General features: G+C 73.0%; 51 protein-coding genes (2 of these 51 cut by a window edge). 25 read left to right on the top strand and 26 right to left on the bottom strand.

From position 1 onward, the window contains the following. Positions 1-432 carry the beginning of a bifunctional serine/threonine-protein kinase/ABC transporter substrate-binding protein gene (locus EIO00_RS24060; protein WP_161602631.1) on the bottom strand. Its footprint begins 1,638 nt before the window's first position, so the window shows 432 of its 2,070 coding nt (coding positions 1-432); its start codon is at positions 430-432; the stop codon falls past the left edge of the window. A 366-nt stretch (positions 433-798) separates the two neighbouring features. On the opposite strand from EIO00_RS24060, the gene EIO00_RS02815 reads away from it, so the two are divergent. After that, complete coding sequence (locus tag EIO00_RS02815; RefSeq protein WP_140175301.1) at positions 799-1,725, top strand: SDR family oxidoreductase; 927 nt, start codon at positions 799-801, stop codon at positions 1,723-1,725. A 101-nt stretch (positions 1,726-1,826) separates the two neighbouring features. Here EIO00_RS02815 and EIO00_RS02810 read toward each other — a convergent pair whose 3' ends face one another. Further along, positions 1,827-2,810 (bottom strand): helix-turn-helix transcriptional regulator, encoded by a 984-nt coding sequence (locus tag EIO00_RS02810; RefSeq protein ID WP_140175300.1) that lies wholly within the window; start codon positions 2,808-2,810, stop codon positions 1,827-1,829. 290 nt (positions 2,811-3,100) lie between these two features. Between EIO00_RS02810 and EIO00_RS02805 the strand changes: the two genes are divergently transcribed. Next, the gene (locus EIO00_RS02805; RefSeq protein WP_140175299.1) at positions 3,101-3,721 is read left to right on the top strand and encodes a ComEA family DNA-binding protein; all 621 of its coding nucleotides are present in this window, start codon (positions 3,101-3,103) and stop codon (positions 3,719-3,721) included. A 9-nt stretch (positions 3,722-3,730) separates the two neighbouring features. Here EIO00_RS02805 and EIO00_RS02800 read toward each other — a convergent pair whose 3' ends face one another. The 3 genes from EIO00_RS02800 to EIO00_RS02790 are packed head-to-tail and all read right to left on the bottom strand — an operon-like array spanning position 3,731 to position 6,668. Beyond that, on the bottom strand, positions 3,731-4,669 hold the full coding sequence (locus EIO00_RS02800; protein WP_140175298.1) for an NAD-dependent epimerase/dehydratase family protein: 939 nt from the start codon (positions 4,667-4,669) through the stop codon (positions 3,731-3,733). Further along, positions 4,666-5,919 (bottom strand): cytochrome P450, encoded by a 1,254-nt coding sequence (locus EIO00_RS02795; protein WP_140175297.1) that lies wholly within the window; start codon positions 5,917-5,919, stop codon positions 4,666-4,668. The genes EIO00_RS02800 and EIO00_RS02795 overlap by 4 nt, the downstream gene beginning before the upstream one ends. Next, complete coding sequence (locus EIO00_RS02790; RefSeq protein ID WP_140175296.1) at positions 5,916-6,668, bottom strand: glycosyltransferase family 2 protein; 753 nt, start codon at positions 6,666-6,668, stop codon at positions 5,916-5,918. Before EIO00_RS02790 ends, EIO00_RS02795 begins: the two co-directional genes overlap by 4 nt. An 82-nt stretch (positions 6,669-6,750) precedes the next feature. On the opposite strand from EIO00_RS02790, the gene EIO00_RS02785 reads away from it, so the two are divergent. The 8 genes from EIO00_RS02785 to EIO00_RS02750 all read left to right on the top strand — a co-directional run bounded on the left by EIO00_RS02785 (position 6,751) and on the right by EIO00_RS02750 (position 16,800). Beyond that, positions 6,751-7,935, top strand: a complete 1,185-nt coding sequence (locus EIO00_RS02785) for a cytochrome P450 (RefSeq protein WP_241661072.1) — start codon at positions 6,751-6,753, stop codon at positions 7,933-7,935. A 94-nt stretch (positions 7,936-8,029) separates the two neighbouring features. Further along, positions 8,030-9,112, top strand: a complete 1,083-nt coding sequence (locus tag EIO00_RS02780; protein WP_140175294.1) for a Zn-dependent alcohol dehydrogenase — start codon at positions 8,030-8,032, stop codon at positions 9,110-9,112. 100 nt (positions 9,113-9,212) lie between these two features. Then, on the top strand, positions 9,213-10,373 hold the full coding sequence (locus EIO00_RS02775; protein ID WP_140175293.1) for a steroid 3-ketoacyl-CoA thiolase: 1,161 nt from the start codon (positions 9,213-9,215) through the stop codon (positions 10,371-10,373). A gap of 42 nt (positions 10,374-10,415) precedes the next feature. Further along, positions 10,416-11,432: an MBL fold metallo-hydrolase gene (locus tag EIO00_RS02770; protein WP_140175292.1), complete on the top strand. Its 1,017-nt coding sequence runs from the start codon at positions 10,416-10,418 to the stop codon at positions 11,430-11,432. Between the two features lie 402 nt (positions 11,433-11,834). Then, positions 11,835-13,070, top strand: a complete 1,236-nt coding sequence (locus EIO00_RS02765) for a cytochrome P450 (RefSeq protein WP_140175291.1) — start codon at positions 11,835-11,837, stop codon at positions 13,068-13,070. 508 nt (positions 13,071-13,578) lie between these two features. After that, a complete protein-coding gene (locus EIO00_RS02760; protein WP_241661071.1) occupies positions 13,579-14,886 on the top strand; it encodes a glycosyltransferase family 4 protein in 1,308 nt (435 codons plus the stop codon). 14 nt (positions 14,887-14,900) lie between these two features. Further along, positions 14,901-15,665 carry a class I SAM-dependent methyltransferase gene (locus EIO00_RS02755; protein ID WP_175596112.1) on the top strand — a complete coding sequence of 255 codons (765 nt, stop codon included), beginning with the start codon at positions 14,901-14,903 and terminating at the stop codon, positions 15,663-15,665. Then, positions 15,655-16,800, top strand: coding sequence for a prenyltransferase/squalene oxidase repeat-containing protein (locus tag EIO00_RS02750; protein WP_140175288.1), 1,146 nt, complete (start codon positions 15,655-15,657; stop codon positions 16,798-16,800). The genes EIO00_RS02755 and EIO00_RS02750 overlap by 11 nt, the downstream gene beginning before the upstream one ends. A gap of 36 nt (positions 16,801-16,836) precedes the next feature. Here the strand turns inward: EIO00_RS02750 and EIO00_RS02745 are convergent, their stop codons facing one another. Next, positions 16,837-17,517: a class I SAM-dependent methyltransferase gene (locus EIO00_RS02745; protein ID WP_140175287.1), complete on the bottom strand. Its 681-nt coding sequence runs from the start codon at positions 17,515-17,517 to the stop codon at positions 16,837-16,839. Between the two features lie 329 nt (positions 17,518-17,846). Here EIO00_RS02745 and EIO00_RS02740 point away from each other — a divergent pair, with 329 nt between their 5' ends. From EIO00_RS02740 to EIO00_RS02730, 3 genes are all read left to right on the top strand, one after another. After that, positions 17,847-18,038, top strand: a complete 192-nt coding sequence (locus EIO00_RS02740; protein WP_140175286.1) for a ferredoxin — start codon at positions 17,847-17,849, stop codon at positions 18,036-18,038. Between the two features lie 59 nt (positions 18,039-18,097). Then, positions 18,098-19,186 carry a Zn-dependent alcohol dehydrogenase gene (locus tag EIO00_RS02735; RefSeq protein WP_140175285.1) on the top strand — a complete coding sequence of 363 codons (1,089 nt, stop codon included), beginning with the start codon at positions 18,098-18,100 and terminating at the stop codon, positions 19,184-19,186. Between the two features lie 151 nt (positions 19,187-19,337). Further along, positions 19,338-21,158, top strand: a complete 1,821-nt coding sequence (locus EIO00_RS02730) for an endonuclease/exonuclease/phosphatase family protein (protein ID WP_241661070.1) — start codon at positions 19,338-19,340, stop codon at positions 21,156-21,158. A 248-nt stretch (positions 21,159-21,406) separates the two neighbouring features. On the opposite strand, the gene EIO00_RS02725 is transcribed toward EIO00_RS02730, so the two are convergent. The 6 genes from EIO00_RS02725 to EIO00_RS02705 form a co-directional block, all read right to left on the bottom strand. Then, the gene (locus EIO00_RS02725) at positions 21,407-22,399 is read right to left on the bottom strand and encodes a D-cysteine desulfhydrase family protein (RefSeq protein WP_241661069.1); all 993 of its coding nucleotides are present in this window, start codon (positions 22,397-22,399) and stop codon (positions 21,407-21,409) included. Next, a complete protein-coding gene (locus tag EIO00_RS24950; protein ID WP_241661068.1) occupies positions 22,396-25,068 on the bottom strand; it encodes a sialidase family protein in 2,673 nt (890 codons plus the stop codon). The genes EIO00_RS02725 and EIO00_RS24950 overlap by 4 nt, the downstream gene beginning before the upstream one ends. A 677-nt stretch (positions 25,069-25,745) precedes the next feature. After that, positions 25,746-26,360 carry a GTP-binding protein gene (locus EIO00_RS02720; protein WP_175596103.1) on the bottom strand — a complete coding sequence of 205 codons (615 nt, stop codon included), beginning with the start codon at positions 26,358-26,360 and terminating at the stop codon, positions 25,746-25,748. Beyond that, the gene (locus tag EIO00_RS02715; RefSeq protein ID WP_140175283.1) at positions 26,341-26,763 is read right to left on the bottom strand and encodes a DUF742 domain-containing protein; all 423 of its coding nucleotides are present in this window, start codon (positions 26,761-26,763) and stop codon (positions 26,341-26,343) included. The genes EIO00_RS02720 and EIO00_RS02715 overlap by 20 nt, the downstream gene beginning before the upstream one ends. Then, positions 26,756-27,175, bottom strand: a complete 420-nt coding sequence (locus tag EIO00_RS02710; protein WP_140175282.1) for a roadblock/LC7 domain-containing protein — start codon at positions 27,173-27,175, stop codon at positions 26,756-26,758. Before EIO00_RS02710 ends, EIO00_RS02715 begins: the two co-directional genes overlap by 8 nt. After that, on the bottom strand, positions 27,172-29,871 hold the full coding sequence (locus EIO00_RS02705; RefSeq protein WP_161602630.1) for a sensor histidine kinase: 2,700 nt from the start codon (positions 29,869-29,871) through the stop codon (positions 27,172-27,174). The genes EIO00_RS02710 and EIO00_RS02705 overlap by 4 nt, the downstream gene beginning before the upstream one ends. Positions 29,872-30,269: 398 nt before the next feature. On the opposite strand from EIO00_RS02705, the gene EIO00_RS02700 reads away from it, so the two are divergent. Continuing rightward, complete coding sequence (locus tag EIO00_RS02700; protein ID WP_241661067.1) at positions 30,270-31,031, top strand: sirohydrochlorin chelatase; 762 nt, start codon at positions 30,270-30,272, stop codon at positions 31,029-31,031. Positions 31,032-31,223: 192 nt separating this feature from the next. Here EIO00_RS02700 and EIO00_RS02695 read toward each other — a convergent pair whose 3' ends face one another. From EIO00_RS02695 to EIO00_RS02655, 9 genes are all read right to left on the bottom strand, one after another. Further along, complete coding sequence (locus EIO00_RS02695) at positions 31,224-32,228, bottom strand: sugar phosphate isomerase/epimerase family protein (protein WP_140175279.1); 1,005 nt, start codon at positions 32,226-32,228, stop codon at positions 31,224-31,226. A gap of 30 nt (positions 32,229-32,258) precedes the next feature. Further along, positions 32,259-33,077: a sugar phosphate isomerase/epimerase family protein gene (locus EIO00_RS02690; protein ID WP_206664014.1), complete on the bottom strand. Its 819-nt coding sequence runs from the start codon at positions 33,075-33,077 to the stop codon at positions 32,259-32,261. 19 nt (positions 33,078-33,096) lie between these two features. Then, positions 33,097-34,245 (bottom strand): Gfo/Idh/MocA family protein, encoded by a 1,149-nt coding sequence (locus tag EIO00_RS02685; RefSeq protein WP_241661066.1) that lies wholly within the window; start codon positions 34,243-34,245, stop codon positions 33,097-33,099. Beyond that, on the bottom strand, positions 34,242-35,285 hold the full coding sequence (locus EIO00_RS02680; RefSeq protein ID WP_140175278.1) for an ABC transporter substrate-binding protein: 1,044 nt from the start codon (positions 35,283-35,285) through the stop codon (positions 34,242-34,244). Before EIO00_RS02680 ends, EIO00_RS02685 begins: the two co-directional genes overlap by 4 nt. A gap of 129 nt (positions 35,286-35,414) precedes the next feature. Next, complete coding sequence (locus EIO00_RS02675; protein ID WP_241661065.1) at positions 35,415-36,497, bottom strand: ABC transporter permease; 1,083 nt, start codon at positions 36,495-36,497, stop codon at positions 35,415-35,417. Beyond that, positions 36,494-38,011 carry a sugar ABC transporter ATP-binding protein gene (locus EIO00_RS02670; protein ID WP_140175277.1) on the bottom strand — a complete coding sequence of 506 codons (1,518 nt, stop codon included), beginning with the start codon at positions 38,009-38,011 and terminating at the stop codon, positions 36,494-36,496. The genes EIO00_RS02675 and EIO00_RS02670 overlap by 4 nt, the downstream gene beginning before the upstream one ends. 81 nt (positions 38,012-38,092) lie before the next feature. Continuing rightward, positions 38,093-39,280 carry an ROK family transcriptional regulator gene (locus tag EIO00_RS02665; RefSeq protein WP_140175276.1) on the bottom strand — a complete coding sequence of 396 codons (1,188 nt, stop codon included), beginning with the start codon at positions 39,278-39,280 and terminating at the stop codon, positions 38,093-38,095. Between the two features lie 331 nt (positions 39,281-39,611). Further along, the gene (locus EIO00_RS02660; RefSeq protein WP_140175275.1) at positions 39,612-40,430 is read right to left on the bottom strand and encodes an enoyl-CoA hydratase/isomerase family protein; all 819 of its coding nucleotides are present in this window, start codon (positions 40,428-40,430) and stop codon (positions 39,612-39,614) included. 9 nt (positions 40,431-40,439) lie between these two features. Continuing rightward, positions 40,440-41,339: an SDR family oxidoreductase gene (locus EIO00_RS02655; RefSeq protein WP_140175274.1), complete on the bottom strand. Its 900-nt coding sequence runs from the start codon at positions 41,337-41,339 to the stop codon at positions 40,440-40,442. A 242-nt stretch (positions 41,340-41,581) separates the two neighbouring features. Between EIO00_RS02655 and EIO00_RS02650 the strand changes: the two genes are divergently transcribed. The 7 genes from EIO00_RS02650 (at position 41,582) to EIO00_RS02625 (ending at position 50,397) form a co-directional block, all read left to right on the top strand. Next, entirely contained in the window at positions 41,582-42,640 is a 1,059-nt protein-coding gene (locus tag EIO00_RS02650) for an NAD(P)H-dependent amine dehydrogenase family protein (protein ID WP_140175273.1), read from the top strand. A 17-nt stretch (positions 42,641-42,657) separates the two neighbouring features. After that, on the top strand, positions 42,658-43,572 hold the full coding sequence (locus tag EIO00_RS02645; protein ID WP_140175272.1) for a glutathione S-transferase family protein: 915 nt from the start codon (positions 42,658-42,660) through the stop codon (positions 43,570-43,572). A gap of 195 nt (positions 43,573-43,767) precedes the next feature. Beyond that, positions 43,768-44,436 carry an AIM24 family protein gene (locus tag EIO00_RS02640; protein ID WP_140175271.1) on the top strand — a complete coding sequence of 223 codons (669 nt, stop codon included), beginning with the start codon at positions 43,768-43,770 and terminating at the stop codon, positions 44,434-44,436. Positions 44,437-44,649: 213 nt separating this feature from the next. Then, the gene (locus EIO00_RS02635; protein ID WP_140175270.1) at positions 44,650-48,369 is read left to right on the top strand and encodes a multifunctional oxoglutarate decarboxylase/oxoglutarate dehydrogenase thiamine pyrophosphate-binding subunit/dihydrolipoyllysine-residue succinyltransferase subunit; all 3,720 of its coding nucleotides are present in this window, start codon (positions 44,650-44,652) and stop codon (positions 48,367-48,369) included. A 122-nt stretch (positions 48,370-48,491) separates the two neighbouring features. Beyond that, positions 48,492-48,662 carry a DUF6104 family protein gene (locus EIO00_RS24435; protein ID WP_175596102.1) on the top strand — a complete coding sequence of 57 codons (171 nt, stop codon included), beginning with the start codon at positions 48,492-48,494 and terminating at the stop codon, positions 48,660-48,662. Positions 48,663-48,841: 179 nt separating this feature from the next. After that, the gene (locus EIO00_RS02630) at positions 48,842-49,675 is read left to right on the top strand and encodes a DUF4097 family beta strand repeat-containing protein (protein ID WP_140175269.1); all 834 of its coding nucleotides are present in this window, start codon (positions 48,842-48,844) and stop codon (positions 49,673-49,675) included. Beyond that, a complete protein-coding gene (locus tag EIO00_RS02625; protein WP_140175268.1) occupies positions 49,672-50,397 on the top strand; it encodes a PadR family transcriptional regulator in 726 nt (241 codons plus the stop codon). The genes EIO00_RS02630 and EIO00_RS02625 overlap by 4 nt, the downstream gene beginning before the upstream one ends. A gap of 36 nt (positions 50,398-50,433) precedes the next feature. On the opposite strand, the gene EIO00_RS02620 is transcribed toward EIO00_RS02625, so the two are convergent. From EIO00_RS02620 to EIO00_RS02605, 4 genes are all read right to left on the bottom strand, one after another. Then, positions 50,434-51,402 carry a zinc-binding dehydrogenase gene (locus EIO00_RS02620; RefSeq protein WP_140175267.1) on the bottom strand — a complete coding sequence of 323 codons (969 nt, stop codon included), beginning with the start codon at positions 51,400-51,402 and terminating at the stop codon, positions 50,434-50,436. A 68-nt stretch (positions 51,403-51,470) separates the two neighbouring features. Next, positions 51,471-52,253, bottom strand: coding sequence for an amino acid ABC transporter ATP-binding protein (locus tag EIO00_RS02615; protein ID WP_277752845.1), 783 nt, complete (start codon positions 52,251-52,253; stop codon positions 51,471-51,473). Continuing rightward, the gene (locus EIO00_RS02610; protein WP_140175266.1) at positions 52,250-53,164 is read right to left on the bottom strand and encodes an amino acid ABC transporter permease; all 915 of its coding nucleotides are present in this window, start codon (positions 53,162-53,164) and stop codon (positions 52,250-52,252) included. Before EIO00_RS02610 ends, EIO00_RS02615 begins: the two co-directional genes overlap by 4 nt. 4 nt (positions 53,165-53,168) lie before the next feature. After that, entirely contained in the window at positions 53,169-54,071 is a 903-nt protein-coding gene (locus EIO00_RS02605; RefSeq protein ID WP_140175265.1) for an ABC transporter substrate-binding protein, read from the bottom strand. Positions 54,072-54,484: 413 nt separating this feature from the next. Here EIO00_RS02605 and EIO00_RS02600 point away from each other — a divergent pair, with 413 nt between their 5' ends. Next, positions 54,485-55,669, top strand: coding sequence for an NAD(P)-dependent malic enzyme (locus EIO00_RS02600; RefSeq protein WP_140175264.1), 1,185 nt, complete (start codon positions 54,485-54,487; stop codon positions 55,667-55,669). Positions 55,670-55,818: 149 nt separating this feature from the next. Here the strand turns inward: EIO00_RS02600 and sodX are convergent, their stop codons facing one another. Further along, a complete protein-coding gene (sodX, locus tag EIO00_RS02595; RefSeq protein ID WP_140175263.1) occupies positions 55,819-56,172 on the bottom strand; it encodes a nickel-type superoxide dismutase maturation protease in 354 nt (117 codons plus the stop codon). 142 nt (positions 56,173-56,314) lie between these two features. On the opposite strand from sodX, the gene sodN reads away from it, so the two are divergent. The 3 genes from sodN to EIO00_RS02580 form a co-directional block, all read left to right on the top strand. After that, the gene (gene sodN, locus EIO00_RS02590) at positions 56,315-56,719 is read left to right on the top strand and encodes a superoxide dismutase, Ni (protein ID WP_140175262.1); all 405 of its coding nucleotides are present in this window, start codon (positions 56,315-56,317) and stop codon (positions 56,717-56,719) included. Between the two features lie 188 nt (positions 56,720-56,907). Then, complete coding sequence (locus EIO00_RS02585) at positions 56,908-57,378, top strand: GNAT family N-acetyltransferase (RefSeq protein ID WP_140175261.1); 471 nt, start codon at positions 56,908-56,910, stop codon at positions 57,376-57,378. Between the two features lie 275 nt (positions 57,379-57,653). Then, on the top strand, positions 57,654-57,671 hold the beginning of the coding sequence (locus tag EIO00_RS02580; protein ID WP_140175260.1) for an ATP-binding protein. The gene runs 423 nt beyond the window's last position; 18 of the gene's 441 nt are visible here — the first part of the coding sequence; it begins with the start codon at positions 57,654-57,656; its stop codon lies off the right edge, out of view.

Genomic DNA, 57,671 nt, shown 5'->3' with positions numbered 1-57,671 from the left:
GTCCCGGTGCACGACCCCGGCGCGGTGGATGGCCGCCAACGCGGTCGCCGTCCCGATCGCCAGCCGCATCAACGACGAGGCCTCCAACGGCCCCTCCCGCGCCACCAGCTCCCGCAGCGACGGACCGGGAACGTACTCGCTGACGAAATACGGCACCTCCCCGGCCACATCGGCCGCCAGCATCCGCGCCGTGCAGAAGGCGGGCACCCGGCGTGCCAGCCGGAGCTCGCGGACGAACCTGCGCATGGCCTTGCGGTCGCCGAGCAGCCGGGCGTGCAGCGTCTTGACCGCCACCGGCCGCCCATGGGGGTCCCGGCCGAGGTAGACGGCGCCCTGACCGCCCTCCCCCAGCCGCCCGACCAGCTCATAGGCGCCCAGCCGACGCGGATCGTGGGGGTGCAGCGGCGCCGCCGACGTTCCCTGTCCAGTCACCCGCACGCTCCCTGAGTCAGTGGATCATCCCCTTTCTGGGGACGCAGTGTCGTCTGTCCTAGTTCACGTACGTCACATGCGTCCGGTGAACCGGTTCCAGCGGTCGCGGAGCGTCCGCCCACCGGCCTCGGGCGCCTCGCCGGGCCGCCGCCGGGTCTCCCGGGCGTCGTGCTCCCGGCCGCGCGGTCCGGACCTCCCCGCGCCGAACGCGGGTCTCCACGGGCCGGCCGGGTCCTCGTTCACCGCGAACGAACCGCGAACGACTCGCCGCCGGAGGCCGCCGCCGGGCCGCCCGGCGGACGCGCAGCAGTGTTCCATGCGAAAAGCCGACAGCGGGTGTCATGTTTCGGTGCGAGCGTGGGTCTCATGAACGAGACGCTCGAGGGGAAGCTCAAGGGAAAGATCGCCCTGGTCGCGGGGGCGACCCGGGGCGCCGGCCGGGGCATCGCGGTCGAGCTGGGGGCGGCCGGCGCGACCGTCTATGTGACCGGCCGCTCCACGCGGGGGCGGCGCTCGGAGATGAACCGGCCGGAGACCATCGAGGAGACCGCCGAGCTGGTCACCGCGGCGGGCGGCGAGGGCATCGCGGTGCCCTGCGACCACCTGGACCGCGAACAGGTCAAGGCGCTGGTCGAGCGGATCGACCGCGAGCAGGGCCGGCTCGATGTGCTGGTCAACGACATCTGGGGCGGCGATCCGCTGACGAACTGGACCGACCCGGTGTGGAAGCAGGACCTGGACAAGGGGCTGCGGCTGCTGCGGTTGGGCGTGGAGACCCACATCGTCACCGCCCACTACGCGATCCCGCTGCTGATCCGGCGTCCGGGCGGGCTGGTCGTGGAGATCACCGACGGGACCGAGGAGTACAACCGGGACCGCTACCGGTTCTCGCTGTTCTACGACCTGGCCAAGGCGTCGGTGAACCGGATGGCGTTCGCGCTGGGCAAGGAGCTGGCCGCGCACAAGGCGACGGCGGTGGCGATCACTCCGGGCTGGCTGCGCTCGGAGATGATGCTCGACATCTACGGCGTCACCGAGGAGAACTGGCGTGACGCCTGCGCGAAGGAGCCGCACTTCGCCATCTCCGAGACCCCGGCGTTCATCGGCCGGGCGGTCGTGGCGCTGGCCGCCGATCCGGACGTGGCGCGGTGGAACGGCCGGAGCACCTCCAGCGGCGCCCTGGCCGCGGTGTACGGGTTCACCGATGTGGACGGCAGCCGTCCCGACGGCTGGCGCTACATGGTGGAGGTCCAGGAGGCCGGCAAGCCCGCCGATCCGACCGGCTACCGCTGAGCGCCGGCCTCGGCGCCCGCGACGCCCGGGTCCCACGGCGACGACCGGGGTGCGGACGCGCGCTCCGGCCGTCGCCGGCCGGCGGGCCGGGCGGGGCGTCGTCAGGCCGGGCGGCTCCGATAGAGCGCGCCGAGGCGGGCGGCGGCCTCGGCCATGCGGTCGCGCAGTTCGGGGGGATCGAGGACCTCGACCTCGGGGCCGAGCCGCATCAGCTGGTCGTAGGCGACGTCGAGGGACTCGACGGGCAGGTCGGTGACGATCCGGCCCTGCGCGTCGGGCTCGGCGGCGGTCTGCAGGGCGCGGTGGGCCGCGGGCGGCTCGACGGCGTGCCGCAGCCGGCGCGCCCCCGCGGGGGTGAGCCGGATCCGCACCGTCTCGTGCAGCAGCGTCTCCACGAACTGCGCCGACTGTTCCGCCCAGAAGGACCGCAGGTCGAAGGACTCGTCGCGGTCGAAGGTCCGGCCGGTGGACTCCACGGCGGTCACCCGGTCGACACGGTAGGTGCGGTAGGTGCGGTGGTCGCCGTCCACCCGGCCGACCAGGTACCAGGTGCCGCCTTTGAGGACGAGCCCGTACGGGTCGACGGTCCGGGTCACCTCGCGGTCCCGCCGGTAGCGCAGCACGACCGTCTCGTCCCCCCACGCCGCCCGCGCCAGCGCCGCCAGCATCGGCGGCGGCCCGGTGACGTCGAACCATCCGGCGACGTCCAGGTGGAACCGCTGGCCGGTCCGCGCCGGCGCGTCCTGCAACGACGCCGGCAGCGCCGCCAGCACCTTGAGCCGGGCCGCCGCCACCGCCTCGGCCAGCCCCATGTCCTCGGCCGGCCCGGTCAGGCCCGCCAGGAACAGCGCCTCGGCCTCCTGCCGGCTCAGCCCGGTCAGCCGGGTCCGGTAGCCGCCCACCAGCCGGTAGCCGCCGCGCCGCCCCTGCTCGGCGTACACCGGGACGCCCGCGGCCGAGAGCGCCAGCACGTCCCGTTGGACGGTCCGTTCGGAGACCTCCAGCTCGCGGGCCAGCTCGGCGGCGGTCATCTTCCCTCGCGCCTGCAGCAACAGCAGCAGCGAGACCAGCCGCGATGCGCGCATGACCCCGGTCTACAGGACGCCGGCGGCCGGGCGCATCCTCCCGAACCCGGCCGGGCGGCTCCCTCATGCATTTCTCCTGCACCGGTCCCTCGGCCCGACGCCGCCCCGCCGGAGGAGCTCCTCGGGGCCGGAAGTCCGGCTCCGCGCAAGGTCCGTGCAAGGCCCGCGCGAGACCCGCGCGAGATGGGCCGCCGCGGCGATGAACCGTCGGGGCCGCGCGACGATCCCATTGAGGGAACCGTTCGGAGCGGTTTTTCGTTCCATTCGTCGGGAGTGGCGAGGGGGGGTCGATGACCGAGCAGCCGCAGCAGCCGTATCCGCCCAAACTGCCACCGGGCGCCGGGGCGCCCATGCCGCCCGTGGTGAACGTGCACCACCACCATCACCTGCACACGCCGGCGGCGGCGCAGAACACCAGCGACATCCACGTGTTCCACCTGGTCATGACGGTGCTGTCGTGCGGGGCTTGGCTGCCGATCTGGGTCATCCACGCGATCGTGATGGCGGTGAAGCGGCCGGGATCCCCGCTCCCCCCGATGCCGGGCGCCCCGATGACGCCGGAGCAGAGCAACCGGCTGGCGGTCGAGGAGGCGCAGGCGCGGATGCGGCGGCGTCAGGAGGCGCGGAAGCTGGCGATGGAGAACCCGCTGACGGCGCGGGAGCTGCTGATCGGGCGGACGGACGTGCCGGCGGCCCAGCGCCCCTACGACGACGGCGGGCTGATCGACGTGAACACGGTCCCGGCGGTGGAGCTCACCCGGTTCGGGATCAGTCTGGAGGACGCCGAGCGGATCGTGCGGCTGCGGGCGGAGACCGGCGGATTCAGCTCGGCGGAGGACCTGGCGACGGTGGCGGACCTGCCGCCCCACCTGCTGCCCCAGCTCAGGGAGTACGGGCTGTTCCTGCGGTGAGCGGCGGTCTCACCAGTCCGCCGCACCGGTGAAGTCGGTGGGGGCCGGGGCATAGCCGAGGACCTCGCGGGCGGCGGTGATGTCCAGGGTGCGCTCCACCGCCAGATGGCCGATCGCGTAACGGGTGAGGCGGGGCGGCCGGGGCCGGCGGGCGGCCAGGAAGGCGCCCTCCACGACGGCGGCCAGCGGCCACGCCGCGGCGAGCGGCAGATACACGGGGCGGGCGGGGACGCCGCGTTCGGCCAGCACGGCGCGGAGCGCGTCGTCGAGGACGACGGGGGCGGCGTCGGCGACGTTGAAGACGCCGCGGTCGACCGGGCCGGTGGCGGCCAGCACGCAGGCCTGGACCAGGTTGTCGATCGAGGTGAGGCTGATCGGCTGCCGGCCGTCGCCCACGGCGAACAGGAACGGGCCGCGCACCGCCGCCAGCACCCGGGGCAGCAGGGTGGTGTCGCCGGGGCCGTAGACGGCGTGCGGGCGCAGGATGATCGCGGGGCGCCGGCGCATGGCGGCCAGGACGAGGCGTTCGGCGGCCGCCTTGGAGGCGCCGTAGCCGTTCAGGTAGCGGTCCACCGGGGCCTCCTCCTCGCGGGCGGCGACGGTGGGCCGGCGGGGGTCGTACACGCTGGCGGTGCTGACGTGCACGAACCGCGCCCGGGGGAAGGAGGCCAGGACGTGGCGGGTGCCGCCGAGGTTGACGCGGAAGAACTCGCCGATCGGCCCCCAGTCGGTGACGCTGCCCGCGCAGTGCACGACCGCGTCCGCCTCGGGCGCGTCCGCCAGCGGCCCGGCGGCGATGTCCCAGGAGCGGTACTCGGCGCCGCCGACGTGCGCGGGGTCCACCCGCGGGCGGCGGCCGTAGGCGAGCGTCTCCACGCCCCGCCCGACCAGCGCCCGGCACACCGCGCCCCCCACGAACCCGGACGCCCCGGTCACGACGATCCTCATCGCGCTGCGGCCCTCCTGACGACGAGCTCACGATAGGTCGGGATCAGCACGCCCCGGGCGGGGCGGCGGCGGACGATCGTCAGCGGCGCGGCGTCCAGCACCGTCGAGGCGACCGCCCGGACCTCGGCCATGGCGATCGGATAGCCGATGCAAAAGTGCGGCCCGGCCCCGAACCACAGCCGCCGCAGCTCCGGCGGATGCGGCCGGTCCAGGTCGAACGGCCCCAGGGCGCGGCAGCAGTTGTGCGTGACGATCACCACCCGGTCGCCCGGCCGCACCCGCACGCCGCCGATCCGGGCCGGGGCGTGCACGCTGCGGAGCATCACCGGGCTCGGGGTGGTGTACCGCAGCGTCTCCTCGAGGGCGGCGTCCAGCAGCGACCGGTCGGCGGCCACCCGGTCGAGCCCGCCGGAGTCGTGCAGCAGGGCGATCAGGCGCGGCAGACAGGCGGCGACCGTCTCGGTGCCGGTGAGGAAGAACGCGCCCGCCGCTCCGCGGGCCTCCTCCTCCGACAGCCCCAGCCGCCGCATCCGGCCCATCACCGTGCCCTCGTCCCCGGCGGCGTACGCCCGGGCGGCGACCTCCCCCAGCGGGTCCAGCACGGCGCGGGCGCGCTCGATCTGCGCAGGGGCGAGACGGCGGGTCCGCAGCGTGACCATCGACACGATCCGCTCGCCCTGCTCGAACAGGCGGCGATAGGCGTCCTCGTCCCACGCCCCCTGCGGGGGGACGATCCCCTCGGCCGTGCCCTCCCGCGGCGCGGGCCCCGTCCGCCCGTCGGCCCGCCCGTCGGCGTCCGCCGTCCCGGTGAGGCCGATGACGTTCCCGATGACCGCCCCGGCCATGACCCGCATCGCGTCCACCAGGTCGACCTCCTCGCCCCGGGCCAGCCGGGCGGCGAGCCGCTCCAGCGGCCCGGCGAGGACCCGGGCGCACAGCCGTTCGGCGTAGCCGGGGGTGAACAGGCCGGCGAGCTTGCGGCGCAGCGTCCGATGGGCCTCGCCCTCCATGTTGAGCAGCACGGACGGGCCGAGCACGGGCGTCCACAGGTCGCCGGGAGAGCCGGGCCCGTCCTTGCGGAAGGTCTCCTGATCCATGAGCGTCTCCCGGGCCAGGGCCGCGTCGTTCACCACGACCCCCACGCCCGGCACCCGCACGACGGGGCCGCGGCGGGCCAGGAGCCTCAGCAGGGGGTAGGCCAGCGGATGGGCGGCCAGATACAGCCGCCGCTCCCACCTCGCGGGGTTCACCGGACGTCCACCACCTCGGGGGTGTAGCGGTGGTCGGCGTACCAGGCGACGGTCCTCAGCAGGCCGTAGGCCCGCAGCCGCCGCACCGAGCCGTACACGATCACGTCCTTGCGCAGCCCGTAGGCGGTGGTGAGCGTGCGCACCCGGTTGACCAGGGCGCGGTCCTCGTGGACCTCCTCGATCGCGGTGCGCGGGAAGCCCCCGGCGCGCTCGTACAGGGCGGCGCTGATCGCCAGGTTGCAGCCCGGCATCACCACGTACGGCCCCAGGTAGGCGGGGCCGCGGTTGCCCGGCCGCAGCCGCCCGGCGAACGCCGCCGTCGCCAGCACGGCGGGCAGGAGCCGGCGCTCCCACCAGGCGAGGGGGAACTCGTCGGTGCGGGGCCGCAGCGGCCCGCTGACCATCTCCAGCCCGTCGGCGAACGCGCGTTTGACGGCGGCGATCCAGCCGGGGTGGGGCAGGCAGTCGGCGTCGGTGCGGGCCAGATGCGTCGCGCCCTGCGCGATGGCGTGCCGCATGCCGGTGTCGGCGGCGGCCCCGGTGCCCTTGCGCGGCTCGGCGATCAGGTGCAGCGTGAGCTCGGGGTGCCGGTCGGCGAACTCCCGGACGATCCTCGCGGTGGCGTCGGTGCTGCCGTTGTCCACCACGACGAGGCCGAAGCCGCGGTCGGTCTGCCCGGCCAGACGGCGCAGCGTCCCCTCGATGAGACGTTCTTCGTTGTAGGCGGGAACGGTCACCCATAGATTCACCTGCGCAAAGGTACAGAATCGGGCATCGGGCGCCATGAGCGCTTCTGCTCAGGGCGCCCTGAGTCATTGCGCGGGGGTGCGGGTGAGACACGGGGCGAAGGTAGCGGCGCGGCACGAGGCGCGGCTGCTGTGGGCGGGCAATCCGGGGCTGTTCGCGCTGTTGCAGGCGGCCCGGCACACCGCCCCGATCCAGCGGTTCCCCCGGATCGGCTGGGTGGTGACCGATCCGGTGCTGGCCCGCCGGGTGCTGAACGACGCGGCGTGCTTCGGGATGTCCGAGGAGGGCGGGGTGGGTCACCTGTGGGCCCAGCTGTTCGGCCCGCGGATGGGCGCCCTGTTCGGCGGGTCCAGACACGCCGAGCTGCGCGCCCGCGCCCGGGACCTGTTCACCGAGGAGGGCGCCCGGACCCTGGTCGAGCGCTCCCAGGGCGAGCACTACCGGAGGCTCGCCGAGCGGCTGGCGGACGGGGAGACGATCGACGTGGCCGACGCCGCCCGGGTGCTGGCCGGGCGGCTGGTCGCCGATCTGCTGGGACTGCGACCGGAGTCCCCCGCCGACGACGACGCCTACCGGGAGATCTTCGCCGCCGGGGAGCGGCTGGCCCGGCTGGCGATGGGCACCACCGCCTCGACCGTGCTGCCCGCCGAGCGGATCCGCCGGGCCCGCCTCATCGTCGACGACATCACCCGGGGCGTCGAGGAGGGATACCGGACCGCCGGGCCGGAGACGATCCTGGGCCGCTGCCGCGAGATGGGGCTGGACCTGCCGCTGACCCGCGGGCTGGCGACGCTGCTGGCCATCGCGGGCACCGAGACCGGGGCCTCGGGGACGGCCCGCACGGTGGCGCTGCTGCACGACACCGGGCAGCAGGCGGACCTGCTGGCCGATCCCGGGCTGATGCCGAACGCGGTCCGGGAGGGGCTGCGGGTCACCACCCCGGCCCCGGTGATCGGGCGCGCGGTGCTGCGGGACGCCGAGGTGGGCGGCCGGCTGCTCCGGGCGGGGGAACGCGTGCTGCTGCTGACCTATCTGGCGAACAACGCGGTGGGGCCGTTCGACGTCCGGCGCGCGTACGTGCCGCAGACCCGGCAGCTGTGGTTCGGGGCCGGCCGGCATCTGTGCCTGGGGGCGGCGGTGGCGCGCACGCAGATCGCCCGGATGCTGGAGACGGTGACGGCGGCGGGGCCGTACCGGATCATCGGCCGCCGCCCGGCCCGGCGGGTGCTGGTGCCCGCCTACGCCTCGCTGCGGGTCCGCGCCGCCTGAGGGTTGACCGTCCCGCGCCCGTCAAATAGAACCTGTTTCAGAAATAACCCAGCGCGCGTTTGGCGCAGCAGCGAGGGAAGGGCAGGGACCTGTCATGCGAGCCGCCGTCCTGCACACCGCCGGGGCCGCCGAGATGGATCTGCGCGACGACGTCGCCCTGAGCCCGCCGCAGGCCGGCGAGGTCCGGGTGCGCATCCGGGCGACCGGGATCTGTCATTCGGACCTGTCGACGATGAGCGGCGTGCTGCCCGCCTCCCTGCCCGCGGTGCTGGGGCACGAGGCGGCCGGCGAGGTGGTCGAGGTCGGGCCGGGGGTCACCGCGCCCGCGGTGGGCGATCACGTCGTCATCAGCTTCACCCCGGCCTGCCGGCGCTGTCCCGACTGCTTGGCCGGACAGCCCTACCTGTGCACGTCCGAGATCGACGGGGCGTTCGGCAGGGCCCCCTTCGCCTGCGACGGCGCACCGGTCTACCGGATGGCCGGGTGCGGCTCGTGGGCGGAGGAGACGGTGGTGCCGGCCGCCGCGGCCGTCCCGATCGACCCGGACGTCCCGTTCGACCTGGCCGCCATGATGAGCTGCGGCGTCACCACCGGTGTCGGCGCGGCGCTGAACACCGCCCGGATCCGCCCCGGCGACAGCGTGGTGGTGTTCGGGGCGGGCGGCGTGGGGCTGTCGGTCGTCCAGGGCGCCAGGCTGGCCGGCGCGGCGGTGATCGTGGCGGTGGACCCCCTGGAGGCCAAGCACGAGATCGCCCTGCGGATGGGGGCCACCCACGCCACCGTCCCGGACGGGCTGGCCGAGCTGCAGGGCGCGCTGACCGGCGGGCGCGGGTTCGACCACGCCTTCGAGGCGGTCGGCCGGTCGGCCGTCCTCCAGGCGGCCTGGGACGCCGTGCGGCGCGGCGGCGACGTGATCCTGGTGGGCGCGGGCGGGGCCGACGACGTCTGGCGGGCGGACATGTTCTCGCTGCTGTTCCTGGGCAAGAACGTGCTCAGCTCGCTGTACGGGAGCTCCGACGTGGAGCGCGACGTGCGCCGCTGGACGGACCTGTGGCGCGCCGGCCGGCTCGACCTGGAGGGGCTGATCACCCGCCGGATCGCCTTCGAGGAGCTCAACGACGCCATCGCCGCGCTGCGCAAGGGCGAGGCGATCCGCCAAGTGGTGGTGTTCGACTGATCCCGCGCACGGGTCCGCGCGGCGCACCGGGCTACCGCACCGAACTAGAACGAGTTACATTTCCACCAGGGAAACTGAATCTCGTTCTACAGGAGGCCGCATGGCGGACCCGGTGATCGTGGAGGCCGTCCGAACCCCGATCGGCAAGCGCGGGGGCCGACTCGCCGGGCTCAAACCCATGGCGCTGCTGGCCCGCACGCTGACCGCGTTGGTGGAGCGCTCGGGGATCGATCCGGCCGAGATCGAACAGGTCTTCTCCGGCTGCGTCACCCAGGCCGGCGAGCAGGGCGGCCACCTGGCCCGCTACGCCTGGCTGTACGCGGGCCTGCCCTGGCAGGCCGGCGTCACCACGATCGACGCCCAGTGCGGCTCCGGCCAGCAGGCCGTGCACCTGGCCACCGCGATGATCGCCTCCGGGGCGGTGGACACGGCGGTGGCCTGCGGCGTGGAGGTGATGAGCCGGGTCCCGCTGGGCCGCAACGTCCACCCCGACGACCCCCGGCCCGACGACTGGTCGCTGGATGTGCCCGACCAGTTCACCGCCGCCGAGCGGATCGCCCGGCGGCGCGGACTGACCCGCGCCGACCTGGACGCGTTCGGGGTCCGTTCGCAGGCGCTGGCCGCCAAGGCGTGGGCGGACGGCCGGTTCGACCGGGAGGTCGTGCCGATCGAGGCCCCGGTGCTGGACGCCGAGGGCAACCCGACCGGCCGGACGCAGACCGTGACCCGGGACGAAGGGCTGCGCGAGACCACCGCCGAGGGACTGGCCCGGCTCCGGCCGGTGCTCGGCGAGGGCGGCCTGCACACCGCCGGGACCTCCTCGCAGATCTCCGACGGGGCCGCCGCGGTGTTGCTCATGTCACATCACAAGGCCGCCGCGCTGGGCCTGCGCCCCCGCGCCCGCATCCGGGCGCAGGTCCTGGTGGGAGGCGAGCCCTACTACCACCTCGACGGCCCCGTGCAGGCCACCGAACGGGTCCTCGCCAAGGCCGGGATGAGCATCTCCGATCCGGACATCTTCGAGGTCAACGAGGCTTTCGCATCAATCGTGCTGTCCTGGGCCAAGGTGCACGAACCGGACATGGATCGGGTGAACGTCAACGGCGGCGCGATCGCCCTCGGCCACCCCGTGGGGGCCACCGGAGCCCGCCTGATCACCACCGCGCTGCACGAACTGGAGCGCCGGGAGGGCGCCACGGCGCTGGTTACCATGTGCGCGGGCGGGGCGTTGTCCACCGCCACCGTCCTCGAACGCTGCTGACCCCTCATCCCGGCATCGACACAGAGCCAGAGAAGAGCGCGCGTGGCCGTCACACCTGCACCGGACGCACCGGCACCGGAATCCCTGGGCGGGGGTGTCTGGACCGTTCCCGTCCCCATCCCCGGCAACCCCCTGGCCCACACCCTGGTCTACGCGGTGGAGAGCGAGCGCGGACCGGTGCTCGTGGACGCCGGATGGAACCATCCGGACGCCTGGACGGCGCTGCACGACGGACTGCGGTCCCTCGGGCTGGCCGTGGAGGACGTGTACGGGGTGGTGGTGACCCACTTCCACCCCGATCACGCCGGGCTGGCCGGCCGGGTCCGGGAGGCCTCCGGCGCGTGGATCGCCATGCACCGCGAGGACGCCGAGATGGTGCGGCGGTTCCGCGCCAGGGCGGACGAGGTCGGCGACCGCCGGTGGGAGACGGACGCGCTGCGCCGGGCCGGGGCGGCGGAGTCCGAGCTGGCCGACTTCTCCGAGCAGGGCCGGAGCCGGATCGAGCCGCCCGCCGTGCCGGACCGCGAACTGGCCGACGGGGAGCTGGTGGACGTGCCGGGCCGCAAGCTGCGCGCGATCTGGACCCCGGGGCACTCCCCCGGTCACATCTGCCTGCATCTGGAGGACGGGGACCGGATCTTCACCGGCGACCACGTGCTGCCGCGGATCACCCCGCACATCGGGCTGTACCCCTACGACCTGCCGGACGTGGACCCGCTGGGGGACTTCCTCGGCTCGCTGGAGCGGGTGGCCGAACTGACGGTCGGCGAGGTGCTCCCCGCCCACCAGCACCGTTTCGAAGGGCTGTCGGCCCGCGCCCGCTCGATCATCGAGCACCACGAGGAGCGCATGAGGGAGATCACCCGGCTGCTGTCGGACCGCCCCGTCACCCTGTGGGAGGTGACCGCCGGAATGCGGTGGCGGCACCCGTGGGAGCGGATGCCGATGGAGGCCCGCCGCATGGCCGCCGGGGAGGCCGCCGCCCACCTGCGGACCCTGGAGCGCCGCGGCGCGGTGCGCCGGCTGGACGGCGACCCGCTGCGCTTCGTGCTCCTGTGACCCCCGGCCTCGTCCGGCCCCCGGCCCGGACGAGGCCGCCGCCGGCGCCCTGAGCCGGGACCGTCCGGCCCAGGGCGCCGCACGCCGCCCACGGCCCGTCCCCGATCCGGGAGGCGGGCCGTTCTTCGCGCATCGATCCGTGCTCCCTGCCTCGGCTCGCGCCCCGGGCCGCGCACCGCTCCTTCACGCCGCCCCCTCGCACCGGCTCACGCACCGGTCCTCGACCCCGCCCCCTCGCCCCGGTCGGAGAGGTTTCGTCCAGCGGGATTGGACTCTTGTCGAGACTGGAGTCTCATGTTAGAACCGGTTCTAACCAACGCTCCACCAAGCAAGCGCTCAGCCAACACCACCGCGGGGACCGCGCGCCCCTCACCCGATCGCGCCGGACGAAAAGGACCGCTGATGCGCCCTGAGATCAACGTCATCGACCCGAGCGTCTACGAGCGAAGCGGCGTGCCGCACGACCAGTTCACCTGGCTGCGCGCCCACGACCCGGTGCACTGGCACCCCGACCCCAACGAGAACGTCCCCGGCTTCTGGGCGATCACCAAGCACGCCGACGTGATGCACATCTCCCGGCACCCGGAGCTGTTCTCCAGCCACCTGCGGGGCTCGCTGTTCGAGGAGTGGTCCGACGACGACGTGGCCCTGTTCGGGATGATGATGCTGTTCCAGGACCCGCCGGACCACACCCGCAACCGGCTCAAGGTCAACCGGGGCTTCACCCCGCGGATGATCGCCAAGCTCGAGGATCACATCCGGGACATCTGCCACGAGCTGATCGACAACGTCGCCCCGCGCGGCCACGCCGACTTCGCCGAGGAGATCGCCGCTCCGCTGCCGGCGTATGTGATCTGCGAGCTGCTCGGCGCCCCGCAGAGCGACCGGGAGATGATCTGCGACTGGTCCAACAAGATCATCGGCTTCAACGACCCGGAGCTGTCCGGGGCCCAGGAGGAGGCCGCCAAGCTGGCGGCCGAGCTGATGGAGTACGCCTCCCGGCTGGCCGCCGAGCGCCGCGCCGAGCCGCGCGACGACATCGCCACCCGGCTCCTGCAGCCGGACGAGAACGGCAACGTGCTGTCGGACGAGGAGTTCCAGCTCTTCGTGCTGATGCTGGTGATCGCGGGGCACGAGACCACCCGGACCGGCTCGGTCAACGGCATCCAGGCGTTCTTCGACCACCCCGACCAGTGGGAGCGCCTCAAGAACGATCGGAGCCTGCTGCGCACCGCCCCCGACGAGATCGTCCGGTGGACCAGCCCGCTCAACCTGTTCCGCCGCACCGCCGTGCGGGACACCGAGCTGCGCGGCAAGAAGATCAGGGCCGGCGACAAGGTCGTGATGTTCTACCCGTCGGCCAACCGGGACGAGGAGGTGTTCGAGGACCCGTTCACCTTCGACATCGGCCGTGACCCCAACCCGCACGTCGGGTTCGGCGGCGGGGGCCCGCACTACTGCCTGGGCTCCCATCTGGCCCGGCTGGAGCTGCGGGTGCTGTTCGAGGCCGTGCTCGACCGGCTGCCCGACATCCGTCCCGCCGGCGAGCCCCGCAGGCTGCGCTCCAACTTCGTCAACGGCATCAAGGAGCTCCAGGTGGAGTTCACCCCCTCGCCCCGCCGGGACGGCTCGATGTGAGCCGCCCCCGCTCGGGGGAGGAGGACGGGAGAGGGAACGACCCGGCGGCTCCCCGCGGCGCTCCGCCGGGCCGGCCGTCGGGACGGCCGCGACGCGTCCGCGCGGACGCCGGACCCGGCGGGACGCCCCGGGGAGGGGGAGGCGCGTCCGTCCGCCGGTCCGGGCCGCTCCCGGGAGCCCGTACGCTGGATCGCGCCGGTGACCTCGTCCGACCTCGTCCCGCCGGGCCTCGCGGGAGACCGCGCCGGGCGGCCGACGGGCGCGGCATCCCGGACGTCCGCCTCATCCGGCTTGGGGCCGTGCGCCCTGATGCAGACACTTTTGGACACCATGCCTAACATAGAACTCACCGGTAACCTTCGACGGCTAAGGTCGTAGTTCGTTCGGCAACGGCGTCAAGGAGATGCCGATCAGGGGATCCGGCCCTGATCAGGCGCCTTGCGGCCCCAGACGGGGCAGGAGAGAACAGGGGTGGTGCGTGAGCGGGGATGTGGATGAGCCTTTGCGCGTGGCCCTGCTCTCGTACCGGAGCAAGCCGCACTGCGGCGGCCAAGGCGTATACCTGCGGCACCTGAGCCGGGAGCTGGCCGCCCTCGGGCACCGGGTGGAGATCTTCTCCGGTCAGCCCTACCCGGAGCTCGACTCCGACGAGATCGTCCTGACCAAGGTCCCCAGCCTGGACCTGTATCGCGAGCCGGACCCGTTCCGGACCCCCGCGCTGCACGAGTACCGGGACTGGATCGACGTGCTGGAGTTCGCCCACATGCGCACGGGCGGATTCCCCGAGCCGCTGACCTTCAGCCTGCGGGCGCTGCGCGAGCTGCGGCGCCGCCGCCGCGACTTCGACGTGGTGCACGACAACCAGGTGCTGGGGCTGGGCAACCTGGGCATCCCCCGGCTGGGGCTGCCGCTGGTGACCAGCATCCACCACCCCATCAGCGTGGACCGCAGGATCGAGCTGCAGGCCGCCCGGGGGTGGCTGCAGCGGCTGGGCAAGCGCCGCTGGTACGGGTTCGTGAACATGCAGGCGCAGGTGGCGCGGCGGGTGGGGACCATCCTCACCGTCTCGGAGTCCTCCAAGATCGACATCGTCAAGGACTTCAAGGTCGACCCGCGCGACATCGAGATCCTGCCGCTGGGCGTCGACACCCGGATCTTCCATCCGCGCGGCGACCGCGTCCCGGGCCGGATCGTGGCGACGGCCAGCGCCGACTCTCCGCTCAAGGGCGTGGACGTGCTGCTGCGCGCGGTCGCCAAGCTGGCCACCGAACGCGACGTGCACCTGGTCGTGGTGAGCAAGCTGCAAAAGGACGGCCCGACCGAACGGCTGGTGCGGGAGCTGGCGCTGGGCGAGAGGGTGCGCTTCGTGTCCGGGATCTCCGACGAGGAGCTGGGCGAGCTGCTGGCCTCCGCCGAGATCGCCGTCGTCCCCTCCCGCTATGAGGGCTTCTCGCTGCCGGCCGTGGAGCACATGGCCTCCGGCACCCCCCTGATCGCCAGCCGGGCCGGCGCCCTGCCGGAGGTGGTCGGCGACGCGGCCGTGCTGGTCGAGCCGGGCGACGTCGAGGAGCTGTCCGCCGCCCTGCGCCGGCTGCACGACTCCCCCGAGGAGCGCGCCCGGTTCAGCGAGGCGGGGCTGGCCCGGGTCACCGAGCGATACGCCTGGCCCGCGGTGGCGCGGGCGACCGTCGAGCACTACCGGGCGGCCATCGCCCGGCAGAACTACCTGCGGCTGGCCGCGGGGGCGGCCCGGGCAGGCGCGGACCTCCGCTCGCCCAAGGCCGTTCGTCACCGGGCCGCACGAGCGTCCCGCTAGGAAGGAGCACCACCCTGCTGACCGTGGATTTCCGGCGGTTCCCCATCGTTCCGGGGGAGCACGTGCTGGACATGGGCTGCGGCGCCGGACGGCACGCCTTCGAGCTGTACCGGCGGGGAGCGCACGTCGTCGCGCTCGACATCGACCAGAGCGAGCTGGACGGCGTGGAGAAGATGTTCGGCGCGATGCGGCTGGAGGGCGAGGTCCCCGAGGGGGCCACCGCCCGCACCGTCCAGGGGGACGCCCGGGACCTGCCGTTCCCCGACGACAGCTTCGACAAGATCATCGCCTCTGAGGTGCTGGAGCACATCCCCGACGACATGAGCGCGATGCGGGAGCTGCTGCGGGTGCTCAAGCCCGGGGGGCGGCTGGCCGTCACGGTGCCGAGCTGGCTGCCGGAGCGGGTCTGCTGGGCGCTGTCGGAGGAGTACCACACCGCTCCCGGCGGGCACGTGCGGATCTACACCCGGGCCGAGCTGGAGGCCAAGCTCAAGTCGCTGGGATTCCGGGTCGACGGCCACCACCACGCGCACGGGCTGCACACCCCCTACTGGTGGATCAAGTGCGCGGTCGGGGTGAACGACGACGACAACCCGCTGGTCAAGGCCTACCACCGGCTGCTGGTGTGGGACATCGTCAAGCGCCCGCTGCCGACGCGGCTGGCCGAGGCGGTGCTCAACCCGGTGCTGGGCAAGAGCGTGGTGGTCTACCTCACCAAGCCGTCCACGCCCGGCCGCCCCGAGGACCTCGTCGGCGAGGAGAAGGCGGATGCGGTCTGAGCCCCCGGTGCACGAACCCCCTTCGGTACCGGGGGTGGTGACCGCCGAGGACATGGTGGCCACCGCCCGCAGCATCGTCGCCCAGCAGGAGCCGTCCGGGGCCATCCCGTGGTTCGCCCCCATCGGGGACGTGGCCGGTCATGTGGACGCCTGGAACCACGTCGAGGCCGCCATGGCGCTCACCACCGCCGGGCTGCGCGAGCCGGCGCGCCGGGCGTACGAGTGGCTGGCCTCGGTGCAGCGGCCGGACGGGTCGTGGCCGGCCAAATGGGTGCTGGGCGAGGTCACCGAACCGGGCGGCGAGTCCAACCACGCCGCCTATGTGGCGGTCGGGGTGTGGCACGAGCTGCTGATGACCGGGGACGAGGACTTCGCCCGGCGGATGTGGCCGACCGTCCGCCGGGCCGTGGAGTTCGCCCTGGGCCTGCAGACCGCCCGCGGCGAGATCCGGTGGATCCGTCACCCCGACGGCACCGCCGCCGATCAGGCCCTGCTGACCGGCTGCTCGTCGATCTACCAGTCGCTGCGCTGCGCGGTGGCGCTGGCCGAGCGCCTGGACGACCCCCAGCCGGACTGGGAGCTGGCCGCCGACCAGCTCGGCCATGTGGTGGCCCGGCATCCGGAGGCGTTCGCCGACAAGAGCCGCTGGGCGATGGACTGGTACTACCCGGTACTGGCCGGGCCGGTGCGCGGCGCGGACGCCGATCGCCGGCTGGCGGCGGGCTGGGACGCCTTCGTGGTGGAGGGGCTGGGCTGCCGCTGCGTCAGCGACCAGCCCTGGGTGACCACCGCCGAGAGCTGTGAGCTGGTGCTGGCCCTGGAGGCCATCGGAGACCGGGACCGCGCCCTGGAGCTGTTCGCCACCATCCAGCACCTGCGGCACGAGGACGGCTCGTACTGGACCGGCTGGCAGTTCGAGAACCGGCGGCACTTCCCCGCGGACCGCTCCACCTACACCGCCGCCGCCGTCATCCTCGCCGCCGACGCCCTCTGCGGACGCTCCCCGGGCTCGACGCTCTTCAAGGAGATCGGCGGCCGTCCCCTCGGCCCCAGCGAGCCCGCCGACCCGACCGCCTGCGGGTGCGTCCCGGCCGCTCCGACCCGCACGGCCAACCCCGTCCGCACGCGCATGTGAGGGGGGCCGGGCGCCGGGCGCCCGGCCCGCCGAGGATCAGGCGAGCGGGTCCTTGTCGCTGACCCGCTCCAGGACCCGCAGGGAGCCCTGGACCCGGCGCTCTTCGAAGGCGCCGGAGGCGAGGGCCCGCCGATAGACGTGGTAGGGGGCCTGACCGCCGTCCTTGGGGTCGGGGAAGACGTCGTGGATGCACAGGGCGCCGCCGACCATGACCCAGCGCGACCAGTTCTCATAGTCGGCCTGGGCGAGCTCCTCGGAGTGGCCGCCGTCGATGAACAGCAGGGACAGCGGGGTGCGCCAGAGCCTCGCGACGGCGGCGGAGGTGCCGACGACGGCGATGACCTCCTCCTCCAGGCCGGCGGAGCCGATGGTGCGGCGGAAGGTGGGGAGGGTGTCCATGCGGCCGGTGAGCGGGTCGACCAGGGTGGGGTCGTGGTACTCCCAGCCGGGCTGGTTCTCCTCGGACCCGTGGTGGTGGTCGACGGTCACCAGCACGGTGCCGACCCGGCGGGCGGCCGCGCCGAAGTAGATCGCCGACTTGCCGCAGTAGGAGCCGATCTCCAGCATCGGGCCCTTGGCGCCGTAGTCCAGGGCGGTCTCGTACAGCGCCTGGCCTTCGTCGGGCGGCATGAAGCCCTTGGCCGCCTGAGCGGCGCGCAGCAGCTCCGCCGGCATGGGCGGGTGTCCTGTGGCGCCGTCCGCTGCCGTCTCAGTCATCTTCTCCTCCGGCGGGCGCGTGGCCCGCGTGCGTGCGGCCGGGTCCGGGCGGGCCCGGCGGGGCTCGACGGAACTCGAGGGGGACCGGTGGGATCCCGTCCCCGTGAGATGTTCGCCGTCCACGGCGGGCTCCGCCCCGACGGGCGGGTGTCGCATTGGTCACATTCGCGACGCGCGCCCCTTTGACCCTGCGAATAGAACGTGTTCTATTTTGACTCGTCGGACGAGAACGGGTCCCGCCAGGACGCCGAACGTCATTCGGTATGGTGGCGGCACAGACGTTCCGGTTCCCCGGCGGCCCACCGGAAACCAGATCGAGGAGCAGCGTCATGCGAGTGAAGGTCGATCCCCTGGCCTGCGAGGCCAACGGAGTCTGCGTCGGGCTGGCCCCCGAGGTGTTCGACCTGGACGACGAGGACCGGCTGCACATCCTGCAACCGGTTCCCTCCGCCGACCAGGTGGACCGGGTGCGGCACGCGGTGCGGTCCTGCCCCAAGGCCGCGCTCACGTTGGAGGAGTAACCTTCCCTACCCCATCCCTTCCCGGGCGCCCCGACGCCCCGTCGAGCGGAGGACCCTCCATGGCCCGTGCTGCGGTACTGCGCGCGGTCGGCGACAAGACCCTCGACCTGCGGGACGACATCACGCCGATCGACCCCGGACCGGACGAGGTGCGAGTGCGGATCCGCGCCACCGGCGTGTGCCACTCGGATCTGTCGGTGATGACCGGGGTGATGCCCGCCACGCTGCCGGCGGTGCTGGGCCATGAAGGGGCCGGCGAGGTCGTCGCGGTGGGCGACCGGGTGACCGGGGTGCGGCCGGGCGACCACGTGGTGATCAATTGGACGCCCGGCTGCGGGACGTGCCGCCACTGCGACAGCGGCCGGCCGTACCTGTGCACGGTGTTCGTGGGGCGGGCGTTCCGCGACCCGAAGTTCCGGCAGGGGGACGGCGATCCCTCCGTCTACGCCATGGCCGGATGCGGCACCTTCGCCGAGGAGATCACCGTGCCCCGGCCGGGGGTCATCAAGATCGACGAGGACGTGCCGTTCGAGTACGCGGCGCTGCTCGGCTGCGGACTCCCCACCGGGCTCGGCGCGGTGTTCAACACCTCCGCGCTGCGGCCCGGCGGCACGGTCGCGGTGGTGGGCGCCGGAGGCGTGGGGCTGTCGGTGATCCAGGGCGCCAAGATCGCCGGGGCCTCGACCATCCTGGCCGTCGACCCCAACACCGCCAAGCACCGGACCGCCCTGGAGTTCGGCGCCACCCACGCCGCCGCGCCGGAGGACCTGGCGGAGGTCACGGCGGAGCTGGCCCCCCGCGGCTTCGACCACGTCTTCGAGGCGGTGGGCCGGGCGTCGGCGATCGAGACCGCCTACGGCCTGGCCGGGCGCGGCGGCGAAGTGATCGTGGTGGGCGTGGCCGCGAAGTCCGAGCAGGTCACGCTCAACCCGTTCCAGCTGGTCTTCGAGGGCAAGACGGTCAAGGGCTCGCTGTACGGCGAGTGCGACCTGGTGCGGGACGTCCCGCGCATGGTGAACCTGTGGCGGGCCGGCCGGCTGGAGATCGAGCGGCTGATCACCCGGCGGATCGCCTTCGAGGAGCTCAACGACGCCCTCGCCGCGCTGGAACGCGGCGAGGCGATCCGTCAGGTGGTCGTGTTCGACTGAGCCTCGGCGGGGCCCGCCGGGAAGCCGGTCCCGGGCGCCGACGGCGGGCCCGGAGGAGGCGGATCAGAAGATCGGTACCGCCTCCATACAACCTCATGTCACCATTCTCCGTGGGAAGTCGGGATTCGACGACGTGGGCTGAGGTCATTCGGTGACGTTCCTGCGTGCTCTCACCGGCGTGCCGCTGGCCGTCGCGACGTGCTGCGCCGTGGGCGCGGCGGGCGTTCCGGCGGCGGACGCCGCGCCCGTCCGACAGGTGCACGACATCCAGGGGAGGGCGCACGTCTCCCCGCTGTTGGGCGAACGGGTGCGGGGAGTCCCCGGCGTGGTGACCGCGACCACCGAGAACGGCTTCTGGATGCAGAGCACCCGGCCCGACCGCGATCCGGCCACCTCCGAGGGGATCTACGTGTTCACCCGCACCCGGCCCACCGTCACGGTGGGCGACGAGGTGCGGGTGAGCGGGGTGGTGGGCGAGTTCCGCCCCGGCGGGCCCGACTCGCCCAACCTGTCGCGCACCGAGATCGAGGCCACCGCGACGACGACGATCCGGCACGGGGTGCCGCTGCCCGACCCCGTCGTGCTCGGGCCGAAGGGACGCCGCGCGCCCGGCAGGGTGATCGACGACGATGCGCGCGGCGACGTGGAGACCTCCGGCAGATACCGGCCCGACGCCGACGGGCTGGACTTCTACGAGTCGCTGGAGGGCATGCGGGTGGCCGTGGACGACGCGGTCGCCACCGGTCCCCGCTCCGACTACGGCGAGATCCCCGTGCTGCCCGCCGGCGGGGCGGGGGCGGGGCCGCGCACCCACCGCGGCGGCATCCTGGCCCGGCCCGGCGACGACAACCCCGAACGCGTCATCCTCGACGACACCCTGCTGCCGTTGCCCGCCATGGACGCCGGCGACCGGCTGCCGGGCCGCACGGTGGGCGTGCTGGACTACAGCTTCGGCGACTACAAGCTGTTGGTGACCTCGGTGCCGCCGGTCAGCGACGAGTCCCGGCCGCCCGGCCGGGCCGCCCCGCAACGGCCCGACGAGGTCGCGGTGGCCACCTATGCGCTGCGCGACCTGGACCCCGGCGATCCCGCGGAACGGTTCACCGCGATCGCCCACCAGATCGTGACCGGCCTGGCCGCGCCCGACCTGCTGGTGGTGACCGGGCTGCAGGACAACAGCGGCGCCGAGGACGACGGCACGGTGGCCGCCGACCAGACCGTCGCCCAGCTGGTGGCGGCGATCTCGGCGGCGGGCGGCCCCTCCTACGACTGGCGGTCCATCGACCCCCGGGACGGGGCGGACGGCGGCGAGCCCGGCGGCAACGGCCGGATCGGGTTCCTGTTCCGCACCGACCGGGGGTTGACGTTCGTGGACCGGCCCGGCGGCACCGCCACGACGCCCGTCGAGCCGATCCGGGTCGGCCCCCGGGAGGTGGGGCTGTCGGTCAGCCCCGGCCGGGTCGCCCCGACCGATCCGGCCTGGCGGGCGGTGCGCAAGCCGCTGGCGGGCGAGTTCCTCTGGCGAGGGCGGCGGCTGCTGGTCGTGGGCAACCACTGGACGGAGCGCGGCGCCGACGACGCCGACTACGTGCGCCGCCGACCGCCGCGCCGGCCCAGCGAGTCCGCCCACGCCGCGCAGGCCCGCGTCGTGGCCCGCTTCGTCACGTCGCTGCGCGCCGTCCAGCCGGACGCCCGGGTGATCGTGGCCGGCGGCCTCAACGCCGGCGACCGCTCCCCCGCCCTGCGCACCCTCACCAGGGGGACCGGGCTGCGCGACCTGGTGGCCGAGCTGCCCGAGGACCGCCGCTACACCACGATCACGAACGGGAACGCCGAGGCCACCGATCACATCCTGGTCACCCCCGCGCTGGCCCGCCGCCCGCACGAGGTGGAGATCGTCCACATGAACGCCGAATACGCCGAGCGGGTCAGCGACCACGACCCCGCCCTGGTCCGGCTGCGCCCGAGCTGACCGCCCCGCCGAGGCGGAGACCGTCCCCCTCCGCTCACCTCGCGGACAGCGCCGTGTACCCGGCGAGGGGATGGCCGCCCGGGCGAACCGGTCCTACGGTGCCTACCAGATGCACCGGAACCGGTACCGGAAGGAGTCCAAGCATGATCGGCACCCCCGGCTGCCCCGACAACTGCGGCTGCACCTTCGCCGACGGAGCGTTGACGATCCTCCGCGCCGCGCTCAGCCTCGCCCGGGGCGTCCTCCGGTCACGCTGACCGAACGCCTCGCCCGGTGAACACGTCCGGGTGGACGAACAGCCCCGGCAGACCGCCGGTGTGCCAGAACAGCACGTTCTCGTCCCCCGACAGGCGGCCGGAACGGATCAGGCCGAGCAGACCCGCGGCGGCCTTGCCCGTGTAGACCGGGTCCAGCACGATCCCCTCGGTCCGCGCCAGCAGCCGCACTGCCTCGACCATCTCCTCGGTCGGGATCCCGTACCCCGGCCCCAGCCAGTCGCCGTGCACCTCGCGGCCGCCCGCGGGCGGATCCGCGCCCAGCAGCCGCGAGGTGGCGGCGACCAGTTCCTCGATCCGCTCCCGGGTACGGTCGGCGGGCTCGTACACGGCGATCGCCTCCAGCCGCGCCTCCAGCCCGGCCAGCGCCGCGCCGACGCACAATCCGGCGGCCGTCCCGGCGGTGCTGGCCGCCACCACGATGCGGTCGAAACGCACGGAGAGGCGCGCCGCCTGCTCCGCGAGCTCGGCGGCGGCGCGCACATAGCCGAGCGCGCCGATCTCGTCGGAGCCGCCGGGCGGGATCTGATAGGCGGGGCCGATCTCCTCCAGCGCCCGGGCGATCTGATCGGCGTCGTCGACGATCCGCACCCGCGCGCCGAGCAGCTCGTCCAGCAGCACGTTCCCGGAGGTCTCGTACAGCTCGTCCGAGCGCGGCACCGACCGGGTCAGCAACAGCTCGCAGCGCAGCCCCAGCCGGGCGCAGGCGGCGGCGGTCTGCCGGGCGTGATTGGACTGCACCGCGCCATAGGTCACCACCGTCCGATGCCCCTCGGCGACCGCACGCCCCAGCAGGTACTCCAGCTTGCGGGTCTTGTTGCCGCCGGCGGCCAGGCCGGTGCAGTCGTCGCGTTTGATCCAGATGCGCGGTCCGCCGAGCTCCTCCGACAGCCGATCGCAGCGCTCCAGCGGGGTCGGCCAATGCCCCAGCTCCACCCGCGGGAACGACTCCGGAATCTCGCTCACGGCAACGGCCTCCGCCAGAACGTGGGGGTCTCGCCCCGATGGTCGCCGGTCACGCCCACGGCCAGCAGCTCGCCGGAGGTCGCGGCCAGCGCGGTCAGCCACTGGTCGCCCGCCCCGTCCAGGCCGGTGCCGCTCGCCGGCACCCGCCGCCAGGAGCGGCCGTCCGTCGTCGTCCACACCAGCACGTCGCGCGCCCCCGGCCTCCCGGCGCTCCCCGCCACGACGAATCCGCGCGCCGTCGCGGTCACGTCGGTCAGCGCGGCGCCCGCCCCGGCGTCGGGCAGCCATCCCGCCTGCCAGGTCCGGCCGCCGTCGGCGGACACCGCGGCGAACGGCCGCGGCTGCGGCGAGCCCTCCGCCAGGCCCGTCCCGAGCGCCACCACCAGAGCGCCCCGGGCGGCGACCCGGTGCAGCGACCCGGAGGCGAGGCCGGACGGCAACGGCACCGCCGTATGACGCCACTTCCCGCCGTCCGCCGAGGTCCAGGCCGCCGGCCGATCGGGGGCCGAACGCGCCCCGACCGCGACGTACCCGCCGGAGGCGACCGCCACGTCGTGCATACGGCCCTCCCCCATGCCGGAGCCGCGCTTCCAGCCCTTCAGATCGGCGGAATGCCAGGCCGCGGCCCAGCGGCCGTCGCGGCCCACCGCCACATATCCGCCCGGCCCGTGCGCGGCCGCCAGCGGATGGCCCTTGCCCGCCGGCGCCGGACCCTTCGTCCACACCGCCCCGTCGCCGGAGACGACGATCACCGGGACGTCCTCGCCGCTGCGGCCCACCGCCAGCCAGCCCGCGGGCCCGTGCACCACGTCCGTCAGGCGCCGCCGGGGCTGCGGGTCGCTCTCCGGCATCGAGCCCCGGGTCCAGTTCCGGCCGTCCGCCGAGGTCCAGGCGGCGATCCGCCCGTTGGCGCTGCCGACCGCCACCAGGCGGGGACCGGCGGCCAGCGCGTGGACCGCCCGCTCGGGGCGGATCGCCCCGGGCACCGAGGCCAGCCGCACCTCCCCGCCGGAGGTCGCCAGATACGGATCGGGGCCGCGCCGGCCGGCCACGACCGCGCCGCCGCCGACCGCGGCCAGCCCGGCGACCTCGGCCCCGGTCACCTCGCCGACACGCCGCCAGGAACGACCGTCCGCACTGGTCAGCACGGCCTTCTTTCCCTTGCCCGCATCGACCAGCGCGGCCAGTCCGTCCGGTGAGCCGGCCAGCCGCTCCAGCCGTTTGTAGCCGTCGGTGCGCACCTGCCCGACCGGGGTCCAGCGCCGCCCGTCCGGCGAATGCCACACCACCGCGTACCGTTCGGTGGTGCGCCGCTTCCGCGGCCCGGTGGTGCGCTTGGCCTCGCGTACGGCGAACAGCCCGTTCGGGCCGCCGGTCAGACCGGTCAGGCCGCCGAAGGACCCCTGGGCCTGCCCCGGGCGCACCGGGCTCCAGGTGCGGCCGCCGTCGCCGGAGACCCAGTGACCGGTCTCCTCCACGGTCCGGGTCGTGCGCCGCTTCCGGCCGCCCCGCCGCTCGGTCTCGGTGACCTTGGTGCGGATCGCGCCGTGCACCACCGTGATCCCGCCGAACGCGGCGATCCCGTCCAGCCGGCGGACCTCCCCGCCCAGGGCGGGCCGGTCGACCCGCCGCCAGGCGGCCCCGTCCGCACTGGTCCACAACACCCCCCGGGTCCCCCCGCCGGTGCCCGTGGTGCCCACGGCCGTGAACCCGGCGGCGGTGCGGGCGATCCCCAGCACCTGGTCCCCCGGCGCGAACAGCCCGCCGCGCCGGGTCCAGGTCAGGCCGTCGGAGCTGGTCCACACCACGGTCTGGGAGGCCTCCCTCGGCTGCGGCCCGACGGGGCCGCCGACGGCCAGCCACCGGCCCGCGCCCCCGGCCAGTCGGTGCGGGATCTCCCCCGGCGGCGGCTCGGCCCCGTCGGCGTCCCGGACGCGCGCCGTCCGCCAGGTGCGCCCGGCGTCGACGGACACCAGGAACCGGCCCCGGTCCGGGCCGCCGGTCTCCCCGCCGGCCGCGATCACCGTCCCCTTCTCCCCGGCCACCGCGGTGAGACGCTGGTCCAGCCCGTCGGCCGCCGCCGGATCCACGGCGAACCACCGGTCCGCCGACACCGCCGCGAAGCGCTGCGCCGGCCGCGCGGCGGACTCCTTCCCGCCGCCGAGCGCCGCGAAGCCCACGGCCCCGGCCGTCACCACGACGGCCACCGCCGCGGCCGACAGCACCGGGCGCGGCCAGGCGGGGTCGCGGCGCGGCGGCGGCAGCGCCCCGATCTTCGGCGGCCGGACCGCAGGGGTCCGGGCCGCCGCGGCGGCCGCCGGAGCGGTCTGCGGGGGCGGGGAAGACGCCTCCCCGCGGAACGACCGCGGGTCCTGGGCGGCCGGCGGGGCCTCCGCCGCCCCCGCCTCCTGGAGATCCTGCGGGACCTGCGCGCCCACGATGGGTTCGAGCTGCGGAGCGGTCACGACCGTGTGCACCCAGTCCACCCCCGCCCGGTGCCACACGGCGTGGGAACGCTGCCACGGCGAGGCGCCGCCCGCCGGGCCTCCCCCCTCCGGCGCTCCCCCCAGACGGGCCCGGCGCCCGCCGTTCCGCCGCGGCTCGGCCGGCGCCGCGGCCTCGATCCGCGGGAACGGCTCGGTCGGGCTGTCCTCCGAAGTAGCCGTCACCTTGCTCCCCCTCCTACGGAGAACGCGCCCCGGTCCCCCAACAGGCGGTCGGCGTCCGCGAACGCCCGGACCTTCGCGCGCACACCATCGTGGCGCAGCCCCGGCCTCACCGCCCACCGGTCCGCGAAAAGAACGATCTTGTTTTGCGCGGTCGCCCGCCCCGCCCCACCGGGCGCGCACGCCCCGCCACGCTCGGTCTCCCGATCACGGGCGACGCGGCGCGCTCGGGCCGCGCGGGGAAGGACGGGAAGAGGACGCCGTCCCGGCGACGCGTGCGCGCACCGGCCCGGGCGTCCGGTCACCACGACACCGCCGCACCGCGGACGCCCGCGTCGACGCGGAAGAGCCCCGCCGGGCCTGCGCCCCCGCATCCGGCGTCGCCGGACGCGCCGCCTCCCGTCCCGAGGAGACCACGGGGAGACCCGAGGAGAACCGCCGCGGCATGCGCGGTCCGCACGGTGCAGAGGCACACGGTGCAGAAGAACGGCGACGAAGGGGCGGCCGTCTCGTCCGCCGGCGGTCGGCGGGCCGGGCGGTCCCGGCGACGCCCCGATCGGCCGGGCACGCCCTTCGGTCCCGGCCGCGACGCCGCCGTCCCCTGCGCCCGGGTCCGACGGCGTCCGCCCCGAACGCGTCGGGCGGGCCTCCGTCACGTGACGAAGGCCCGCCCGACCCGGTCAGCGCCGGCGAGAGGTCGCCATCAGGACGTGCTCGACCAGCGTGATCAAAACCTGCTTGGCCGCCTCCCGGGTGCGCACGTCGGTGATGATCACCGGGACGTCGTCCTCCAGGTCGAGGGCGGCGCGGATCTGCTCGGGGGCGTACATCTTGGCGCCCTCGAAGTGGTTGACCGCCACGATGAACGGCAGCCCGCGGCGCTCGAAGTAGTCCACCGAGGCGAAGCAGTCGGCCAGCCGGCGGGTGTCGACCAGCACCACCGCGCCCAGCGCGCCCTGCGCCAGCTCGTCCCACATGAACCAGAAGCGATCCTGGCCCGGGGTGCCGAACAGGTACAGCACCAGGCCGGTGGGCAGGGTGATGCGACCGAAGTCCATGGCGACCGTGGTCGTGGTCTTCCCCGCCACCATGGCCGTGTCGTCCACGCCGATGCTCTTCTCGGTGAGCATCGCCTCGGTGCGCAGCGGCCGGATCTCGCTGACCGCGCCCACCAGGGTGGTCTTGCCAACGCCAAACCCCCCGGCGATCAGGATCTTGACCGCCAGGGACGACTCGCGCGGATCGCCCACCGCGCCCGACACGGAGCCGGCGGGGTCAGAGCGCATGGAGTCCATCGATCACTTCCTTGAGTACGCGCTCGTTGGGGAACTGTGCGACCGGAGCCGGGCGGCGTACCCGGATCAGGCCACGATCGAGCAGGTCGCCGAGCAGCACCCGGACCACGCCGAGGGCGAGATCCAGCTCGGAGGCGACCTCCGCCACCGACAGCGGCGTGCGGCACAGTTCGCAGATGGTGAGGTGTTCAGGCGAGAGCGGTAGGCGCTCGCCGTGTCCGTCCCCGGCCTCCCCGGGGACGTCGACGGTCTCAATGATGGCGATCAAGTCGAAGTCGCTGGCCGTGGGCTTGGTGCGCCCGCCGGTCAGCGCATACGGGCGCACCACCGGGCCCGACTCGTGATCGAGCCACTCGGCGTCGCGCCTGCCGTCGCGGTGCGGTGGTTCGGTGTCGTCATGCATGATGCTCCGCCATGGCCGCACGCGGGTTGGCCGACAAGTGCCTGCCCACCCGGGTCACCAGCATGGCCATCTCATAGGCGATCACACCGACGTCGGCGTCCGCGTCGGCCAGCACGGCCAGCGCGGCGCCCTGCCCCGCCGCGGTGACGAACAGGAACGCCGACTCCATCTCCACGATGGTCTGCCGGGGAGCGCCGCCGCCGAACTCCTGGCCGGCGCCCCGAGACAGGCTCTGGAAGCTGGCGGCCACCGCGGCCAACCGCTCGGCGTCCTCCCGCTCCAGCCCGCGCGAGGAGGCGATCCGCAGCCCGTCGTTGGACAGCACCACCGCGTGGCGCACCTGGGCCACGTTGTCGACGAGATTGTCCAGCAGCCAGTTCAGTTCACCGCCGGAGTTCGCGACGTCCGTCATTGATCATCCTCCCGTGTCCCCTGGCCCTCTTCGGCCTCGGCTCGTCCACGCTGCCAGCCTCGCTGCATGGCGGCCATCCTGGCGCGCACGGCGGCGAGCCTCTCCTCGTCGAGCTCGGCCGCCTGCCGCATGCCTCCCGAGACCGCCGGCTGAGGCCCGGTCTCATCCCGCAGCCGGGGCGCCAGGTTCTTCTGTCGGCGCCGACGAGGCAACCCGTCGGGCGTCATCTCCACCGGCGCGCGGTGCGCGCCCACCCGTGCCTTCCTCTCCCGACCGCCTGCGCCGTCCGCCGCATCCGCTCCCTCGGGCGACGCCGCGGCGTTCCCGTCTTGCCTCGACGCCTCCCCGCCGGCGGAGGACTCCTCGAGACGCGCGCGCCCGGCGGGGCCCTCCCCGTTCTCCGGCGCCTCCCCGCCGTCGAGACGGCGGATCCCCGGTCCTTCGGCGGAACGCGCACCCGCGCCCTCGCTCCGCTCGGGCACACCGCCGCCCGCGGGGGGACGACCCCCCGCACCCCCCGACGAACCGGCACCCGCGCCCTCGCTCCGCTCGGGCGCGGTGCGGCGGGCGGAGCGTCGCCGGGGCAGTTCGGCCGGGACGTCGGGGCGCGGGTCGTCGTCCTCGCGGAGGCGTGCGGGCTCCTCCTCCGGCTCGGCGATCCGCACCGGCGTCACCGTCCGCACCGCCCGCTGCGGCCCGGTGGACGCCGACGGCGCCTCGGCGGAGGCCGACGCCCGCGTCGGCCGGGAGCCGGGCAGCTGGGCGCGCAGTTCGGCGGGCGGCAGTCCGCCGGACGGCGACTCCACGATCAGGTCGGCGGGCACCAGCACGATGGCGGTGGTGCCGCCGTACGGCGAGGGCCGCAGCGACACCTTGATGTCGTGCCGGTCGGCCAGCCGCGCCACCACGAACAGGCCGAGCCGGCCCAGATCCGACAGGTCGAACTCGGGCGGCTCGGCCAGCCGGCGGTTCAGCTCCTCCAGCGTCTCGGCCTTGAGCCCGAGCCCGCGGTCCTCGATCTCCACCACGAAGCCGTTCGGCACCAGCTGGCCGGTGATCCGCACCGGGGACCCGGGCGGGGAGAACAGGGTGGCGTTCTCGATCAGCTCGGCCAGCAGGTGGATGGTGTCGGCGACCGCGTTGCCGGCCAGCGCGGCGGCCGGCATGGACAGCACGGTGACCCGGGTGTAGTCCTCGACCTCGGCGACCGCGCCGCGCACCACGTCCACCAGCGGCACCGGGGAGCGCCAGGTCCGCCCGGCGGTCTTGCCGGCCAGGATGACCAGACCCTCGGCGTGCCGCCGCATGCGGGTGGCCAGGTGGTCCAGGCGGAACAGGTCGGCCAGCTCGTCGGGGTCCTCGGTGCGCCGCTCCATCGCGTCCAGCAGGCTGAGCTGGCGGTGCACCAGCGCCTGGTTGCGGCGGGCCAGCGTCACGAACACCTCGTTGACCGCCTGCCGGGTCCGGCTCTCCCGGGCGGCGGCCCCCACCACCGCGCGGGCGGCGGCCACGAACGCCTCGTTGATCCGGGCGATCTCGGTGACCTGCAGGTCCTGCCGGGGCAGCCGGACGTCGGGGTCGATCGGCTCGCCGCGCCGGATCCTCCCGGTCAGCGTGGGCAGGTACTCGTCGGTGAAGGCGGTCACCGAGCGGGAGACCCGACGGCTCTCGCCGATCACCCGGCGGGCGACCCGCCAGGCGACCGCGGTGGCGGCGACGACGGCCAGCAGGCCCAGGCCGCCCGCGGCGGCCAGCCGGCCGTAGATGCGCAGCGCGATCCCCGCGGACCGGTCGACGGTGTTGTCGGTGATGCGCAGCTCCAGCTCAGAGAGCCTGGTGATGGCGGCCTCCGACGCGGTGCGCCAGGTGCCCTGGTCGATCGGCAGTCGCCGCTCGGTCGCGTCGGCGCTGAGCAGCTGCTGCTCCAGCCGCTCCACCCGGGCGTAGTCCGGGCTGGTCAGGAACGCCTCGTAGGCGCTGCGGTCCTTGGGGTCCAGGGTCCCCACGGTGTCGGAGATCACGAGCTCCTTGGCGCCGTTGAGCCGTTTGAAGGCGTCCATCTCCGCGGAGGTCCACCGGCCCGCCGACAGCACCCCGGTGACCAGCGCGTCCTGGCGGGTGTACAGCTCACGGATCAGGCTGATCCGCAGCACGGTGTTGAAGCCCCGGGCGACCTCGCCGTTGGCGACGGTCACCGCCTTGAAGATGTCGACGATCCCGTCGATCAGGGCGGAGTAGTCCTCCAGCACCCGGTCACGGGAGGTCCCCCGCTGGTCGATCAGCCGGCGCAGCGCGTCCAGTTCGCTCAGCCGGGCGACCATCGCGTCCATCCGCCGCCGCACGGTGGGGTTGATGCCGCCGCGCAGTCCCCCGTCGGCGCTGTTGTCGCGGAACACCCGGCGCGCCTGGTCGGTCTTGGCCCGCTGCGCGTCCAGGCCGGAGGAGTCCAGCGACCGGTTCCCCAGCAGGGCCATCGACATGCGCCGTTCGTGTTGGAGGGCGTCCACCAGGTCGAGCGCCGGTCGGGCGAGCTTGTCGCTGAACTCGCGCGAGTGGTACAGCTCCCGGGCGGGTCCGAAAGCGGCGACGGTCGCCCCCGCCCAGAGGCACACCAGGGCGAGCAACGGGATGGCCAGGAGGATGACGATCTTGGTGCGGATCGACTGGGTTCTGGCCGGCGTGGCGTCGGAGGCCATCACACCTCGTGACCCATCATGACGGGGACCCTCCCGATTGATGTCGGTACGGGGGTTCCGGGAGCTTACTACGTCCGCACCCGCCGTCATGGATCATCCTCGGCACCCGAGTGGACAATGTTGTCAGGGCGTTACAGTCGGCACTGTGACCGCACGTCACCATGACCGTAACAAGAGTCACAAAATCGGATTATTTACTACATAACTCCCACAAGCAGGGAATGAGGCATCCCTGCACCGTTACGATTCCGGCCGTGAACCCTGACAGCGAAGCGCCTCTCGACAACACAGGCCCCGAGGGCCTCCCGGCCCGGCGGCGCCGGCCGCGCCGCGGTGGACGGCATCGCGGTGCCGAGTCCTTCGCACTCCCCCCGGACGCTCCCCCGCTCATCCTGGCGGTGCCGGGCGCGTACGCCCCCGACGCCTCCGGATCGGCCGGGGTGGCGGGCGCGCTCGCCCTGCTGACCGAGCACGCCCACACCGAGCGGCCGGTGGTCCTGGGATATCTGGAGGGTTCGCAGTACGCGCTGAGCGACGCCCTGGCGACCGCGGAGACCGCCGAACGGGCCCCGGACATGCCTCCGGCCGTGGTGGTGCCGCTGCTGCCCGGCCCCGTCCCGCAGATCCAGCGCGCGCTGCACGAGACGGTGGCCGCCTCCGGGGTGCCCGCGCTGATCGCCGAACCGCTGGGGCCGCACCCGCTGATCGCCCAGGCACTGCATGAACGGCTCGCCGAAGCCGGGTTGGCGCGCGCCGACCGGGTCCGGATGATGACCATGGTCACCATGGCCGGCGGTGTGGTGATCGCCGTCCCGGGCGGTCCGGCCGCCGTCCAGGACGCCGAGGTCAGCGCCGTGCTGCTGGCCTCCCGCCTGGCCGTCCCCGCCACCGCCGCCGCCCTCGACGGCGGCTCCGGCGCGGTGAGCCCCGCCGAGGCCGCCGCCCGTCTGCGCGAAGCCGGGGCCACCCACGTCGCCTACGCCCCCTGCGTGATCGGCCCCGAGGCCGACCCCGCCCATCTGGCGGCCCTGTCCAAGCTCGCCGCCGACATGGGGGCGGGCATCGCCGCCCCGCTGGGCGACCACCCGGTCCTGGCCCAGCTCATCGCCCTCCGCTACGTCGAGGCCCTCGAGAAGGCGTTCGCCGACCAGCAGCGCTGACCGCCGCGGGCGGCCTCGCATCCGGCGCACGGGCGCCCTCGCCGCGATCGCCGCACGGTCGACGTCCGTGCCGACCGGCGTGCCGGTCGGCCGGAGCCCATGCCCTGGGCGCCGGCCGACCGTGGCGCCTCCCTCCGTCGGGACGCAGGCCCCGCGCCGGCCCTCGTCCCGACGCGGGACCGCGCCCGCCGATCAGTCCCCGAAGGCGGCGTCGAAGGACCGCGCGGGAGGTTCGATCGCGGCGAGACGACGGACGAACTGAAGCGCCTCGGGGGCTCCGATGAGGCGGTCCATCCCGGCGTCCTCCCACTCGATGGAGATGGGGCCGGTGTAGCCGATGGCGTTCAGCGCGCGGAAGCAGTCCTCCCAGGGGACGTCGCCGTGGCCGGTGGAGACGAAGTCCCAGCCGCGGCGCGGATCGGCCCACGGCAGATGGGACGACAGCCGGCCGCGGCGGCCGTCCCCGCAGCGGACCTTGGCGTCCTTGCAGTCCACGTGATAGATCCGGTCGGCGAAGTCCAGCAGGAAGCCCACCGGGTCGATCTCCTGCCAGACCATGTGGCTGGGATCCCAGTTGAGGCCGAAGGCGGGACGGTGTCCGATGGCCTCCAGGGCCCGCACCGTCGTGTGGTAGTCGTAGGCGATCTCGGTGGGGTGCACCTCCAGCGCGAACCGGACCCCGACCTCGTCGAAGACGTCCAGGATCGGGTTCCACCGGTCGGCGAAGTCGGCGTACCCGCGGTCGATCATGTCGGGCGGGGTCGGCGGGAACATCGCCACGGTGTGCCAGATCGACGAGCCGGTGAAGCCGACGACGGTGTCCACGCCCAGCTTGGCCGCGGCGCGGGCGGTGTCCTTCATCTCCTCGGCGGCCCGCCGCCGCACCCCCTCCGGCTCGCCGTCGCCCCAGACCCGCTCCGGCAGGATGGCCTTGTGCCGCTCGTCGATGGGGTGGTCGCAGACCGCCTGGCCGACGAGATGATTGGAGATCGCCCAGACCTTCAGGCCGTGCTCGTCGAGGACGGCGCGCTTGCGGGCGACGTAGGACTCGTCCGCCAGCGCCTTGTCGACCTCGAAGTGATCGCCCCAGCAGGCGATCTCCAGGCCGTCGTAGCCCCATTCGGACGCCAGCCGGCAGACCTCCTCGAACGGCAGGTCGGCCCACTGTCCGGTGAACAAGGTGATCGGTCGCGCCATGACGCTCCTTGTCGTGCGTGGATGACGGGATCAGCGGCGGGGAATGCGCAGGGCGCGCAGGTACGCGTACCCGGCCCGGGCGGCCCGGAGCGGCGCGTCCGGCCGGTCGTGCTCGACGATGTACTCCACGGCCCCCGCAGCCGGGGAGTGCGCGAAGATCCGCGGGAAGTCGATGGTCCCGGCGCCGGGGTCGGCGAACGACCCGTCGGCGGCCCGGTCCTTGACGTGGTACTGCGGGATCCGGCCGGGATGGGCGCGGATGAGCGCCGCCGGGTCGCGCCCGCCGGCGACCGCCCAGTACAGGTCCAGTTCGAAGTGGACGAGGCGGGGGTCGGTGCGGGCGAGGAGGATGTCCCACGGCGTCTCCCCGGTCGGCAGCGGCCGGAACTCGTGCGCGTGGTTGTGGTAGCCGAGCCGCAGCCCCGAGGCCGCGGCCAGCTCCCCGGCGGTGTTCAGCTCATCGGCCAGTCGCCTCCAGGCGTCGGCGGTGTCGTGGGAGGCCCACGGCACCACCATGAAGCGGTGGCCCAGCGCACAGGCCTCCTCGACCGCCCGCGACCAGTCGCCGTCCGCTCTCACATGGCCGGAGGCGGCCCGCAGGCCGTGCCGGTCGAGGGCGGCGCGGAAGTCGGCGGCGGTGCGCCCGTGCGTCCCGGCCGTCTCGACCCTGCGGTAACCGATGGCGGCCAGCGCCGCGAGCGTGCCCTCCGGATCGGCGGCCAGCGCGGTGCGCACCGTGTAGAGCTGGATGCCGATGGCCTCAGGCGGTATCCGGTCGGCGGGGCCGTGCCGGGCGGCGGCCTCGGCGCCGCCCGGCGGCCCGTGCCGGTCGATCGCGTGTCCGTCCACCGGTGCTCTCCGTCGCGGCTCATGGGACGGGGGTCCAGCCGCCGCCTGAGGCCGCGCTGGCCTCGACGGCCGCCAGGACCCGCTGGACCTGGAGGCCGTCGGCGAACGACGGCTCCGGATCGGCGCCCGCGGCGATGGCCGACAGCAGGTCGGCGATCTCATGGGTGAACGTGTGCTCGTAGCCGAGCAGGTGGCCGGGGGGCCACCAGGCGCCCGCGTACGGGTGGTCGGCCTCGGTGGCCAGGATCCGGCGGAAGCCGCCCTCGGCGTCGTCGAGCGTGGCGTCGTGGAACCACAGCTCGTTCATGGCCTCGAAGTCGAACGCCACGCTGCCCTCGGAGCCGTTGATCTCGATGCGCAGCGCGTTCTTGCGGCCCGTGGCGAACCGGGTCGCCTCGAACGAGGCGAGCGCCCCGCCGGTGGTGCGGGCCAGGAACAACGCCGCATCGTCCACCGTCACCGGTCCGCGCCCGCCGTCGCCGTCGGGGCGTTCGCGCACGAACGTCTCCGTCAGCGCCGTCACCCCGGTGATCCGCTCACCGGTGATGAACTGGGCGGTGTCGATGATGTGCGCGCCGATGTCGCCGAGCGCCCCGGAGCCGGCCTTGTCCCGTCGCAGCCGCCAGGTGAGGGGGTGCTCGGGGTCGACCAGCCAGTCCTGCAGGTACTGGGCGCGGATGTGGCGGATCGCGCCCAGCCGTCCCTCGGCGACCAGTCGGCGGGCCAGCGCGACCGCCGGGACCCGCCGGTAGTTGAACGCCACCATGGCCCGCACGCCGCGGGCCGCCGCCCGCTCGGCCGCCGCCGCCATCGCCTCGGCCTCGGCGACCGTGTTGGCCAGCGGTTTCTCGCACAGGACGTGCTTGCCGGCCTCGAGGGCGGCGATGGCAATCTCGGCATGGGTGTCGCCGGGGGTGCAGATGTCGATCAGGTCGATGTCGTCGCGCCGCAGCAGCGCCCGCCAGTCGGTCTCCGCCGACGCCCAGCCGAGCCGTTCGGCGGCCGCGCGGACCCGCTCCGGGGACCGGCCCGCCACCGCCGCCATGACCGGCGTGCAGGGCACGTCGAAGAAGGCGCGCACGCTGCGCCACGCCTGGGAGTGCACCCGGCCCATGAACGCGTGCCCGACCATCCCGACGCCGAGCACGGGCCTGTCCTGCCCGCTCAAGACTCGAACCCCAGCGGGAGGTACTGGTCGACGTTCTGCCGGGTGACGGTCTCCGACGCCAGTGTGATGGATTGCGGTACCTGTTTCTCCACGAGATCGGCCATCCCCTTCCCTTGTGCGATCAATCGGGCGATCTTGATGGCGGAGGACGCCATGGTGGGGCTGTAGGTGACGGTGGCCTCCAGCACGCCGCCCGCCTTGATCTCCCGCATGGCGTTGGCCGAGCCGGCCCCGCCGACCATGAAGAACTCGTCGCGACCGGCCTGCTTGACGGCGGCCAGCACGCCGACGCCCTGGTCGTCGTCGTGGTTCCACAGCGCGTCGATCTTGCGGTGGGCCTGGAGCAGGTTGCCGGCCACCTGGTTGCCGCTCTCCACGGTGAACTTGGCGTCCTGCCGGGCGGTGACCCGGAAGCCGTAGGTGCGCAGCGCGTCCTCGAACCCCTTGCTGCGCTCCTGGGTCAGCGGCAGCGTGGCGATGCCCTGGATCTCCACGATCACCGGGTCGTCGACGCCCTTCTCCTTGAGCCGGCGGCCGATGTAGTGCCCGGCGGCCACGCCCATGCCGTAGTTGTCGCCGCCGATCCAGGTCCGGTACGACAGCTTGTCGGGGAAGACCCGGTCCAGGTTGACCACCGGGATCCCGGCGTCCATCGCCTTGCGCGCCACCTGGTTCAGCTGCTCGCCGTCGTTGGGCAGGATGACCAGCACGTCCACCTTCTGCGCGATCAGCGACTCGACGGCGGAGATCTGCTGGTTGATGTCGTTGGTGGGTTCCACGGCCTGCAGCTTCACATCGGAGTACTGCTTGGCCTGGGCCTCGGCGTTCTTGGCGATGGCGGCGATCCAGCCGTGGTCCGCGGCGGGGGCCGAGAAGCCGATGGTGACCTGCCTGCCGGGCTTGTCGTTGTCGCCTCCGGTGGAGACGTTCTGTCCGCCGGTGCCGCCGTCCTCGGCGTTGCCGGTGCAGGCGGCGGCGACCAGGCCCGCCCCGGCGAGCGATCCGGCGAGCAGGAACCCTCGTCTGCTGGTGTCGGTCATGGGCGTTCTCCCTGCGTCGGGGGTGGTCGGGGGACGTTCGGGAAGACGTTGCGGAAGACGTTGCGGAAGACGCGGCGGGAGCGGCGTGACGCGCCCCTCGGGGGGGGGACCGGCGCCGGGCGGCCGGCGCTAGGTGACCGCGGCGGTGCGCAGGCCGCGCCGCTGCAGCAGCACGGCGATGACGATGATCACTCCCTTGGCGATGAGCTGGTCGCTGGTGTCCAGGCCGTTGAGGATGAACAGGTTGGTGATCACGGTGAAGATCAGCAGTCCCAGGATGGAGCCGACCAGCGTGCCGCGTCCGCCGGACAGCAGCGTGCCGCCGATGATCACCGCCGCGATGGCGTCGAGCTCGTACAGGTCGCCGTGGGTGGAGGAGCCGGTGGTGGTGCGGGCCATGATGATGATCGCGGCGATCCCGCAGCACAGCCCCGACAGCGTGTACAGCAGCAGGGTGTGCCGTCGCACGTCGATCCCGGCCAGCCGGGCGGCCTCGGGGTTGCCGCCGACCGCGAAGGTGCGCCGGCCGAAGGTGGTGCGGTTGAGCACCAGCCAGCCGACCACCACCACCGCCGCGAACAGGTAGACCAGCAGCGGCAGCCCCAGCACCCGGGTGGTGGACAGCGCCTCGATGGCGTTGTTCTCCGGGCGGATGAGCTGGGTGCGGCGGTCGGAGATGCGCTGTGCCAGCCCGCGCGCGGCGACCAGCATGGCCAGGGTGGCGATGAACGGCACCATCCGGCCGTAGGCGATCAGCAGTCCGTTGATCAGACCCGCCCCGGTGCCGACCAGGACGGCGCAGACCGCCATCATCGCCGGCCCGTGCGACTGGGTGGCCACCGTGGTCGCCCACACCGAGGCCAGCGCCATCACCGCGCCCACCGACAGGTCGATCCCGCCGCCGATGATCACGAACGTCATGCCGACCGTGATCACCCCGATGGTGGCGGCCAGCGACAGGATCGAGACGATGTTGCTCGAGGTGGCGAAGTGGTCCGGCTTGGTGATCAGCCCGACTAGCACCAGCAGCAGCAACGCCGTCGCCAGCCCGGCGTGCCGTCCGGCCGCGCCGACACCGGACGGCACGACCGGCGGCCGGAGGAACCGGGGCGGCCGGGGCCGGGCGGAGGCGGTGACCGCCTCACCGGCCGGTCGCCCGCTCACGTCCTTCACCGGGGTCTCCCGGGAGCGGTCCGATCCTGCGGAGGTCACGCGGCGCTCCCTTCCATGATCAGATTCAGCACGCGGTGTTCGTCGAGCTCGACGGCCGGGGCCTGGTGCACCAGCCGGCCCTCGCGGATCACCAGCACCCGGTCGGCCAGCCCGAGCACCTCGGGGACCTCGCTGGACACCAGCAGCACCGCGACGCCGTCGTCGGCCAGCCGCCGGATCAGCGCGTACAGCTCGGCCCGGGCGCCCACGTCCACGCCGCGGGTGGGCTCGTCCAGCAGCAGCAGCCGGCGGCCCTGGACCAGCCAGCGGGCCAGCACGACCTTCTGCTGGTTGCCGCCGGAGAGGGTGCGGACCGGGCGTCGCGGGTCGGCGGGGCGGATGTCCAGGGCGGCGATCTGCTCCAGGGCGGCGGCCCGCTCGCGGCGGCGGTCCAGCCAGCCCGCCGAGGCGTACCGGGGCAGAGCGGCCAGGGTGATGTTGGCGGTGACGGACTGGTCCAGCAGCAGCGCCTGGCTCTTGCGCTCCTCGGGGGCCAGTCCCATCCCGAGCCGCACCGCCGTCTCGGTGCTGCCGGGCCGGACCGGGCGCCCCTCCAGCAGCACCCGCCCGGAGGAGGGGCGGCGCCGGCCGTAGATCGTCTCCAGGATCTCCGAGCGGCCCGCGCCGACCAGCCCGGCCAGCCCGACGATCTCCCCCGCTCGGACGGAGAAGGAGATGTCGGCGAACCGGCCCGGCAGGGTCAGGCCCTCCACCCGCAGCACCTCGGGGCCGTCGGCGGGCCGCGCGGGCCGCGGCGGGAAGACGTACTCCACGTCCCTGCCGGTCATCAGGGAGATCAGCCGCTCGGTGGGGGTGTCGTCGGCGGGCAGCCCGGCCGCCGCCGTGCGACCGTCCTTGAGGACGGTGACCCGGTCGCCGATCCGGCGGATCTCCTCCAGCCGGTGCGAGATGTAGATGACCGCGACCCCCGCGGCGGTCATCTCCCGGATGATCCGGAACAGGTTGTCCACCTCGTCGTGGGCGAGCGCGGCGGACGGCTCGTCCATCACCAGCACCCGGGCGTTGCGGGTGAGCGCGCGGGCCATGCTGACCACCTGCTGCTCCGCCGGGGACAGCCGCCCCGCCTCGCAGGTCGGGGAGATCTCCGGATGGCCGAGACGGGTCAGCAGGTCGCGGGCCGCCCGGTCGGTCTCGGCGCGCCGGAGGAAGCCGCAGCGGGCTCGCTCGTGTCCGAGGAACAGGTTCTCGGCGACCGACAGTCCGTCCACCAGGTCGAGTTCCTGGTAGATGGTGGCGATCCCGGCCTTCATCGCCGCGTCGGGGGTGGGCAGCCGGACGGGCCGGCCGTCGATGAGGATCTCGCCGGCGTCCGGCCGGTGCGCTCCGGACAGCACCTTGATCAGCGTGGACTTGCCGGCGCCGTTCTGGCCGAGCAGGCAGTGCACCTCGCCGCGGCGCACCTGCAGGTCGACGCCGTCCAGGGCGCGCACGCCCGGGAACTGTTTGACGATCCCGCGCATGTGCAGCAGCGGGGGCGGATCGGGTGGACTCATGGGTCCTCCTGGGGGCCGCCCGGATGAGACCGGGCGGAGGAGCGGCCCCGGACGGCGGGGCCGCCCGGGGGTCGAGGGGTGTCAGGCGGGTGAGAAGACGTGGTCGCTGATGAGCCGGGTCGCCCCGATGACCCCGGCGTGATCCCCGAGTTCCGACAGCACGATGGGCAGGTTGCCGGTCGCCAGCGGGGGCGAACGGCGGTAGACGACGCTGCGCACCTCCGCCAGCAGCGTGTGGCCGAGCCTGGCCACCCCGCCGGCGATGATGATCAGCCCCGGATTGAAGAAGCTGACCAGCCCGGCCAGCACCTGGCCGACCCGGCGGCCGCCCTCGCGGATCATCCCGATCGCCACCGGGTCGCCGGAGGAGGCCGCGGCGGCCACGTCGGCGGCGGTGACGGTCCCGGCCTCGGCCAGCCGCCGGGCCAGCGCCGCCGAGCGTCCGGCGCGCGCCGCCGCCAGCGCGTCCCGGGCCAGCGCCGCGCCGCCGAAGTACGCCTCCAGGCAGCCGGTGTTGCCGCAGGCGCACAACGGGCCGTCGTCGTCGACCCGGATGTGCCCGATGTCGCCGGCGCTGCCCGACACGCCGCGGTAGATGGCGCCGTCCACGACGATGCCGCAGCCGATGCCGGTGCCGATCTTGACCAGCAGGAAGTCGCGCACCGAGCGGGCCACGCCGCCGTGCAGCTCGCCCAGCGCCATGATGTTGACGTCGTTGTCCACCAGCACCGGGCAGCCCAGTTCCTGGGCGATGACGTCGCGCACGGGGAACCGGTCCCAGCCGGGCATGATCGGCGGCGCCACCGGCATGCCGTCGCGGAAGCTGACCGGTCCGGGCACCCCGATCCCCGCTCCGTGCACCTCCGGCAGCAGCCCCTCCTGCCGGAGCTTGCCGAGCAGCTCCAGCGCCCGCTCCAGCACGGCGGTGGCGCCGAGCCGCACGTCGCAGGGCTCGGAGAGGTGCCCGAGGATCTCCAGTTCGCCGTTGGTGACCGCGACGTCGATGGAGGTGGCGCCGATGTCGAACCCCACGAACCGCAGCCGCGGGGACAGCCGCACCACCGAGGAGCGGCGTCCGCCCCGAGAGGCGGCCAGCCCGGCGGGCTCCACCAGTCGCAGCTCGATCAGCCGGTTGAGCTCCATGGCCAGCTTGGACCGGGAGAGCCGGACGATGTCCCCCAGTTCGGCGCGGGAGCGGGGACCTTCGTCGCGGAGCAGCCGCAGCAGTCGCGCCTGATGCCGGTTCTCGGGCCGCGCCGTCGTCCGCATCACGCCGTTCCCTCCTGGGCCGCCGGGGCCCGGCCGTGGGGGCTGTTGGCGCGAACGTACCTACTTTCGCCCGGTTTGAGAAGACCTTTCCTTCAGATCGTCGGAACTTTCTCCACTGAGAGAACAAAGAAGGGCGCAGACCCCCGCCCGCACTCCTTCACGTCCGTTCACGCCGGCCCGTGCCGACGGGCCGGCCTCGGCGGGTCACGAGCACGACGCGCGGGCGGGCCGGTCCCGCCGCCGTGCCGGTCCGCCGGGCGGCGCGGGCGGACCGGCACGAGCGTGCCGGGAACGGGCCGGAAAGGGGGCCGCGGGGCCGCCCCGCGGACGTCTACCGATTGGCGAACCGCGGAGGGCGTCGTTCCAGCGCGGCGGTCATCCCCTCGGCCAGGTCCTGAGTGAAGAACGCCAGCGTCTGGACACCGGTCTCGGCGAGGAGCTGCTGCCGGAGGCCGGGGGCGTCCAGCGAGGCGTTGAGCAGCTCCTTGGTGCGCCGCAGACCGTACGGGGACCGTTGCAGCAGCTCGTCGGCCAGCTCCAGGGCGCGGTCCAGGTCCCCGCCCCGGTCGGCCTCCTCGGTGACCAGCCCCAGCTCGCGGATCTGCTCAAAGGACAGCCGCTGGGAGCGGTACAGCAGGTCGGCCGCCTTCGTCGGGCCCACCAGGCGGGGCAGCAGCCACGACAGCCCGCAGTCCCCGCCGGACAGGCCCAGATTGGTGAACGGCAGCACCAGCGTGGTGGTCGGGTCGGCCACCCGCAGGTCGCAGGCCAGCGCCCAGGACGCCCCCATCCCGGCGACCGGCCCGTGCAGCGCTCCGATCACCGGCTGCGGGATCTCGCGCAGCCGGGCGGTGACCTCGCCGCTCAGGGCGATGCCCCGGTAGAGGGCCTGCGGGCGGCCCTCCGACGACGCGCCGGCGGCGATCGCGTCGTCGCCGGAGATGTCCATCCCCGAGCAGAATCCGCGACCGGCGCCGGTCAGCACCACCACGTGGGTCCGCGAGTCGCGCATCAGCCCGTTGAGGACGTCCAGCATCAGCTCGCTGACGTCGGCGGTGACCGCGTTCAGCCGCTCCGGCCGGTTCAGGGTGATGACCAAGATCCCCTCTCGCCGGTCGAGCAGCACCCGCTCGTCGGTGTCGCTCGCCATGGCGTCCGCCTACTGCAGACCCGCGATCAGCGGAGCCATCTGGTCGCCCACGTTGCGCGGGAGGGTGTAGGGGTCCTGTGCGTTGATCTGCTCCCAGTTGGCGGCCACGTCCTCGACGGTGAAGCCGTCCTTGCTCATCCAGCCCGGCCCCTCGGCCACGAAGACCTTCGCGATCCGGCCGCCGCCGACGGTGTAGACCTCGCCGCTGGCCTCGTTGCTCTCGTGCACCAGGTAGGCCACCAGCGGGGTCACCTTGTCCACGCTGAGCACCTCGGCGAAGTCGGCGGGCAGCAGGTCCTCGGTCATCCGGGTCCAGGCCACCGGGGCGATGGCGTTGGCCTTGATGTTGTACTTGGCGCCCTCGTGGGCCAGCGTCTTGGTGAACCCGACCAGGCCCATCTTGGCGGTGGAGTAGTTGGCCTGGCCGAAGTTGCCGAACAGCCCGGCCGGGGAGGAGGTGTTGACGATCCGGCCGTACCCCTGCTCGCGCAGGTGCGGCCACGCCGCGCTGGTGACCAGGAACGAGCCGCGCAGGTGCACCGCGATGACCGCGTCCCACTCCTCCACGGTCATGTTCTTGAACGACTTGTCGCGCAGGATGCCGGCGTTGTTGACGACGATGTCGATCTTGCCGAAGCGATCCAGCGCGGCCTGCACGATGGCCTGCGCGCCCTCGGGGGTGGCCACGTTGTCGGGGCTGGCCACCGCCTCCCCGCCGTTGCCCACGATCTCGTCGACGACCTGCTGGGCCGGACCGGCCGACGCCCCGGCGCCGGAGCGGTCACCGCCCAGGTCGTTCACCACGACCTTGGCCCCGCGCGCGGCCAGTTCCAGCGCGTGTCGCCGGCCGAGCCCGTGCCCTGCACCGGTGACGACCGCCACCCGCCCGTCGAAGCGAAGTTCCGACATCCGATCTCCTCATGTCGCAGCGACTGGTCCGGGGAGACGACTCCCCCGTCCTCAGGTAATCACCCTCGGATTGCTCAGTGGTACCACCTGACCGAATCTCACTCGGATTCACCCCCGGGCCAACGCCGGCCATGCCCGGCTCCACAAAAGGACAGGGTTGCGTCAATACCGCGGATTCTCCCTTCTGCTCCGGGTAGTCTCTTTAGCTCCGGTTGCCCTCTCCCGCGCTCCACGGAGGTGGTATGCGGCCGTACCGCGTCGTGCAGTGGGCGACGGGCGCGCTGGGACGCAGCGCGATCAGAGCCGTCCTGGAGCGCCCGGACATGCAGCTGGTCGGTGCGCGGGTCTACGACCCGGCCAAGGTCGGCGCCGACGCGGCCGTGATCGCCGGGAGACCGCCCATCGGAGTGCGCGCCACCGACAGCACCGAGGAGATCCTCGCGCTGGACGCCGACTGCGTGCTCTACGCCCCCGAGAGGCGGCTGTTCCGCGGGAACCTGCCCTACGACGTGGAGACCGTCTGCGCGCTGCTGGCCTCGGGCAAGAACGTGATCTGCCTCACCGGCCTGGTCTATCCGCAGGCCTACGGCCCGGACCTGGTGACGGAGCTGGACCGGGCCTGCAAGGCCGGCGGGGTCTCGGTGCACGGCAGCGGCGTCAACCCCGGCTTCATGGCCGATCTGATGCCGATGCTGCTGTCGGGCCTGTCGCGGCAGATCGTGCACGTCTACGCCCGGGAGTGCTCGGACTTCTCCGGCCATCCGTCCTGGCGGATGGTGCACCAGCAGGTCGGCTTCGGGAAGACCGAGGAGGCCTACGCCCGCAGCCTGAAGGTCGCCCGCCGGGTGCTGCGGGCGACCTTCACCGAGAGCCTGCACATGGTGGCCACCGCGCTGGGGGTGGAGCTGGACGAGGTGGACTGCGACGTGTCCTACCGGCTGGCGCCCGAGGACCTGGAGATCCTGGCCGGCCGCATCCCCAAGGGCACCGTCGCGGCGGCCCGCTGGACGTTCAGCGGCATGGTGGACGGCAACCCGTTCGTCATGGCCGAGGCCATCTACAAGGCCGACGCCGCCCAGATGGGGGTGTGGGGCGACCCCGGCTACGCGGTCCGGGTGCAGGGCAAGCCCTCGATCACGCTGACCACCGACGAGGACTGGGTGTCCAGCGGCATCTCCGCCGCCGCCGCGCACGCGGTGAACGCGGTGCCCGTGATCTGCGAGGCCGAGCCCGGCATCCGCACCTACCTGGACCTTCCGCTGATCACCGGCCGGGCCTTTCTGCCGGACCGCACGACCTGACCCGGGAGACGACCGCCGTGGACATCACCACCCCCGTCGACGGGCGCTTCGTCCGCCAGCCCAACCGCTTCACCGACCGGATCACCGCCGACGGCTCCAGCGGGTTCCCCGCCGAGCCCGGCCGTTACCGGCTGTACGTCTCCTACGCCTGTCCCTGGGCGCACCGCACCCTGATCGTGCGGCGCCTGCTGGGACTGGAGGACGTCATCGGCGTCACCGTGGTCGACCCGATCCGCGACGAGCGGGGCTGGCGCATCCCCGGCGGCGACCCGGTCACCGGCGCCGAGTTCCTCTCCGAGCTGTACCTGGCCACCGACCCCTCGTTCGAGGGCCGCTACACGGTGCCGTGCATCTGGGACACCGTCACCGAGCGGCTGGTGACCAACGACTTCCCCGTCATCACCACGATGATGGAGACCGAGTTCGCCGCCCACCACCGCGAGGGCGCCCCCGACCTGTACCCGGTGGAGCTGCGGCCGGAGATCGACGAGCTGAACGCCCTGATCTACGACACCGTCAACAACGGCGTCTACAAGGCCGGCTTCGCCCGGACCCAGGAGGCCTACGAGGAGGCGATCGACGCGCTGTTCGCCACCCTCGACATGCTGGAGGAACGCCTGGCGACCCGGCGTTACCTGGTCGGCGGGCGGCTGACCGAGGCCGACATCAGGCTCTACCCGACCCTGGTCCGCTTCGACCCGGTCTACCACGGCCACTTCAAGTGCAACCTGCGCCGTCTGGTCGACTACCCCAACCTGTGGGCCTACACCCGCGACCTGTACTCCCGCCCCGCCTTCCGGGAGACCACCGACTTCGACCACATCAAGCGGCACTATTACATGACCCACCCGCACATCAATCCGACCAGGATCGTCCCCAAGGGCCCCGTCATCGACTGGGACGAGCCCCACGGCCGCGAACGTCTCGGCTGACTCGCCGGGCTTGCCCGCCGCGGCCGTCGAGTGTCGTTATGCTGGCGCTTCGTCCAGTGATCGATCGTTGCGTCTTCAGGCTTCCTCGGCGCCGGAGGCCGTCATGAGCCGATGCCCGCGCACACCGAGCACGCGGGCCGCACGAGCCGAGCGAGCGCGACGAGCGCGCCCGAGCGAAGCGAGGCAGGAGCAAGAATGCGTTCTCCGTTCTTCGGGAACATGGAACAGGCCCAACTCCCGGGGCACTTCGCCCTGCAGAACCCCCGGATGCTGCGCATCCACCTGAACGGCGACGTGCTGGCCCGGCAGGGCTCGATGGTGGCCTTCCAAGGGCAGATGGACTTCGACTACGAGGGGTCCGGCAGCGTCGGGCGCTTCTTGAAGAAGGCGCTCACCGGCGAGGGCGTGCCGACGATGCGGGTGCGCGGGCAGGGGCTGCTGTTCCTGGCCCACAACGCCGACGACATCCACCTGTTCTACCTGGAGAACGAGACGCTGACCGTCAACGGGGCCAACATCCTGGCCTGGGACCCGCATCTGCACACCGACATCCAGCGGGTGCAGGGCGCGGGCATCCTGGCCGGCGGGCTGTTCAACACCACGCTGACCGGCACCGGCTGGGTGGCGATCACCGCGCACGGCACCCCGGTGCTGCTGGACCCCGGCCGCGCCCCGACGTTCGTCGACGGCCAGTCGGCGGTCTGCTGGAGCGGCGGGCTGCAGGTGGGGGTCAACAAGACCTTCAAGGTGGGCGCGCTGATCGGCCGCGGCAGCGGCGAGGCGGTGCAGCTGGCGTTCCAGGGCCAGGGCTTCGTGCTGGTGCAGGCCAGCGAGGGCCCCACGGTCCCGCCGCACACCCACTGAGCCCTTCGCGACCGGCGGGGCGGCGGGAATGTCCGCCGCCCCGCAGGCGTTGTGATCTTGCCGAAACCGGCCGTTCCCCTTGGGGTACATCGCCGATAATCGGGCCCTACCGGCCGGTATGCCGTCCGGCTGCCGCCGTGCGGGCCCGAGGCGAGTAGCCTTGAGGCGATTCAGACAACACCTGCGAGCTGCGGAAGAGGGGCGATCCCCGCCGTGTCGACAGAGTCAGCGCGTACTAGTGCCGACCCCAAGACCACAGACTTCGGCGCCAACGAGTGGCTGGTCGACGAGCTGTACCAAAAGTACCTCGAGGACCCGAACTCGGTGGACCAGGCCTGGTGGAACTTCTTCGCCGATTACCAGCCGGACTCCCGCCCGACCACCTCGCAGGACCGGTCGGCGCCGGCGGCCAACGGCTCGGCGACCCGGACACCGGCCCGGCCCGAGTCCGGCGACGGCCGTGCCGCTCCCGCGGCCGGGCCCTCGACCGCGTCCGCTCCGGCGCCGGCCGCGGGTAAGCCCAAGGCGGACAAGAGCGACAAGGCCAAGCCGAGCGCGCCGGTGCCCGCCGGGGCCGAGGAGGTGCGGCTGAAGGGCGTGGCCGCCCGCACGGTCGCCAACATGGAGGCCAGCCTGCAGGTGCCGACCGCCACCAGCGTGCGCGCGGTGCCGGCCAAGCTGCTCATCGACAACCGCATCGTCATCAACAACCACCTGCGGCGCGGCCGCGGCGGCAAGGTCTCCTTCACCCACCTGATCGGCTTCGCCGTGGTGCGCGCGCTGCAGGCGATGCCGGAGATGAACTGGTCCTACGCCGAGGTCGACGGCAAGCCCACGGTGATCAAGCCGGAGCACGTCAACCTGGGCCTGGCCATCGACCTGCAGAAGGAGGACGGCCAGCGCCAGCTGGTGGTGCCCTCCATCAAGGCCGCCGAGACGCTGGACTTCCGCCAGTTCTGGGCCGCCTACGAGGAGATCGTCCGCAAGGCCCGGGCGGGCAAGCTCACCCTGGAGGACTTCCAGGGCACCACGATCAGCCTGACCAACCCCGGCACCATCGGCACCGTGCACTCGGTGCCGCGGCTGATGCCGGGCCAGGGCGCCATCATCGGCGTCGGCGCGATGGAGTACCCCGCCGAGTTCGCCGGGGCGTCGGAGGAGACGCTGGCCCGCATGGGGGTCAGCAAGGTCATGACGCTGACCTCCACCTACGACCACCGGATCATCCAGGGTGCGCAGTCCGGCGAGTTCCTGCGCCGGATCCACCGGCTGCTGCTGGGCGAGAACGGCTTCTACGACGAGATCTTCGAGGCGCTGCGCATCCCCTATGAGCCGGTGCGCTGGGTGCAGGACATCTCGGCCACCCACGAGGACGACGTCGACAAGGTCGCCCGGGTGCACGAGCTGATCCACGCCTACCGGGTGCGCGGCCACCTGATGGCCGACACCGACCCGCTGGAGTACAAGCAGCGCCGTCACCCCGACCTGGACATCCTCCAGCACGGCCTGACCCTGTGGGACCTGGAGCGGGAGTTCGCCACCGGCGGCTTCGGCGGCAAGCCCAAGATGAGGCTGCGCGAGATCCTGGGCGTGCTGCGCGACTCCTACTGCCGCACGGTCGGCATCGAGTACATGCACATCCAGGACCCCGAGGAGCGCGCCTGGATCCAGGCCCGCGTGGAGGTCCCCCACGAGAAGCCCAGCCGCGAGGAGCAGCTGCACATCCTGCGGCGGCTCAACAGCGCCGAGGCGTTCGAGACGTTCCTGCAGACCAAGTTCGTCGGGCAGAAGCGGTTCTCGCTGGAGGGCGGCGAGTCGCTGATCCCGCTGCTGGACTCGGTGATCAGCGCGGCGGCCCGCGCCCACCTGGACGAGGTCGTCATCGGCATGGCGCACCGCGGCCGGCTGAACGTGCTGGCCAACATCGTCGGCAAGTCGTACGCGCAGATCTTCAGCGAGTTCGAGGGGAACCTGGACCCGCGCAGCGCCCAGGGCTCCGGCGACGTCAAGTACCACCTGGGCGCCGAGGGCGACTTCGAGTCCCACGACGGCGCCAAGATCCGCGTCTCGCTGGTGGCCAACCCCTCCCACCTGGAGGCGGTCAACCCGGTGCTGGAGGGCGTGGTCCGCGCCAAGCAGGACATCCTGGACGTCGGCGAGGCCGGCTTCACCGTGCTGCCGGTGCTCATCCACGGGGACGCCGCCTTCGCCGGGCAGGGCGTGGTCGCCGAGACGCTGAACCTGTCGCAGCTGCGCGGCTACCGCACCGGCGGCACCGTGCACATCGTGGTCAACAACCAGGTCGGCTTCACCACCGCGCCGCAGCACTCGCGCTCGTCGGTCTACGCCACCGACGTGGCGCGGATGATCCAGGCCCCGATCTTCCACGTCAACGGCGACGACCCCGAGGCGTGCGCCCGGGTGGCGCGGCTGGCGTTCGAGTACCGCCAGGCGTTCAAGAAGGACGTCGTCATCGACATGGTCTGCTACCGGCGGCGGGGCCACAACGAGTCCGACAACCCCTCCTTCACCCAGCCGCTGATGTACGACCTGATCGACGCCAAGCGCTCGGTGCGCAAGCTGTACACCGAGGCGCTGATCGGTCGGGGCGACATCACGGTGGAGGAGGCCGAGTCGGCGCTGCGCGACTACCAGGAGCAGCTGGAGCGGGCCTTCACCGAGACCCGCGAGGCGCTGGCCGCGGGGACGCCGACCCCGGACTCGGTGTTCAAGGTCGAAGAGGAGGAGCCGGCCGAGCTCGACCACCGCTCCCCGGGCACCGCCATCGATCTGGAGACCATCAAGCGGCTGCTGGACAGCCAGGTCAACCTGCCCGAGGGCTTCACCGTGCACCCGCGGCTGCAGCCGATCCTGCAGCGTCGGGCGCAGTCGATCGAGGACGACTCGGTGGACTGGGCGACCGGTGAGCTGCTGGCGTTCGGGTCGCTGCTGATCGACGGGCACCCGGTCCGGCTGGTCGGCCAGGACTCCCGGCGCGGCACCTTCGGCCAGCGGCACGCGGTGCTGGTGGACCGCAAGACCGGCGAGGAGTACACCCCGCTCAAGCAGTTCGGGCAGGGCGTGTCGAAGTTCTACGTGCACGACTCGCTGCTCAGCGAGTTCGCCGCGATGGGCTTCGAGTACGGCTACTCGCTGACCCGTCCGGACGCGCTGGTGTGCTGGGAGGCGCAGTTCGGCGACTTCGCCAACGGCGCCCAGTCGATCATCGACGAGTTCGTGGTGTCCGGCGAGCAGAAGTGGGGTCAGCACTCGAAGCTGGTGCTGCTGCTGCCGCACGGCTACGAGGGCCAGGGCCCGGACCACTCCTCGGCCCGGATCGAGCGGTTCCTGCAGCTGTGCGCGCAGGACAACATGACGGTCGTGTACCCGACCACCACCGCCAACTACTTCCACCTGCTGCGCTGGCACGTCAAGTCGGATCGGCGCAAGCCGCTGGTGATCTTCACGCCCAAGTCGCTGCTGCGGCACAAGGGCGCGGCGGCCCGGATCTCGGAGATCACCGAGGGCGCGTTCCTGCCGGTGATCCCCGAGCGGGGGGACATCGACCCGGCGGGCGTGCGGCGCGTGCTGATCACCACCGGGAAGATCTACTACGACGTGGTGGCGGCCCGGGACGCGAAGAAGGCCGCCGACACCGCGGTGATCCGGCTGGAGCGGCTGTACCCGCTGCCGGTCGGGGAGCTGAAGGCGGAGCTGGCCAAGTACCCGGCCGACGCCGAGCTGGTGCTGGTGCAGGACGAGCCGGCCAACCAGGGCGCCTGGCCGTACCTGGCGCTGACGCTGCCGAGGTTCCTGGACGGCCGGACGCTGCGCCGGATCTCCCGCCCCGCCAGCTCCTCCCCCGCGGTGGGTTCGGCCAAGCTCCACGCCCTGGAGCAGGAGGCTCTGCTGCAGCAGATCTTCCCCGGCTGATCCCGTTCCCGTCCGGGGCGGCCCGGAGGACGGATCGGATGCGCGACGCCGAGGGCCCCGGGGCACCGGGGCCCTCGGCCTGTTCCGCGGGTGGCGTCGACGTCAGTGAGGAGGAGGAGAGGGTGTACTTCACCGACCGGGGCATCGAGGAGCTCTCCGAGCGCCGCGGCTCCGAGGAGGTCACCTTGGAGTGGGTGGCCGAGCGGCTGCGCGAGTTCGTGGATCTGAACCCGGAGTTCGAGACGCCGATCGACCGGCTGGCGACCTGGCTGGCCCGGCTGGACGAGGAGTGAGCCCGGCCCGCCCCGCCGTGCGGCGGCGACGGTGGAGACGCCTGCTCCGCCGCGGCGGCCCCGGGCCGCGGCCTTTCGGGAGCGCGCCCTCGCCGGGGGTCCGGCGAAGAGGTCTTTGACTCTTCGAAAACGCGACATATCGTGACTGTGAGAGGCGCGCTTTCCGGAAGGCGGTGGTCATGTCGCACTGGACGATCGAGGAGTCCGCGACCCTGGAGCTGGACGGCGTGGTGGCGCTGAAGGCCACCCTGGTCGGCGGCGCGATCAACGTGCTGGCCGCCGCGGACCGGCCGACGGTCGTGGTGGAGGGCGTCGCCGGGCCGCCGCTGCAGGTCGACCATGAGGCCGGCATGCTGACCATCGGCCACACGCGCATGCTGGAGGGCGTGTTGGGCTGGCTGCGCAACCAGCAGGCCCGCGCCACCGTCACGGTGACCGTGCCGCCGGACTGCCCGGTGGAGCTCAACACGATCTCCGCGGACGCGGTGGTGACCGGGCTGTCGGTCCGCACCTCGGTGCGCAGCGCCGCCGGCGACGTGGTGCTGGACGGCGTCGGCGGGCGGGTCGACGCCGGCACCGTCTCCGGGCGGATCGAGGCGCAGGGGCTGAACGGCACGGTCTCGTTCACCTCGGTGGCCGGGGAGCTGACGCTGGCCGGCGGGTCGATCCACCGGCTCAGCGCCCGCACCGTCAGCGGTCGGATCACCGCCGACGTGGCGCTGGTGAAGGAGCGCACGCTGACGGCCAACACGGTCTCCGGCGAAGTGGCGCTCCGGCTGCCGGAGACCACCTCCGCCGAGGTGCACCTCAGCTCGGCGACCGGCCGGATCGACACCGCCTTCCCCCGGCTGCGGCAGCACGACCGGACGATGGCCCGGACCGTGACCGGCACGCTGGGAACCGGGGAGGGCAGCCTGACCGTCAACACCGTGTCCGGCGGCATCACCCTGCTCAGCAGACCCGTCTCCGACGAGGAGCGGGGCCTGACCGACGTTCCCGGGGAGGACGAGTGAGTCCCGTGTTCGGCCATGGCCGCCTCCGGCTGTACCTGCTCAAGCTGCTGGAGGAGAGCCCGCGGCACGGCTATGAGGTGATCCGGCTGCTGCAGGACCGCTTCCTGGGCGTCTATTCGCCCTCCCCCGGGACCATCTACCCGCGGCTGGCGCGACTGGAGGCCGACGGGCTGGTCACCCACGAGGTGGTCAAGGGCAAGAAGGTCTACTCCCTCACCGACAAGGGCCGGGCCGAGCTGGAACGCCGGATGGACGAGCTGGCCGAGCTGGAGGAGGAGATCTCCGCCTCGGCCCAGCAGTTCGCCCGTCAGGTGCAGCAGGACGTCCGCGAGACCGTCCGCTCGCTGCGGGAGGAGCTGACCAAGGCGGCCCGGGAGATGCGCCGCCGGGACCGCGTCGCCTCCAAGGAGGCCTGGCGGGAGACCAAGGAGCGGCAGAAGGAGGAGTGGCGGCGGCACAAGGAGCACTGGCGCGAACAGCGCGCCGCCTGGGCGCGGGAATGGCGGCAGAACTGGGAGGAGGCCTGGCGCACCGCCACCGGAACCGCCGAGGAGGTCGCCCACCTCAAGCTGGAACGCGCCCTGCGCGCCTTCGTCGAGGACGTCCGGGAGAGCGTCGGGCGCACCGGGCTGACCGAGGAGGGCCTGGCGGAGATCCAGGCCGCGCTGGAGGAGACCGCCGCCCGGATCCGCACCGAGATCCTGGAGCGCTGCGAGGAGTGAACCCCGGCCGGGTCCACTCCTCGGCCGCACGGACGGTCAGACGGTCAGCACGATCTTGCCGAACAGATCGCCCCGCGCCATCGCCTCCAGCCCCTGACGGGCCTCGGCCAGCGGCAGCACCCGGTCGATCGGCGGACGGACGCCGGTGACCGCCAGGAAACGCGCCAGCCGCACCAGCTGGTCACGGGTGCCCATGGTGGAGCCGACCACCGACAGCTGGGTGAAGAACACCCGGTTCAGCTCCGCCCCCGGCTGCTGCCCGGTGGTGGCGCCGCAGGTCACGATGCGTCCGCCGGGACGCAGCGACTTCACCGAATGCGCCCAGGTGGCCTGGCCGACCGTCTCCATCACCCCGTCGACCCGCTCGGGCAGCCGGGCGCCGCTCTCGAACACCGCGTCGGCCCCCAGCTCCAGCGCCCGCTTGCGCTTGGCCTCGCTGCGGCTGGTCGCCCAGATCCGGTAGCCGGCCGCCGCCCCCAGCGCGATCAGCGCGGTCGCCACCCCGCCGCCGGCGCCCTGCACCAGGATCGTCGAGCCGGGCTCCAGCCCGGACTTCTCGAACAGCATCCGGTAGGCCGTCAGCCAGGCGGTCGGCAGGCAGGCCGCCTCCTCGAACGACAGCTCCTTCGGCTTGGGCACCAGATTGCGCCGCGGCACCGCGACCTTCTCGGCGAACGTCCCCGGGTACCGCTCCGACAGCAGCGACCGCCTCGGGTCCAGGGTCTCATCGCCCCCGCCCCGGTCCGGGTCGCCGATCACCGCGTGCACGATGACCTCGTTGCCGTCCTCGTCCACCCCGGCCGCGTCGCAGCCGAGGATCATCGGGAGCTGCTCCTCGCGCAGCCCCACGCCGCGCAGCGACCACAGGTCGTGGTGGTTGAGCGAGGCCGCCCGCACCGTGACGGTCGTCCATCCCTCCGGCACCTCGGGCTCGGGCCGCTCGCCCGCCTCCAGCCCGTTCAGGGGATCATCGGCGTCGAATCGCACAGCGCTCACAGCGAACATGCGCCCACCTTAGACGCCGACGGCCCGCGCTCCCGGGGCGGGGGCGGGCCGTCGGTCGACCGTGGTCCTCACAAGACCTTGGACAGGAAGTCCTGGGTGCGCGGATGCCGCGGGTTGGCCAGCACCTCGCGCGGCGCCCCCGACTCCACGACCACGCCGCCGTCCATGAAGACCAGCGAGTCGCCGACCTCGCGGGCGAAGCCCATCTCGTGGGTGACCACGATCATGGTCATGCCGTCCTCGGCGAGCTGCTTCATCACGTCCAGCACCTCCCCCACCAGCTCGGGGTCCAGCGCGGAGGTGGGCTCGTCGAACAGCATCAGCTTGGGCTGCATGGCCAGCGCCCGCGCGATCGCCACCCGCTGCTGCTGCCCGCCGGACAGCTGGGCGGGATAGCTGTCGACCTTGTCGCCCAGGCCGACCCGGTCCAGCAGCGCCAGAGCGCGTTCGCGCACCCGGTCCTTGGGCTCCTTCTTGACCAGGACCGGCGCCTCCATGACGTTCTCCAGCGCCGTCATGTGCGGGAACAGGTTGAACCGCTGGAACACCATGCCGATCTCGCGGCGCTGCTCGGCCACCTCGCGGTCGCGCAGCTCATAGAGCTTGCCGCCCTTCTCCCGGTAGCCGACCAGATGGCCGTCCACCCACAGCCGGCCGGAGTCGATCTTCTCCAGGTGGTTGATGCAGCGCAGGAAGGTGGACTTGCCCGAGCCGGACGGCCCGATCACGCACATCACCTCGCCGGGCTGCACCTCCAGGTCGATGCCCTTGAGCACCTCGACATGGCCGAAGCTCTTGTGCACCTGCTCGGCCTTGACCATCGGGCGCCGGGCGGCCTTCTCCGTCGTCATCGGCGTCCTCCTCCGCGCAGCGCCCGCAGCCGCACCCGGTTCCCGCCGCCGTTGCCCCCGACGCCGCGGCTGAAGTACCGCTCCAGGTAGTACTGGCCGATCATCAGCAGCGAGGACAGGAACAGGTACCACAGGCACGCCATGATCAGCATCGGGATGATCTGATACGTGTTGGCGTAGATGGTCTGCGCGGTGAAGGTCAGTTCCGCGTACGGCACCGCCGCCACCAGCGAGGTGTTCTTCAGCATCGAGATGGTCTCGTTGCCGGTCGGCGGCACGATCACCCGCATCGCCTGCGGCAGCACGATGCGCCGCATGGTCTGCATCCGCGACATGCCCAGCGCGGCGGCGGCCTCCTGCTGCCCGGGGTCCACCGACAGGATGCCGGCCCGGACGATCTCGGCCATGTAGGCGGCCTCATTGAGCAGCAGGCCCAGGGCGGCGGCCAGCGCCACGTTGATCAGCTTCTGGGTCTCCCAGGTGTGGAACTCCGGGCCGAACGGGATGCCGATGCCGATGGTGGGGATCAGCGCCCCGATGGCGCCCCAGATCAGCAGCTGGGTGTACAGCGGAGTGCCGCGGAAGAACCACAGGTACAAAAAGGCCGCCCCCCGCATCAGGGGGTTGGGCGACATCCGCATCAGCGCCAGCACGATGCCCAGCGCGACGCCGCCCACCATCGCCACGACGGTCAGCCAGATGGTGTTGCGGACCGCTCGCAGAACCGCGTCGGAGAAGATGTACTTCCACTGCTCGCTCCAGTTGAACGCGGGGTTGAAGAGCAAGAAGTGGACGAACATCGCCCCCAGGACGAGCACCACGGCGGCCCCGGCCCACCGTCCGGGGTGCCGGACCGGGACGGCCCGGATGGGCTCGGGCCGTCCCTTCTGCACGTCTTGGTCCACGGTCATCGGGTCACTTCTGCGCGCCGTTGATCACCGGTTCGGTGATCGCTCCGGACTCCACGCCGGCCTTGGTGAGGATCTGCTTGTAGGTGCCGTCGGCGATCAGCGCCTTGAGGGCCGCCTGCAGCGCCTCCTTGAAGGTCCCGGAGTTCTTGCTGACGGCGTAGCCGTAGGGAGCGGTGTCGTACACCTCGCCGATGATCTCCAGCTTGCCGGTCTGCTTCGCCGCGCCGCCCACGATCGGCGAGTCGGCCGCCATGGCGTCGATCTTCCCGGCCACCAGGTCGTTGTTGACCTCGGTCTGCTGCTTGCGGACCACCAGCTTGATGGCGGGCTTGCCGGCGTCGGTGCAGGCCTTGCTGCGGGCGTTGAGATCATCGACCTGCACGGTCCCCTGCTGCACGCCGACGCTCAGGCCGCAGGCGTTGTCGGGGTCGACGTTCTTGGGGTTGCCCTTGGGAGCCGCCCAGGCGGTGCCCGCGGAGTAGTAGGTGACGAAGTCGACGACCTTCTCGCGCTCGGGGTTGTCGGTCAGCGAGGAGACGCCCACCTCGTACTTGCCGGACTGCACGCCCGGGATGATGGTGTCGAAACCGGCGTTCTCGAACTGGGCCTTCAGCCCCAGCTTGGCGGCCACCGCGGTGAACAGCTCCACGTCCCAGCCGACGATCTTCTGGGTCGCCGGGTCCACGGTCTCGTTGGGCGGGTACGACGCGTCGACGCCCACCTTGATCACACCGTCGCTCTTGATCTGGTCGGGGACCATCGCGGCCAGGGAGGGGTCGGCGGACGTCTGGGAGGTCGCTCCGGCGTCCTCGGGGTCGTCCCCTCCACAGGCCGACAGGGCGAGGGCGCCCGACAGCATGACAGCTGCCGCCGCAACGGCACGGCGGCGCAGAGAACCGGTGGTCACAGGTCCCCCTTCAACTCGTTCACGGCACCTTCGCCGATCGGAAGGTTTGCAGGACATCTTCACTCAGAGCGGACGCCTGCTGGATTAAGGGCACGACACGATCGCACAACAGGTCACCCAGGTGAGCCCTCATCCACGCATTGTTTAGGACCGTTCCAAGCACTCCGCAGGGTATGCCAGGGGCAGGGTGAGCGGCCAAGGAATCGGGCACTCTCCGTAACCTCACAGAAAGCGCCGCGGGACGTGGCGGAGGACACCCTCCCTTCCGCCGGCCGCTCCTGCGGTGTGTGGCACAATCAGACAACGGGTGACCCCCGTACGTCGAGAGATGACCACCCAGGAGACGCGGCCACCTAGACCGCCCCGGCAGCGGTGGCATCTGCCCGAAACCGTTTGTCAAGACAGGGGTCGCTGTGGCTACCGAGCCTGAATCCATCACCGACTATTCCGACGATCCGGCGTTCGCTCTGCATCGCGGGGGCAAGCTCGAGGTCCGGTCCACCGTTCCGGTGCGCGACGCCGACGATCTCTCCCTGGCGTACACGCCCGGCGTGGCGCGGGTGTGCACCGCCATCGCCGACCGTCCGGAGCTGGCCCACGACTACACCTGGACCTCCAAGGTGGTCGCCGTCGTCACCGACGGGACCGCGGTGCTCGGTCTGGGCGACATCGGGCCGGCCGCGGCCATGCCGGTCATGGAGGGCAAGGCGCTGCTGTTCAAGCAGTTCGCCGACGTGGACTCCGTGCCGATCGCGCTGAACACCACCGACACCGACGAGATCGTCGAGACCGTGATCCGGCTCGCACCGAGCTTCGGCGGCATCAACCTGGAGGACATCAGCGCGCCGCGGTGCTTCGAGATCGAGGACCGGCTGCGCGAGGCGCTGGACATCCCGGTGTTCCACGACGACCAGCACGGCACCGCCATCGTGGCGCTGGCCGCGCTGCAGGGGGCCGCCCGGCTGATCGGCAAGCCGCTGTCGGAGCTGCGCGCGGTGGTGGCCGGGGCCGGCGCGTCCGGCGTCGCGGTCACCCGGATCCTGCTCAACGCCGGGATCGGCGACATCGCCGTCTCCGACAGCAAGGGACTGATCTACGAGGGCCGGGACGGACTCAATCCGGTCAAGCAGGCGCTGGCCCGCGACACCAACAAGCTCGGACTCAAGGGCTCCACCGAGGACGCCCTCCGCGGCGCCGACGTCTTCATCGGGCTGTCCGGCAGCACCGTCGGCGAAGAGAGCATCGCCGCCATGTCCGACGATGCGATCGTGTTCGCGTTGTCCAACCCCACCCCGGAGATCCACCCCGACGTGGCGCGCCGGCACGCCAAGGTGGTCGCCACCGGGCGCAGCGACTTCCCCAACCAGATCAACAACGTGCTCGCCTTCCCCGGCATCTTCCGGGGCGCGTTGGACGTGCGGGCGCACTCCATCACCGAGGGCATGAAGCTGGCCGCCGCGCAGGCGCTGGCCGACGTGGTGGGCGACGATCTGCGCCCGGACTATGTGATCCCCAGCCCGTTCGACGAGCGGGTGGCTCCCGCGGTCATCGCCGCGGTGGCCGAGCAGGCCCGCAAGGAGGGCGTCAACCGGATCTGAGCCGGCTCATGAAGCGGTTCTGATCCCTCCCGGACGACCACGGGCCCGCGACCGGGCCCCGTCCGGGACGAGGGGCGCACGACGCCCGGAACGATGGATCTCGCGGCGGACCGGTCCCGCCCCCCGGGGCGCGGCCGGTCCGGGCTCCCTCAGCGGCGGCCCGGGCCCCGGTCCGGTGAGAACGCCGCCGGCGACAGCGCGATCCGCGAGGGCGGCCAGTACCGGGCCACCACCCGGCCCAGCACCAGCGCGTCCGGCACCGCGCCGAAGTCCCAGCTGTCCTGCCGGCCCGGGGCGCGCTGGTTGTCGCTCTCCAGCCACCAGCCGTCGCCGTCGCGGCGCACCGCCCGCTTGACGATCAGCGGCTCTCCGTCCCGGGGGTGCCGGGCGACCACCACGTCGCCGGGCCGCACCGCCCGGCCGCCGCACCGCACCAGCAGGAAGTCCCCCGGCCGCAGCGCCGGCAGCATCGACTCCCCGGTCACCGCCACCGCCCGCAGCACGGAATATCTCGTCCTTCCCCGGATACAAACGCCCGGCGGAGGGCCCGTTCCGTCACGGTCACCGCCCTGGGCGCACACGACGCGCGGTACCAGAGTAATGTCGGTGACCTGAGCATGATCCGCTAGAGGAAGGGACGAACAGGTGCTGGCGAAGCTACTGCGTCCGAAGACCACGGTCTCCGCGCACTGCGACCTGCCGTGCGGCGTCTACGACCCGGCCCAGGCGCGCATCGAGGCCGAGTCGGTCAAGGCCATCATCGAGAAGTACAACGCCAACGAGGACCCCGCGTTCCGCACCCGGGCGCTCATCATCAAGGAGCAGCGCGCTCAGCTGGTCAAGGAGCACCTGTGGGTGCTGTGGACCGACTACTTCAAGGCGCCGCACTTCGAGAAGTACCCGCAGCTGCACCAGCTGTTCAACGAGGCCACCAAGCTGGCCGGCGCCGCCGGGGCCAAGGGCACCACGGACCCGAAGATCGCCGACGAGCTGCTGGCCAAGATCGCCGAGATCGACAAGATCTTCTGGGAGACCAAGCAGGCCTCCTGAACGCGCCTCATCGTCACGCCGTGGCGTGACGATGAGCTGATCCGCATGGACGCCGGATCGTCGCGGGGGCGAGACCGTTCGGTTCCACGCGGTCTCGCCCCCTTTTCCTTGCGCGCCGGGGCCGACGGGCCCGCGCCGGGCCGACGCGGGCGGCCCGGGGAGCGTGAACGGGCCGGTAGCCTCGGGGCGTGATCCGACCCGCTGTCATCGACGACGTGCCCACGATCGCGGCGCTGATCCGCGAACTGGCGGACTACGAGAAGGCCCTGCACGAGGTCCGCGCCACCGAGGAGGATCTGCGCCGGGCCCTGTTCGGTCCCGAGCCGAAGGTGTTCGCCCACGTGGCCGAGCACGACGAAGAGGTCGTCGGGTTCGCGCTGTGGTTCGTCACCTTCTCCACCTGGACCGGACGGCACGGGATCTATCTGGAGGACCTGTACGTCCGTCCGCACGCGCGCGGGCGGGGGCACGGCAAGGCGCTGCTGACCGAGTTGGCGCGGATCGCCGTGGAGCGCGGTTACACCCGCGTCGAGTGGTCCGTCCTGGATTGGAACGAGCCGGCCATCGGCTTCTACAAGGCGCTGGGCGCCGTCCCGCAGGACGAGTGGACGGTCTACCGGCTCACCGGCGAGGCGCTGGCCGAGCTGGGCCGCCGCTGAACGCGCCGGCGACCTCCGTCGCCGCATACCACCTCGGGCGCTCAGTGAGCAATCGACTACACTGGGTCCGCATGCTTCGGGAGGGGGTCGAGCCGTGTCCGGGGCGGCTGGCGCGGACACGGCCGATGTGACGCATCCCGCCGCCCGCGGAGGTTCCCCATGCGCAACGGCGTGTCATGACCGGGGCATGGCGGAAACCGGTGCGCGCCGAAGCATCACCGCGCCCGTGACAGGCGGTAGTTTCGAAGGAGGCGCGCCCCAGTCGAGGGAGAAATGTGACCGAGGAAACCACT

Source organism: Thermomonospora catenispora, assembly GCF_006363815.1.
GTDB classification, from domain to species: domain Bacteria; phylum Actinomycetota; class Actinomycetes; order Streptosporangiales; family Streptosporangiaceae; genus Thermomonospora; species Thermomonospora catenispora.
The sequence above is the reverse complement of the archived record's forward strand: the minus strand, read 5'-3'. Positions and strand labels throughout refer to the sequence as shown.

Bases quoted from the DNA above. Each gene is read 5' to 3' on its own strand.
- EIO00_RS02815 (WP_140175301.1), top strand. From the start codon at position 799: ATGAACGAGACGCTCGAGGGGAAGCTCAAGGGAAAGATCGCCCTGGTC.
- EIO00_RS02810 (WP_140175300.1), bottom strand. From the start codon at position 2,810: ATGCGCGCATCGCGGCTGGTCTCGCTGCTGCTGTTGCTGCAGGCGCGA.
- EIO00_RS02805 (WP_140175299.1), top strand. From the start codon at position 3,101: ATGACCGAGCAGCCGCAGCAGCCGTATCCGCCCAAACTGCCACCGGGC.
- EIO00_RS02800 (WP_140175298.1), bottom strand. From the start codon at position 4,669: ATGAGGATCGTCGTGACCGGGGCGTCCGGGTTCGTGGGGGGCGCGGTG.
- EIO00_RS02780 (WP_140175294.1), top strand. From the start codon at position 8,030: ATGCGAGCCGCCGTCCTGCACACCGCCGGGGCCGCCGAGATGGATCTG.
- EIO00_RS02775 (WP_140175293.1), top strand. From the start codon at position 9,213: ATGGCGGACCCGGTGATCGTGGAGGCCGTCCGAACCCCGATCGGCAAG.
- EIO00_RS02765 (WP_140175291.1), top strand. From the start codon at position 11,835: ATGCGCCCTGAGATCAACGTCATCGACCCGAGCGTCTACGAGCGAAGC.
- EIO00_RS02750 (WP_140175288.1), top strand. From the start codon at position 15,655: ATGCGGTCTGAGCCCCCGGTGCACGAACCCCCTTCGGTACCGGGGGTG.
- EIO00_RS02745 (WP_140175287.1), bottom strand. From the start codon at position 17,517: ATGACTGAGACGGCAGCGGACGGCGCCACAGGACACCCGCCCATGCCG.
- EIO00_RS02740 (WP_140175286.1), top strand. From the start codon at position 17,847: ATGCGAGTGAAGGTCGATCCCCTGGCCTGCGAGGCCAACGGAGTCTGC.
- EIO00_RS02735 (WP_140175285.1), top strand. From the start codon at position 18,098: ATGGCCCGTGCTGCGGTACTGCGCGCGGTCGGCGACAAGACCCTCGAC.
- EIO00_RS02720 (WP_175596103.1), bottom strand. From the start codon at position 26,360: ATGGACTCCATGCGCTCTGACCCCGCCGGCTCCGTGTCGGGCGCGGTG.
- EIO00_RS02715 (WP_140175283.1), bottom strand. From the start codon at position 26,763: ATGCATGACGACACCGAACCACCGCACCGCGACGGCAGGCGCGACGCC.
- EIO00_RS02710 (WP_140175282.1), bottom strand. From the start codon at position 27,175: ATGACGGACGTCGCGAACTCCGGCGGTGAACTGAACTGGCTGCTGGAC.
- EIO00_RS02705 (WP_161602630.1), bottom strand. From the start codon at position 29,871: ATGGCCTCCGACGCCACGCCGGCCAGAACCCAGTCGATCCGCACCAAG.
- EIO00_RS02695 (WP_140175279.1), bottom strand. From the start codon at position 32,228: ATGGCGCGACCGATCACCTTGTTCACCGGACAGTGGGCCGACCTGCCG.
- EIO00_RS02680 (WP_140175278.1), bottom strand. From the start codon at position 35,285: ATGACCGACACCAGCAGACGAGGGTTCCTGCTCGCCGGATCGCTCGCC.
- EIO00_RS02670 (WP_140175277.1), bottom strand. From the start codon at position 38,011: ATGAGTCCACCCGATCCGCCCCCGCTGCTGCACATGCGCGGGATCGTC.
- EIO00_RS02665 (WP_140175276.1), bottom strand. From the start codon at position 39,280: ATGCGGACGACGGCGCGGCCCGAGAACCGGCATCAGGCGCGACTGCTG.
- EIO00_RS02660 (WP_140175275.1), bottom strand. From the start codon at position 40,430: ATGGCGAGCGACACCGACGAGCGGGTGCTGCTCGACCGGCGAGAGGGG.
- EIO00_RS02655 (WP_140175274.1), bottom strand. From the start codon at position 41,339: ATGTCGGAACTTCGCTTCGACGGGCGGGTGGCGGTCGTCACCGGTGCA.
- EIO00_RS02650 (WP_140175273.1), top strand. From the start codon at position 41,582: ATGCGGCCGTACCGCGTCGTGCAGTGGGCGACGGGCGCGCTGGGACGC.
- EIO00_RS02640 (WP_140175271.1), top strand. From the start codon at position 43,768: ATGCGTTCTCCGTTCTTCGGGAACATGGAACAGGCCCAACTCCCGGGG.
- EIO00_RS02630 (WP_140175269.1), top strand. From the start codon at position 48,842: ATGTCGCACTGGACGATCGAGGAGTCCGCGACCCTGGAGCTGGACGGC.
- EIO00_RS02620 (WP_140175267.1), bottom strand. From the start codon at position 51,402: ATGTTCGCTGTGAGCGCTGTGCGATTCGACGCCGATGATCCCCTGAAC.
- EIO00_RS02615 (WP_277752845.1), bottom strand. From the start codon at position 52,253: ATGACGACGGAGAAGGCCGCCCGGCGCCCGATGGTCAAGGCCGAGCAG.
- EIO00_RS02610 (WP_140175266.1), bottom strand. From the start codon at position 53,164: ATGACCGTGGACCAAGACGTGCAGAAGGGACGGCCCGAGCCCATCCGG.